Source organism: Affinirhizobium helianthi (assembly GCF_042680945.1).
Classification (GTDB): Bacteria; Pseudomonadota; Alphaproteobacteria; order Rhizobiales; family Rhizobiaceae; genus Neorhizobium; species Neorhizobium helianthi.
This window is the reverse complement of record NZ_JBHUEQ010000025.1, coordinates 110,461-164,647: the sequence shown is the minus strand read 5'-3', so window position 1 is coordinate 164,647 and position 54,187 is coordinate 110,461. Positions and strand designations below refer to the sequence as shown.

Below are 54,187 nucleotides of genomic sequence, written 5' to 3'. Positions count from 1 at the left end.
CCCGCGGCCTCTCCGGCCACAGCCTTGCACAGCACGCTGGCGAAAGCCTTTGGAGCAGCATCCCCTGCCGCTCAGCCGACCCAGGACAATTGGGAAGAGTTCTAAAGCGGGTTCAGCAAAGTGCGTTAGCGGCTTTGCCCCCGGACTGCGTTCGAACGAAGAGACACTGAGAGCTTCTGCCTTCATGTCCAAATCATACGAAACGCCGCTCTGTCACAGGGCGGCGTTTTTCGTTTCGTCTCTGGCAAAAGCGAGATGCCCCAGAAGAAACGACGCATTGGATCCGATAAAGGGGATCGGCGCATATGAAAAGAATTAACAATTATCAGGTGTAATAATAGAGCTTCTTCTTTCGATTTCAGGGGTGAAGCAGTGATGAATTGTTGAGACAATGGAAATTCATTTTTTCTGACAATCTCTTCGTTTTTTATTGAAGAGCGAAAAACATATCGATTTTCTATTGAATGGATCGGGCGGGCAGGGCTGGTTTTACATGGTGCGCAGAGAAGGCTGGGTAACGCCTGAAACATGGGCGAGCGTAAAGTGCTTCATTGCCTTTTCGGCGCTGATTGTCCTCGGCCTTCTGCTTGTTAATCTTTGGCCTGCTGGCCCTTATTACATCGTTATTTCCTCGACGTCGCAGGCGCCTGCACATCTCATGGAGCTGATCGGCTCGGCGGGCGGCGTCTTCGTGCGCGAGGGCGCTTTTCCGGGAATGGCGATTGCCTTTTCCACCTCCGGCGAGTTCGCTGGTGCCATCATGAATTCCGGTGCGGCCCTTGTTCTGGGAACGCCGGCTGTGACCAATTGTGGGGTTTGATTTCATGGATTCTTTGACCCAGCTCAGACGGCAGGTTTCGGTGGGCGTGATCGCACTTCTGTGGATCAATGTTGCGTTCATCCTTGTGGCTGGGCTTTTTCTGGCAGACCCCACCGTCTGGGTGGTGGTGACGGTGGCGGTCGTGCTCGCGGCGGTGCCGTCGGTGGCGTGGTTCTCCGACCCGGCCAGCGAAACGACCATATTGACAAGCTGCATGGCCAATGCCGCGCTCGTCGCCCTGCTTGTCTATCAGTTCCGCTTATCGCCGCTGCAAAGCGATATGCATATGTATTTCTTCGCGGTTCTGGCCATTTCCTCCGCATGGCTCAGCGTCAGCGGCATCATGGCCTTCACGGCTGTGGTGGCCCTGCACCATGTGCTGCTGTTCTTCCTGATGCCGGAGGCCGTGTTTCCTGCAGCGTCCGGTTTTGGCCGTGTCGTGATGCATGCGGTGATCCTGCTTCTGGAAGCCGGTGCTCTGATTGTGCTGGCGTTGAAACAGGTGCGCTCCATGCGGGATGCGGCAGCTTCGGCGGAAGCTGCGGAAGCTGCACGGCTTGCCAGTCTCGAACTGGAAGCCCGCGAAAGGCAGGCGGCGCTTGAGGCGGCGGATGAGCGTGCCCGTTTGATGGAACAGGCCGATCAGCGCGCCCGCCAGCAGTTGAGGGAAGCGACGGCTGCCTTCCAGACAGCCATTCGTCAATTGGCGGATGGGCGGCTGGATGTGGAACTGACCGAGCCCTTCGCAGAGGAATTCGAAGCCCTGCGGCTCGATTTGAACCGCATGGCCTCCAGATTGTCGGCAACCCTGTCTTCCGTATCCCAGACGGCTGGCTCGCTGGATGAGCAGATGTCTGAACTGGTGCGCGGCACGACCGAGCTTGCCCGCCGCACCGAGCAGCAATCGGCCACGCTGGAGGAAACCGCCGCAGCGCTGGACGAAATTACCGCCAATGTCAGCACCGCCACCCGCCGCAGCGATGAGGCGCGCATGGCGGCAAATGCGGCCAATGATAGCGCGGTACGCTCCGCCTCCGTTGTGGCAGAGGCAGAAGATGCCATGCGTCGGATCGAGGAAAGCTCGGGGCTGATCGCCAACATCATCAGCGTGATTGACGAAATCGCCTTCCAGACCAACCTTCTGGCGCTCAATGCCGGTGTGGAAGCAGCCCGCGCCGGAGAGGCGGGCAAGGGCTTTGCCGTGGTTGCGCAGGAAGTGCGCGAGCTGGCGCAGCGCTCTGCCACCGCTGCCAAGGAAATCAAGCAGTTGATCCAGCAATCTTCGTCCGAAGTGGATAATGGCGTGGCGCTGGTGCGCCAGACGGGCGAAACCCTCAAGGGAATTGGTGAGCGCGTCATCCAGATCAACCGCCTGATCGACGACATTGCCAAATCGGCCAGCGAGCAATCCACCGGGCTTTCGCAGATCAACAGCGCCGTCAACCAGCTGGACCAGATGACCCAGCAGAACGCGGCGATGGTGCAGCAATCTACCGTTGCCTCCACCTCCATTGCCGGACAGTCGGATCAGCTGCGCAAGATGATTGCCCAGTTCGCCCTGCGGGATGGCAGTGCCGATCATCAGGGGCAGGCACCCCGGCTGAGGGCTGCAGGCTGAGGCCGGACATATTCTCGAAGAACCTCCAGCGGGGCGGCGCGAATGCCGCCCTTTCTCGTTTGGGCTGAAATGATTTTCAAACCTGCACTTCGATGGCGTTTGGGGTAATCTCCCCTCAGGGAATCGACGGGGAGGGGCAGCGTGAAACACGTCATCTTTGGGCTTGCGGGCATTCTGGTACTGGCGAAGTCCGCAGCGGCCAATGATACAATGGCAGAGCTGCGCACCGGCGGTCTGGAATATGTCATATCCAGCCATATCACCATGGCTGAGGAAGAGCTGTTTCTCTCCATGGATGAGGTGCGGGTGGATTATGTCTTCCGCAATGAGAGCGACAAGGATGTGACCAGCATCATCGCTTTCCCTATGCCGGATATCGCTGGCAGCCCGGATAGCAATGTCGCCATCCCGGATTTCGAGGCCGATAACTTCCTCGGCTTCACCGTCACCCAGGATGGACAATCGATCCAGCCGCAATTGCAGCAGCGCGCCAGTGCCCTTTCCGTGGATTTCACAGAAGAGCTGAAGCGGCGCAACATTCCGCTTCTGCCCTATAGCGATAAGGCCGTAGAGGCGCTGAAGGGGCTTCCTCCGGAAATCCTGAAAGAGTGGGAGACCAAGGGCCTCATCTTCGCCGATGAATTCGATGCGGGGCAGGGCTGGCAAACCATCTATCGCCCCATCTGGACCATGCATTCCACCTATTGGTGGAAGACAACCTTTCCGGCGAAAAAGGATGTGCGCGTCAGCCATCGCTATAAGCCAAGTATTGGCGGCACGGTGGCCATTTCCTTTCTCAGCAACGGCAAGCCATCGGAGGGCTTCAACGAGTACAAGACCCGCTATTGCATGGATGACAGCTTCGTCAAAACCGCCGCCAAGCTGGAAAAGGCCGCAAATTCCGGTGGCGCGATCTATACCGAAGCCTGGCTTTCCTATGTGCTGAAAACCGGCGCGAACTGGAGCGGCAATATCGGCAAGTTCAAGCTCACAATCGATAAAGGCAAACCAGACAACTACATCAGCCTCTGCGCCGACGGCATCAAGAAAACCGGCCCGACGACTTTCGTGATGGAGAAGACAGACTTCTGGCCGCAGAAGGATCTGGATCTACTGTTTTTGGTGGCAAACCCGCCAATGCCGCAATAGGCGCGGCCCGGAACTCTCCGGTTCGTAGCCATCTTCAAGCGCAGGAAGTAACGATGAGCGACGACCAAGGACGAAACCCGTTTGGCGGGTCTCAGATGCAGGGCATTCGTTATGAGCGGGCTGATATGTCAGGCGCTCATTTCGATGGCGTGAATCTCGCAGATGCCCGGTTCTACGCGGTTTTGACGAAGGCACAATTCACCGACACCAATTTGAGGGAGGCGGTTTTTGACGATGTCAGCCTTGCAAATGCACGCTTCAACAACGTCAACCTGTCTGGTGTCTCCATCACGAACGCTAACCTGTCGGGCTTGACGATAAGCGGCGTTACCTTGGCAGGCTCAGACATTCAGAATGCCGACCTGACCGGGATGAAGATCAACGGCGTCCTCGTAACGGATCTCTTCATGGCCTACGAAAAGATCAAAGTCTAATGCACTGGGAGCGGTCTTTCAGGGCCGCTCCCGACGCTTTAGGTCGTTCTTTCGGCGCATGTCGTTTTTGCAAAACCATTGTACGCCATGCGCCTAGAAGCCCTTACTGGCCCGAGAATTTGACCGTCACACCGCGCTGGCGAAAATAGGCCTGCATCAGCTTTCTGCCAGAGCGGTTGTTGTGCGCGAGCCTGGCTGGCTCAAATACAGCCTCCTTTAAGCCCTCGCGCGCCAATGCTGCTTTGAGGGTGGCGATATGCACGTCAAGGTCGGCATTATCCGCCTGGAGGGATTCGTAGATGCGGTTTATCGCATCTGCTACGGTCGCTTCGCTCACTGGTATACTCCTGCTATTATTCGCCTGGCGCTTACCACAGTTTTCGCCCGTGGGGTAACACCCTCAATTCGACGAATAATATCGCAGGGGGTGCAGACTAACGCCGACGCGCCCGGAAAATATGCTTCCAGATTGTGCCGCCGAAATATTTGTTGCCGATAACGAAGTAGGCCACGATCAGTGCAAAGCACAGGAGGGCCGGGGCACCATTCAGGCTGAAGCCTGCCTCAGTCATGCCGCCGAAAATGTAAGCGACGCCTAAGCCAAAAACCCAGAATGCGGTAAAGAAATCGAAGATTGCCGCGAGAACAATACGCCAGGTCGAGGGCTGAGGCCGGGTTTCCGTTGCTGTTTCCATAGCTTGCATCCCAAATCACTAGTATTGATTGTGCTGCTTAAGTCTGTTTCCAGTCCGCAGCGGAATTAAGCTGACGGATTACGTAATCAAGTCATGCTCTATGAAATAATTAGGCGGTCCGGCGGATTGAGTAACGGCTTCAAGCCATTCTCTGCCCGGGCGGGCAATCTCTTGCCTCACCCAGCCGCCCCAACCTTCGCCCCACGGCCCAGCGCATCGAACACGGTCTTCACGATACCGGCGCGGTCCAGCCCTGCCTTGGCATACATCACCTCGGGCTTGGCCTGATCCATCCACAGGTCGGGCAGTACGAGCGAGCGGATTTTGAGGCCGCTATCCAGCAAGCCGTCATTGGCCATGAAGTGCATGACCTGTGAGCCGAAGCCGCCGACGGCACCTTCTTCCAAAGTCACCACGATTTCATGATGGCGGGCAAGCTGGCGAATGAGATCATGATCCAGCGGCTTGGCGAAACGGGCGTCGGCAACGGTGGTGGAAAGGCCAGCGGCATCGAGATCTTCCGCCGCCAGAAGACAGTCTGCCAGCCGTGTGCCGAAGGAGAGAAGGGCAACCTTGGAGCCCTGCTTCATCACGCGGCCCTTGCCGATTTCAAGAATTTCGCCACGCTCTGGCATGTCCACGCCCACGCCTTCGCCGCGCGGGTAGCGGAACGAGATCGGGCCGTCGTCATAGGCAGCGGCGGTACGCACCATGTGCTTCAGTTCTGCCTCGTCGGCAGCCGCCATCACCACAAAGCCGGGGAGGGAGGCAAGGAAGCCGGTATCGAAGGAGCCCGCATGGGTCGGGCCGTCGGCACCCACAAAGCCTGCACGGTCAATGGGAAAGCGCACGGGCAAGCCCTGAATGGCCACATCATGCACCACCTGGTCATAGCCGCGCTGCAGGAAGGTGGAATAAAGCGCGCAGAAGGGCTTATAGCCTTCGGAGGCAAGACCGGCGGCAAAGGTCACCGCATGTTGTTCGGCAATGCCCACATCGAAAGTGCGTTCCGGGAAAAGGCTGTGCAGCTTGTCCAGCCCGGTGCCGGAAGGCATGGCGGCGGTGATGCCAACGATTTTCTCGTCCAGTTTTGCTTCCTGAACCAGCGCATCGGCGAACACGCTTGTATAGGCAGGCGCATTCGGCTTGGCCTTGGCCTGAGCCCCGGTAATCACATCGAACTTGTTGACGCCGTGATATTTGTCGGCGGCAGCTTCTGCGGGCGGATAGCCCTTGCCCTTCTGCGTCACCACATGGATCAGCACCGGGCCCTTGGCATTGTCGCGCACATTGCGCAGCACGGGCAGAAGATGCTCGAAGGAATGTCCGTCAATCGGGCCGATATGGTAGAAGCCCATTTCCTCGAACATGGTGCCGCCGGTCACATAGCCGCGTGCATGTTCCACGGCCCGCGTAATGGCACGGTCGACATTCTTGCCCAGATAGGCGGTCAGTTTCTTGCCGAAATCGCGGAAACCCATATAGGTGCGGCCCGAGGCAAGACGCGCCAGATAGGCGCTCATCGCGCCTGTCGGCGGCGCAATCGACATATCGTTATCGTTGAGAATGACGATGAGGCGGGCGTCCAGCGCACCGGCATTATTCAGCGCCTCATAGGCCATGCCAGCGGAAAGCGCGCCATCGCCGATGACAGAAATGACATTGCGCGGCGTGCCGGAAAGATCGGCAGCCACCGCCATGCCAAGACCGGCGGAAATGGAGGTGGAGGAATGCGCCGCGCCAAACGGGTCGTATTCGCTTTCCGCCCGCTTGGTGAAGCCGGAAAGGCCATCTTCCTGGCGCAGCGTGCGAATGCGGTCGCGGCGTCCGGTCAGGATCTTGTGCGGGTAACATTGGTGGCCCACATCGAAGATCAGCCGGTCATGCGGCGTGTTGAAAACCTTGTGTATGGCAATGGTCAGTTCCACCACGCCAAGGCCCGCGCCCAGATGTCCACCCGTTTTCGATACCGCATCGATCATCTCGTCGCGCAGTTCGCGCGCAAGCTGGGGCAGGTCTCGATCTTCAACGTGCTTCAGATCGGCAGGAAGATGAACCTGATCCAGCAGAGGCGTCTTTGGGTTGGATGTCACGGAGTTCTGGCCTTTTCTGCTCTCTCATCCGGAGCCTTGCGTTTCTACTCAAATTGATAAGAAACACGGCTTTTTCAAGTGTCGTTGCCTTGCGCTTCTATAGGATTTCCTCTTCAAGGCAAAGGCACGAACTCCTCTTCATCCCCCGGAACGATGTCGAAGCGCCCGGTTCTCCATTCCTCTTTCGCCTGCTCGATCCGCTCTTTCGAGGAGGAAACGAAATTCCACCAGATGTAGCGGCGGGAATTGAGCGCTGCACCGCCAAACAGCATGATGTGACAGCCTTCCGGCCCGCCTTCCAGCGTGATCTCGTCACCCGGGCGAAAGACAAGCAGCTGATCCTGCGCGAATCGTTCCCCCGCCACGCCAAGCGAACCGGAAAGAATGTAGATGGCCCTTTCCTCCGATCGGGCGGAGAAGGGGAAGCGGCGTCCGGCCTCCAGCCGCAGATCGACATAAAGCGTATCGGTGAAGGTCTTGACCGGGGAGGCAAGCCCATCGAGGCTTCCAATCACCACTTGGCCGGAAATGCCGGGAAGGTCGATCAGCGGCATGTCGCTTCTGGCCGTATGGGCAAAGGAGGGGTCGATTTCTTCCTTCTCGTCTGGCAGGGCAAGCCATGTTTGCAGGCCGGACATGGCCAGCGGATGGCCGCGCAAATTCTCAGGCGTGCGTTCCGAATGCACAATGCCGCGCCCCGCCGTCATGAGGTTGATATCGCCGGGGCGGATCACAAGCTCGGTGCCAAGGCTGTCGCGGTGCTTGATTTCGCCGTCGAAAAGATAGGTCACGGTCGAAAGGCCGATATGCGGATGCGGTTTCACATCCAGCGCCTCATCGGCGCGTAAGACCGCAGGCCCCATGCGATCGAAGAAGATGAAAGGCCCCACCAGCCGCCGCTGGCGCGTGGGAAGCGCGCGGCGCACCTCAAACCCGCCAATATCGCTGGAGCGCGGAATGATGAGGTTTTCGATGGCATCGCAGGCGAAGGCATCGCCGGCGAAGGCATCGCCGGGCGCGGGATCGTTTCCGGGAAAGAATGACATGGGCGAAGGATCTCCGCGATTGCACCTATGCAGCAATCTAGGGGCGAATCCTGCATGAGAATAGTCCAATCTTGCGGTGTCACGATCACATCGTATTAGCCATGCACGGTTTGAAGGGCTGCATCGCGGCCTTCGCTTTTGACATTCGTGCCTTAAATCAGTAGGAAGCGGCATGTTGCGCTGCACGGTCGTGCGGCGGCGCGCCAATGCGCTAGATCCCTTAATTCCGAAAGAACATCGATGTCCGAACTGAAGAACGCCGTTCCGGCGATTGCCAAGGCGTTGTCAAAGCGTGGCTATGAAACCCTCACTCCTGTTCAGCAAGCCATGCTGGACCCCAACCTTGCTGGCCGCGATGCCTTGGTTTCCGCCAAGACCGGCTCCGGCAAGACAGTTGCATTCGGCATTGCCATGGCGCCGAGCCTGCTGGACGAGGAAGAAAAATTTGGCCGCGCGGGCGCTCCCCTGGCGCTCGTCATTGCGCCAACGCGCGAACTGGCGCTTCAGGTGAAGCGCGAATTCGAATGGCTTTATGAGCTGACGGGTGCCGTGATTGCCAGCTGCGTCGGCGGCATGGATATCCGCAACGAGCGCCGTGCGCTGGAACGTGGCGCCCATATCGTTGTCGGCACGCCGGGCCGCATTTGCGACCATATCCGCCGCGATGCGCTGGATATGTCGAATATCCGCGTGGCCGTGCTGGATGAGGCGGATGAGATGCTGGATCTCGGCTTCCGCGAAGATCTGGAATATATTCTGCAATCGGCACCGGATGATCGCCGCACGCTGATGTTCTCGGCCACCGTGCCTTCCGGCATCGCCAAGCTTGCCAAGCAGTACCAGAGCAATGCCATGCGCATTGAGGTGGCGACGGAAGAAAAGCAGCATGCCGATATCGAATATCGCGCCCTCATGGTGGCCCCTGCCGACCGCGAAAACGCCATCGTCAACGTGCTGCGCTTTTATGAAGCGAAGAACGCCATTGTCTTCTGCTCCACCCGCGCCAATGTGAACCATCTGACTGCACGCCTCAGCAACCGCAACTTCTCCGTCGTGGCGCTGTCGGGTGAGTTGACGCAGAACGAGCGCACCCATGCGCTGCAAGCCATGCGCGATGGCCGCGCCCGCGTCTGCATCGCCACGGATGTCGCCGCCCGCGGTATCGATCTGCCGGGCCTTGAACTGGTCATTCACGCCGACCTGCCCACCAATTCTGAAACGCTGCTGCACCGTTCGGGCCGCACCGGCCGCGCCGGCAACAAGGGCATCAGCGCGCTGGTGGTGCCCATCAACCAGCGCCGCAAGGCTGAACGCCTGCTGGGCGGTGCGGCGGTCACGCCAAACTGGGTGCTGCCGCCGAGCGCCGAAGAGGTGATTGCCCGCGATCAGGAACGTCTGCTGTCCGATCCGATTTTCGAGGAAGAGGCCCGCGAGGAAGAGAACGATCTCATCGGCAAGCTGGCCGAGCAGTATGGTGCCGAGCGTCTGGCGACGGCGCTGGTAGCACTGCACCGCGCCCGCAACGCAGCACCGGAAGATCTGATCCCCGTTTCCATTCAGCCGAAGGATGCACGCAAACCCCGCGAAGGGCGCGAACGGCAGGAATTCGAACCTACCCCACGTGCGCCACGCGGTGAATTTGGCCCCTCGGTCTGGTTCTCGCTTTCGGTTGGCCGCAAGCAGAATGCGGAACCGCGTTGGCTTATCCCGATGCTGTGCCGCAATGGCGGCCTGACGAAGGCCGATATCGGCGCAATCAAGATGCAGCCCCAGGAAACCTATGTGGAAATTTCCGCCGATCAGGCCGATAATTTCCTCGGTGCCATCGGCCCGAACAAGACGCTGGAGCGTGGCGTGCGGGTCACGCCGCTGGATGGCATGCCGGACCTTTCCCGCCAGAACGAAGGCCGCAGCGAAAGCCGTGGCGAGGGCAAGCCTTTCGCCAAGCGCGCTTACGAAGATCGTCCGGCCCGCACGGAAGGTCGTGACGATGCCCGTCGCGAACCGCGTGGCGAACGCCGCGATGACTGGGCGAAGGACAAGCCGAAGAAGCGCTTCTCAGACGATCGTCCTCATGGTGACCGCGCCTATGCGGACAAGCCCCCGCGTGCCCGCGACGGCGCAAAGCCCTTCGCCAAGGAAGGCGCCAAGCCTTTTGCCAAGGATGGCGCAAAACCCTTCGCCAAAAAGGGCAAGCCCAAGCAGGCCAACAGCAAGGGCAAGACCTGGGGCTGAGCTGTTCTCGCTTGTGAATTATCCCCGCAAAGCCTGAAGCGATGCGGGGCATATGTCCTCTGTCCGGTGGATTACCAACGGCGTGCATGGTGGGGACATTCTCTTGCCTGCCTGATATGAGAGCGATGGCCTCCGGAGCCAGCCCTTTGAGGGCGCGGCTTCGGTTCCCGCCTCATTCGCCCGGGTTTGGTCGGAACCGGAAGCGGCGATTTCGATTATGACCCTGCGGGACTGAGAGCCCGTATGAAAGGGCTGGTTTCCCAGTTGCGGCAAGATAGATGACTTCGCAGATCAATGATGCGGCACCTCACGTCATTCTCATCGTCGAGGATGAGCCTTTGCAGCGTTTCGCGGCCATGGATCTCATCGAGGATGCGGGTTACGTGGCGGTGCTGGCGGCCAATGCGACGGAAGCCATTTCCATTCTCGAGGCGCGGCCCGATATCCGCCTCGTCATGACGGATGTGGATATGCCGAACGGCATTGACGGAATGCGCCTGGCCGCCTTGATCCGGGATCGCTGGCCGCCCATCAAGGTCATCATCATTTCCGGCCATCTGGCCGATCCGGGTGACCAGATCCCGGCGGAAACGCGCTTCTTCTCCAAGCCTTATCGTGAGGATAGGCTGCTGGACACTATCCGCGACATGCTGGGTTAAAACTGCCCGGCAGCCTGTAGGCCCGGCCGAAAGCTGGCCTTCACTCCGTCACCGGCACATGCAGCCCCACCTTCACGTCGCGCAGAACCACATTGGTGGTCATGCGGCGGATCTGCGGGTTATCGGCCATCAGTTGTGCGCTGATATCGTCGTAATGCTCCACATCGCGGGCGGTGATAATGGCGATCAGGTCCACCTGTCCCGTGACGTAATAGACCTGCTGAACGTTTTCCTGCTTCTCGGCCCAGATGCGAAAGCGCGCCAGCGCATCGTAATTGTCGCGTTCGATTTCCATGCCGGCAATGAAGGTCATCGGAAAACTGGTGGCCTTGCGGTTGATGACCGCCACTTCCGCCTGGATTGTCCCGTTTTCGCGCAGCCGTTTCAGTCGTCGCTGCACGGCAGAGGGGGAAAGCCCCACCTCATCGGCAATGGCTTCCGCCTTCAACTGGCAATCCTTCTGCATGGTTTGAAGAATGGCGCGATCAAACTCGTCCAAGCTTTCCGACATGTCTGCGCTCCTCTATTCAGTTATTGCGCATGAAGTCATAGCCGTAGGGGAAAATTCCGTCCAGCTTGCATTAAAGATGCATTTCTTGCTTTCGAGCGCGGAATTTATGCGGCATTTTGTTAATCAGCGAAAATAATCCGCGCAATATCCCTTTATTGTGCGCGAACTCAAGAACCGACCGGCAGTGCATAGTGGAACGCAATCATCCAGCCCTGAAAATTGAAAACCTGCACAAAAGCTTTGCGGGTCTGGAGGTGCTGCGCGGCGTTTCGCTGGAGGCAAGGCGCGGCGATGTGATTTCCGTGATCGGCTCCTCCGGTTCCGGCAAAAGCACGCTTCTGCGCTGCATCAACCTGCTGGAACGCCCCGATCAGGGCCGCATCACCATAGATGGGGAAGAGCTGCGGCTGAAGCCTTCGCGCAAGGGCGGATTGCAGCCGGTGGATCGCAGGCAGCTGGAACGTTTGAGAACCGGGCTTGGCATGGTTTTCCAGAGCTTCAATCTCTGGGCGCACCGTACGGTGATCGAGAACCTGATCGAGGCGCCTGTGCATGTGCAGGGCGTGGCGCGGCGCGAGGCGATTGAAAAGGCGGAGGCCATGCTGGCCAAGGTCGGCCTTTCCGAAAAGCGCGATGCCTATCCGGCCTTTCTCTCCGGCGGCCAGCAGCAGCGCGCTGCCATTGCCCGCGCACTGTGCATGGATCCGGCGGTCATGCTCTTCGATGAGCCGACCTCGGCGCTGGACCCGGAGCTTGTGGGCGAGGTTCTGAAGGTTATCCGCGATCTGGCGGAGGAGGGGCGCACCATGCTTCTCGTGACGCATGAAATGGCCTTTGCCCGCGATGTCTCCAGCCAGGTGATTTTTCTCGACAAGGGCGAAATTGCCGAGCAGGGTTCACCGCAACAGATTTTCGATGCGCCGCAGACAGAGCGGGCGCGTGCTTTCACCAGCGGCTTTGCCCGCGCGTCTTCACCTCCAAAGGATCAGGTTCCATGAAGCCATTTTCTCTTCTCCTCGCAGGCGCAGCCTTCATCGCCTCGGCCTTCGCGGCACAGGCCGAGGTTCGCTTCGGCATTCTGAACGAGGCCTATCCGCCTTTCTTCGCCAAGGATGCCAGCGGCACCTGGAAGGGCTGGGAAATCGAGCTGATGGACGCCGTTTGCGCGGAAATGAAGGAAAAGTGCACAATCGTGGAATCCTCCTGGGATGGTCTGATCCCGGCTCTGACCGCCAAGAAGCTGGATGTGATCTGGGCCTCCATGTCCATCACGGATGAGCGTCTGAAGACAATCGACTTTACCAACAAGTACTACAAGACGCCGAGCAAGCTGATCGGCCCCAAGGACCAGAAGCCGGGCACCACGGCCGATGACGTGAAGGGCAAGACCATCGGCATTCAGGTTTCCACCATCCAGACCGAATATTACAACAAGCACTTCGCCAAGCAGGCAGACGAGAAGACCTATCAGACATTGGATGAAGCGCTTCAGGATCTGGCCAATGGCCGTATCGATTATGTCTTCGCCGATTCCATCGTGCTGAACGAATTCCTCAACAGCCAGGCAGGCAAGGATTGCTGCGCCGATATGGGCAATGTTGCGGATGACCCGGAAGTGCTGGGCCTTGGCGTTGGCGGCGGGTTGCGCAAGGAAGATGGCGAGCTGAAGAAGAAGCTGAACGATGCCATCGCCGCTGTTCGCGCCAGCGGCAAATATGATGAGATTTCGAAGAAGTACTTCGATTTCGACATCTATGGTGCCAAGTAAAATCATCTAGATGGCGGCCAATCAGATGAGCATGTGGGAACTGCTTTCCCCCTATCCTCCGGGATGGGGTGGAACGCTGCTGACCGGCGCGCTCTCCACGGTCGCCATTTCCGCAATGGCCTATGCCATCGGCATTGCGATCGGCCTTGTCGGTGCAACGGCCAAGCTTTCCGGCAATAGGCCGCTTGCCTTCGTCTTCGACGCCTATACGTCTATCATTCGTGCCGTGCCGGAATTGATCCTGATCGTCGGCCTCTATTACGCCGGCACGGATGGCCTCAACCGGGTGCTGGCGGCACTGGCTTTGCCGCCGGTTGAAATCAATGCCTTCATGGCCGCCGTCTTCGTTCTCGGCTTCGTACAGGGAGCCTATATGACGGAGGTGCTGCGCGGCGCCATTCTGGGCATTCCGGCCGGACAGATCGAGGCTGCCCGCGCCTTCGGCTTCTCGCCGTTTCTGGTGTTTCGCCGTGTCACACTGCCGGCACTTCTGCCCAATGCGCTGCCCGGCATGGCCAATCTGTGGATGTCCGTTACCAAGGACAGCGCGCTGGTGGCTGTGGTCGGTTATCAGGAACTGGCGCTGGCCACGCGGCTGGCCGGTGCCAATACCAAGCATTATTTCCTGTTCTTCTTTGCCGCGGCACTTCTCTATCTGGCGATCACGCTGGTTTCGAACGTCTTCTTCTCGGCACTGGAACGCCGCGTGCGGCGTGGCCAGCCGCACATCAACTGAGGAGGCGGGGTCATGCAGTTCGAGTGGGTTATCAAATATTGGCCGCTGCTGCTGGACGGTGCCTATCAGACCGTTGCGCTTCTGGTCATTTCCGTTGTTTTCGGCTTCCTGCTGGCCATCGGGCTTGCCTTTGCGCAGGTCAGCGGCGGGCCGGTGGCGCGAAACCTCTCCCGCGCCTATTGCACTTTCTTTCGCGGAACCCCGCTGCTGATCCAGCTCTGGCTGCTCTATTATGGCGTCGGTTCGCTGCTGCCGATGATTCCCGGCATTCGCCAGAGCTTCATGTGGCCGGTACTGCGCGAGGGCTTTTTCTTCGCCGCCGTTTCCTTCACGCTGAACTATGCGGCCTACGAGGCGGAAGTGCTGCGGGGCGCATTGCTGGCCGTGCCGAAGGGCGAGCTGGAGGCGGGCCGCGCTGTCGGCATGAGTCCCTGGACGCTTGTACGCCGCATCTGGCTGCCTCGCGCCATCCGCATTGCGCTGCCCACCATTGCAGGCGAAATCGTTCTGCAACTGAAATCCACGCCGCTCGCTTTCACGGTCACGGTCATGGATCTCTATGCCGTCGCCTACAAGGTGCGGCAGGATACGCTTCTGGTCTATGAGCCGCTGCTGGTGGTCACCCTCTTCTATGTGTTCCTGACACTTCTCATCACCCGCTGCTTCAAGGGGATAGAAGCTCAGGTGCCGATACGCCGATAAACTTCTGTTCTCATGCATTTCCGCGTGGAAAGCCGCAGGAACAGGTTTCCTGGAAATGCTCCATTGAAAGGCCAATCCCATGACCAACTTGCGTATTCTCGATGGCGGCATGAGCCGTGAGCTTCTGCGTCTTGGCGCAGAACTCAAACAGCCGGAATGGTCCGCGCTCGCGCTGATCAATTCACCGCAGATCGTGGCGCAGGTACACAAGGAATTCATCGAAGCCGGTGCCGATGTCATCACCACCAATTCCTATGCGCTGGTGCCGTTTCACATTGGCGAAGAACGTTTCGAGCGGGAAGGGGCGCAGCTGATCGCCCTTTCCGGCAGGCTGGCACGTGAAGCCGCGGATGCCGCAGGCCGTCCGGTCACAGTTGCTGGTGGCCTGCCGCCGATCTTCGGTTCCTATGAGCCTGAGAATTTCGATCCCGCCCGCGTGCAGGATTACCTGAAGGTTCTGGTGGAAAACCTTGACCCCCATGTGGATGTCTGGCTCGGCGAAACCTTGAGCCTGATCGCTGAAGGTGAGGCGGTGCGCGTGGCTGTCAAGGAAACGGGCAAACCCTTCTGGATATCCTTCACCCTGGCCGACGATGCGGATCAGGTCGCAGGCGGCGAACCCAAGCTGCGCTCCGGCGAAACGGTGGCCGATGCGGCAGCCTGGGCGGCAGGCTCCGGGGCGCAGGCGCTTCTCTTCAACTGTGCCAAGCCCGAGGTGATGGAAAAGGCCGTGAAAACGGCCTCCGCCATCTTCAAGGAAAAGGGTGTCTCGCTGCAGATCGGCGTTTATGCCAACGCATTTGAGGCAGATGCCGATGACAGCGCCGCCAATGAGGGCCTGCACGAAACCCGCAAAGATCTCACCGACGATGCCTATTCCCGCTTTGCCTGCGCCTGGGCCGATGCCGGTGCGAGCCTCATCGGCGGCTGCTGCGGCATTGGCGCTGCCCATATCCATACGCTGGCGGGCGTTTTGCGGGCGCGGTAATAGAGAAAAGGCGGCCCTCGGGCCGCCTTTTGCATGTCACGCCATCTGCATGGCGCCGGGGCCTGCGGTTGCCCCCGGCGGCACCTTGCCGAGGATGATCATGCCCAGCACTTCATCCTTGGTCACATCCTGCGTCTTGGCATGGCCCACCACACGGCCGTTCTTCATCACGAAGACCCGATCCGCCAGATCGAAGACATCGTGGATGTCGTGGCTGATGAGGAAAATGCCGATGCCTTCGCGCTTCAGCTGGGTAATGAGTTCACCCACCTGTGCTGTTTCCTGCGGCCCGAGCGCTGCCGTCGGCTCGTCCATGATGAGAATGCGGGCATCGAAGAGGATGGCGCGGGCAATGGCGACAGACTGGCGCTGACCGCCGGAAAGCGCCTTCACCGGCTCCTTGAAGCGCTGGAAGTTCGGGTTCAGGCGGCCCATCACTTCGCGTGCCTTGGCCTCCATCGCCACATCGTCCAGCGTGCCCCAGGGGGTGCGCAATTCGCGGCCGAGATAGAGATTGGCCGCCGCATCCACGTTATCGGCCACCGCCAGCGTCTGGTAGATGGTTTCGATGCCGTATTTCTTGGCGTCGCGCGGATTGTTGATGTCGGCTGCCTCGCCATTGATCAGGATTTCGCCGGAATCCCTGCGATAGGCACCGGACAGGATCTTGATCAGGGTGGATTTGCCAGCACCGTTGTGGCCGAGCAGCGCCACCACTTCACCGGGGAAAAGATCGACCGAGGCACCGTCTACAGCATGAATGCCGCCGAAGGAGATGGAAACGTCCCGCATTTCCACCAGAGGTGTTTTGTCTTGCGTCATTTGTCCTGCTCCTTCTATCGGGCTCTTGCGCGGTAGATGGTGTCGAGCCAGACGGCCAGAACCAGTACGGCGCCGATCACGATGCTCTGCAAAGGTGCATCCATGCCGAGCAGCACCATGCCCGAATTGAGTGATTGCATGACCAGCGCGCCCAGAACCGCGCCAGCAATGGTGCCCACGCCACCGGCAAGCGAGGTTCCGCCAATCACCGCTGCGGCGATGGTGTAAAGCTCGTCCAGCGTGCCTTGCGCATTGGTCGCGGCGTTCAGTCGTGCGGTGGAAATGGCGGCAGCAATGGCGCAGAGCGCGCCCATCAGGGCAAACAGCCGCACCGTGACCCAGCGGGTCTTGATACCGGCCAGTTCAGCCGCTTCCGGGTTTCCGCCAATGGCAAAGACATAGCGGCCAAAGCGGGTGCGGTTGGTGAGAAAGTTCATGGCGATGGCAATGCCAAGCGCAATCAGAACCGGAATGGCGATGCCGAGCGGAATGTCGAGCCCGTTTTCCGGCCATGCAATGCCGTTCTCTTCCGCATAGCGCCGCGCCAGGTTGACCGGCATGTAATAGCTGTTGAGCACCTTCACGGCACCCAGCACCACGCCGCAGCCAACCACGCCCACCACAAGTTCTGCCCAGACAGGCTTCAGCGGAAAGCCGAAGCGCTTGCGCTGTTTGCGCGAATGCAGAATGGACAGGACGATGAACAGGCAGGCGATGATGCCGACGATCCAGCTGGCACTGGCACCGATGGAGCCATCCGCGCCGCCGCCCATCAGGCGGAAATTCACATCCATGGGTGCGACAGTGGCACCGCTTGTCACCATCCAGGCCGCGCCGCGCCAGACCAGAAGGCCACCCAGCGTGACAATGAAGGACGGCACGCCGAGGAAGGCGATGATGGCGCCCTGAAACGCGCCGATGGCAGCGCCCAGAACGATACCGACGCTCAGCGCCAGGATCCAGGTCATCGGGTGGTCATAGCCAAGCCAGGCGGGCAGGTATTTGGTCTGGGTGACGGCCATGATCATGCCGACAAAGCCCAGGATGGATCCGACCGACAGATCGATGTTGCGCGTCACGATCACCAGCACCATGCCCGTCGCCATCACGGAGACGGAGGCCGCCTGAACGGACAGGTTCCAGAGATTGCGCGACGTCAGGAACAATCCGCCCGACATGACGTGGAAACCAATCCAGATCACCAGCATTGCCAGCACCATGCCAAGCAGGCGCGTGTCGATTTCGGTGGCCTGGAAAAAGCGCTTCAGCGGATTGCCGGTCGCCGCGCGTGCACCGGCGGTGCGATTGGCGGCAGCCGGAATGGTGTGATCCGTCATAAGCCTTCAACTCCCCTCTTTATGCGGCAAGCATGCCTGAGCGAAAGACGCCGCGGCCAAGCCGCGACGTCCCGGTCAGAAGAACGAGTTGCCGTTTTTCTTGCTGTTTGCGGTTGCAGCTTAGCTGCAAACCTTCACGCTTCCGGCCTTCACGCCCTGGCAAAGCTCCTTCTTGGAGATCCAGCCCGCATCCAGAACAACGTTGAGGTTGTCCTTGGTGATTGCGATTGGCGTGAGGAACACGGAGTTCATTTCAACACCCTTGGTGCCGCCCTTGAACTTCACCGTGCCTGGCAGGTCGGTCATCTTTGTGCCCTTGGCAAGAGCAACAGCCACTTCACCGGCCTTCTTGCCAAGCTCGCGGCTGTCCTTCCAGACGGAAACCGTCTGCGTGCCAAGCGCGATGCGGTTGAGCGCCGCCTTGTCGCCGTCCTGACCGGAGACTGGAACTGCACCCGCCATGCCCTGCGCTTCAAGCGCTGCGACAACACCGCCGGCCATGCCGTCGTTGGACGATACGACCGCATCGACCTTGTTGTTGTTCTTGGTCAGGAACTGCTCCATGTTCTTCTGGGCAATTTCCGGCTTCCAGCCATCCGTGTAGGACTCGCCGACATTCTTCACCTTGCCGGAATCGATGGCGGCTTTCAGCACTTCCATCTGGCCGGAGAAAACGAAGTCCGCGTTCGGGTCGGTGGAACCGCCCTTGATGAAGACGTAATTGCCTTCCGGCTTGACCTTGAACACTTCCTTGGCCTGCAGGCGGCCCACTTCCTTGTTGTCGAAGGTGATGTAGTAGGTCGACGGGTTCTCGATCAGGCGGTCGTAGCCGATGACCGGAATGCCTTCATTGGTTGCCTTTTCAATGGCCGGGCCGATTGCCGAGGAATCCTGCGCCAGAACGATCAGCGCGTTTGCGCCCTGCGAAATCAGGCTTTCGATGTCTGTCAGCTGCTTGGCGGCAGAGGTCTGGGCGTCAGCGGAAATATACTTGGCGCCAGCGGCTTCCAGAGCCTTCTTGATGGCAGCTTCGTCGGTCTTCCAGCGTTCTTCCTGGAAGTTCGACCAGGAAACGCCGACCACCAGATCCTTGGCGGAAGCAGGCGTGTGAACGGAAGCCAGAACAGCCGCGCAGGCCATCAGCTTGAGTACTGATTTCATGTAAACCTCCCGAGTGAATGCAGGGACTGCGAACCTCCTCGTCCGCTCGGCCCCCCGCGTGAATTACCGTCGAGCCCCTCGAATTCCGTGCAGGAATTGTTTTTCTCGACAGTCGAGAAAATAACTGGCAGATGATGCGGAAGGTGTCAACTGTCCTCAGTCAATGTTGAAGTGTGAAAATAAGCGAGCCAGAAACTTGGCCGTGAATTAAGTGGGCCGCGGCCTTGAGCATGATGAATTTGAAGCCCTCTACCGAGCTTTTGCGCCGCCAGAACATGCTGGCAGTGTTGAAAGCACTGCGCTTGAAAGGCGGGCTTTCGCATACCGAACTGTCCGAGCTGACAGGGCTTGCCTCTGCCACGGTCACGGCAGTGACCACGGAGCTGGAGCGCACAGGTGCCATCGAGCGGCAGGAGCAAAGCGCGCCGAGCGGGAGAGGGCGCCCGCGGGTTCTGTTCCAGCGGGCCAGCAGCCATGCCCATGCCATCTCGGTCCAGATTTCCTCAGATGCGCTTCACTATGCGCTATCCGATTATCGCGGAACGCTGATCGACCGCTTCAGCACGGGCCGGGATATTGCCAATGCCCGACCGGCGCGCATGATCGAGGAGATTTCCCAGTCGCTCGACCGCCTGATGACGCGCTCCCGGCTGGCACCGGAGGCGATCCTGCATCTGTCATTGAGCAGCAAGGGGATTGTCGATGCCGAACAGAGCCGCCTTGTCTGGTCCCCGGTCCTGGGGCGGGAGGATGTTGATTTCAGTACCCTGACCCGGCCCTATCAGAATGCGACGCTGACATTGAGCAATGAAAGTCTTCTGGTGGTGCAGGCGCTCGGCAAGCGGCTTCTGCTGCGAGAGGATCAGCAGCGGTCCCCAGGTCTCATCGCGCTGTCGCTCGGTCACAGCATCGGGCTTGGCGTGGCAAAGGAGGAGGGCGGCGATATCATCGCGACGGCTCCCAATTTCGGCCATATGCTGAATGCCCCGGATAACCGTCTCTGTCGTTGCGGAGCCTATGGCTGCATTGAGGCGTCTGCGGGCTTCTATGGCATTCTGCGGCTTGCCTTCCAGGTTCCGCCCAACACCATCCCGGCGAAATTCGTGCCGATCGCGGAGATGGAGAAGATCGCGCTTTCCGCCCGCCAGAACAATCGCATGGCGCAATATGCCTTCCGTCAGGCGGGCATTGCGCTCGGTCAGGGCCTGTCTCGTGTGCTCAGCATGGTGGGCGATATGCCGATTGCGGTCACGGGGCCGGGCAGCCGTTTCTATGATCTTTTGTCCGTTGGTCTGGAAGAGGGGCTGTCACAAACGCTTCATGCGCGACTGAACGGCATGCCGAACATTTCCATCGTGTCCGATGAGCAATCGCTTGTCTTCGAAGGGCATGTGGATCTGGCTCTGGCCGCCATCGATCAGCGCCTGACGCAATTGCGCTGATGCGCCGCTTTATGGATTGGTCTCGCCCGGCGTGAAGCCGATCATATAGATCGCGGCAAGGGCCAGCGCCACGAGCAGGATGGTAATAACGAAGCTGATCATGCCCTTGCGGGCCTTTGGTCCGGTATCTTTTGCCATGGCCGCAAAACGTGCGGAGACGGCATTCGGTTCCCGTCTGCCGCTATTCCGCCTATTCGCCGTCCAGCGGCTCCACACCCTGCGGCTTGCCAGCGCGGTCGAGGCGGATTTTCTCGATCCGGTTTTCAGCCGCGTTCAGAAGCTTTTCGCAATGCTTCTTCAGGGCTTCGCCACGCTCGTAAATGGCAATGGATTCATCCAGCGCCACGTCGCCGCGTTCCAGCCGCGTGACGATGCTTTCCAGCTCCGCCACGGCCTTCTCGAAGCTCAAGCCGCTGACATCGTGGTTCTCTGCGCCGTCTGCCATTCTCAACCCTTCATCAATCTGCAAATGTGGAGACCGGCCGATTCAGCCAGTCCTTCGAGATCATAGCCGCCCTCCAGCAGGCTGACGAGCCTGTTGTCGGCATATCGCCCGGCAATCTCCATCAGGCGGCCGGTTGCCCAGTCGAAATCGTCGCCGACGAGATTGATCTGCGCCAGTGGATCGCGATGATGCGCGTCGAACCCGGCGGAAATCAGAACGAAATCCGGGCGGAAATTGTGCAGCGCGGGCAAAACCCGGCTGGAAAAGGCTTCGCGGAAATGATCCCCCGCCGAATGGGCCGAAAGCGGCGCATTGACGATATTGTTGTGTTCGCCGGTTTCCTTCAGCTCGCCGCTCCAGGGGTAAAGCGGCATCTGATGGGTGGAGCAGAACAGAACGGAGGGATCGTTCCAGAAAATATCCTGCGTCCCGTTTCCGTGATGCACGTCCCAATCGACAATGGCCACACGCTCCACGCCATAGGTTTTCTGGGCATGGCGGGCCGCAATGGCAACATTGTTGAAAAGGCAGAAGCCCATGGCCCTGGTCTTCTCCGCATGGTGGCCCGGCGGGCGCGAGGCAACGAACACGTTGTCGGCCTTGCCGGTAAACACGTCGTCCACGGCGGCCAGCGCCCCGCCAATGCCCGTCAGCGCCACCTGCAAGCTCTTCTGGCTCACATAGGTATCGGCCTCGATCTGGCGAATGCGGTCTTCCTCCTCGGGAATTTCCCGCATGACGGAGGTGAGGTGCTCATCGGGATGCGCCAGAAGAACGGCATCCTCATTGGCCTGCGGCGCTTCCAGCCGCTCAAGCCGGTCGAAATTCGGATGCTCCAGCGCGATGTGCAGGGAACGGAGACGATCGGCTCGTTCCGGGTGGCCCTCTGGAGTGTTGTGTTCAAGGAAGATCTTGTGTTCGTACAGGCGGGTCGTCATGGGCTTTTGCCTCCTGCCGCTTTGGAGAAAGGCGGGCGCTTTGGAAATGGCCTAGAAACGGCATGATTTCAAGCGCTGCCGCCGGTTCTCCCACCGCTTCGTTCTTGTCGAACCCTTCTGCCTGTACTTAACTGATGCCAGGAGCAGGGGGATCGATATGGCTGCATATGTTTTCGAGGTGCCGTTCAGGGATGTGGGCCTGCGCGGGGAAATGTTCAGCGCGGCCTATATTACCCATGCGGAAGAGGCGCTTGCCCGCTTCTGGGCCAGCCGCCAGCAGGCGGGGTCCGATCCGGCATTCTATGTGTCGAAAGTGTCCTGCAGCCTGTTGCGGGCGCTCCGGTTTGGCGATCGCGTGGAATGCACGGTGCGCGTCAGCAAGATTGGCGGCAAATCGGCGGGCTTCGTCATCATCATGTATCGCGGCGAAGAGCGCGTGGCGGAGGCGGAAGTGGTCTGGACCGCCTGCGACGGTGAAAGCGGCACGCCCGTGCCGCTTCCCGAAGAGCTTCGCGATTGGCTCTACAAATATCTCGATTAGGCGCGCTGCGGCAGAAGTGGATAGCCCACCATGACGGCGCGTGCCGCCAGCGCCGCAATCACGGCCTTCAGCAGATCGCCCGGAATGAAGGCGAGAGAGCCCAAGACCACCTTGTCGAACGGCGTGCCTGACACCATCGAGAGCCAGGGCATGCCGATGGCATAAACCACGACGATGCCGCCGATGAGGCTGGCCATCAGGAAGCCTGCGAACTGGCGCAGGGCCGGCTGGCCTTCACGGACGAATTGCTGCGCCACCAGACCGGTCACGAAGCTGCCGATGATCCAGCCGAAGATATAGCCGCCGGTTGGCCCCATGAGCACGGCAAGACCGCCGCGACCGCCTGCGAGAACCGGCAGGCCGACGGCCACCAGAACCACAAGCAGCGCATAGGACAGTGCCCCGCGCCGGGCGCCGATAATGCAGCCTGCCAGCATCACGCCCATGCTCTGCGCGGTGATCGGAACCGGGATGAGAGCAATCGTGACCGGCGGAATGAGGCCGAGAACAATGACGATGGCAGTGAAAAGCGCCGCAAGCACAATATCCCTGGTGTTCATGCAACAACTCCTTTTGGCGCTGAAGGCCGAAACTTTATTTTGAATGTCCGCTTTTGTGGCCGCGAATGCCGCGTGCGTCAATCGCCTCGGCAATGCTATCCGCATCCTTGAGCGTGGCAATGATCAGCGGCCCAAGGGCGCGGTGCAGCCGGTAGGGTATGCCGCGTGCCTTATGTGCGGCGCGCAGTGTTTCATGCCGTGCGGCAATTTCCGGCACGAAGCGCAGCACAAGCCCAAGCGCCAGCCCCACATCCGCCGCCCGAAGCAGGCCCAGCCGCTCCAGCGGTCGCGCAGCCTTTGTCAGGCAATCGATGAAGGCCGAAAGCGAGGTGGTGGCCGTTACGATTGTTGCAAGAACCACGATTGCGGGCAGCCGCAGAAGCGTCACCAGCGCATCCCTCGGGGACACCACGACATAATTCACCAGTGCCAGAAGCGCGATGGTCAGCAGCACAGGCTTGGTGCGCGCCCATAAAGGACGTGGCGTAAGCCCCACCTGCGCGGCTAGAAGAATGGCTGCAAAAAGCGAAAGGCCAAGCAGCGCGGGGCTGTTCAGCAGGCTGAGCACGAGGCTGAGAATGAAGAGGGAGAAAAGCTTGTAACCGGCGGAAGCGCGATGAAGCCAGCTATTGCCTTCCATGTGCAGGCTGGTCAGCATTCGGCAATCTCGTGGTAGCGCGCAATGGCATCCGCCGCCGATCCATCGAAGGCCAGCCGCCCCTCGTGAAACAGCAGAACACGGGGAAAATCGGCCAGAAGCTCAAGATCGTGGCTGATGACGATGGCCTGTTCCTGCAGGCTGGCCAGCGTGCGCTTCACCAGGGCGCGGTTGCGAAGATCGAGCTGGTTGGTGGGCTCGTCGAAGATCAGCAGCTTCGGCTCCGTCACCATCACAGCGGCAAGCGCCGCAAGCTGCAATTGCCCGCCGGAAAGCTCATGCGGTCGCCGATCTGCCAGCCCCTCCAGGGCAAATCGGCCAAGGATCGCGTCCACCCGTTCCTGCACCGCCTGTCCCGTCAAACCCCGGCTTTTCAGCCCAAGGGCAATATCGTCGCGGATGATCGGCAAAATGATCTGGTGGCCGGGGTTCTGGAAGATGAAGCCGGTTGCCGCCCGCACCGCGGCCTCATCCTCCACCGTGTCCAATCCGTCCAGCGTCACACGCCCGCCGCTCGGCCGGGCGAGGCCGTTTATCAGCCGGGCAAAACTCGTCTTGCCGGAACCGTTCAACCCGATCACGCCCACGCGGTTTTCCGCAAGCTCCAGAGAAAGCGGATGCAGCGCCACTTGACGGCTTGAGGGGCTGCCGAAAGAAAGGCTGGCATTTTCGAAGATGATGCGCACGCGTCTCGTATCCTCTGGGTCCAAGTCTGGCTTCTATAGCGGGCGCAACTCTTTCAAGCCAATTTTTTTGATTGTTTGCGCTATTGAACAAAGGGAGAACAAAGGCTAGCTTGCACAACCATGACGATCCTGTTCGACAACCTGCTGGCACGAAACATTTTCCTGGATCGCCAGGGGCTTTCCGCTGCACCCAGCCGTGCGCTTGGGTACCAGGGTCTACAGCGGATGATCGAGGACATCGGTTTCGTGCAGATCGACAGCGTGCAAACGGTGGAGCGCGCCCATCAGCAGATCCTTTTCTCCCGTAACCAGACCTATCGGCGCGAAGATCTGACGCGGTTGCTGGAGCAGGAGCGCAGCCTGTTCGAACATTGGACGCATGACGCCTCCATCATTCCTTCCGCCTTCTTTGCCTATTGGAAGCATCGTTTCCGGCGCCGCGAACCGATCATTCTGGAACGCTGGCGGCGCTGGCAGGGGGAGGGCTTCGATGCCGCCTTCCAACAGACGCTGGCGCGTATTCGCGATCACGGCCCTGTAATGTCCCGCGATGTGAAAGTGGAGGATCACAAGTCAGGCGGCTGGTGGAACTGGCATCCTTCCAAGACAGCGCTGGAATTTCTGTGGCACACGGGGCATCTCGCCATTTCCCGGCGGGAGGGATTCCAGAAGGTCTACGATCTGATGGAGCGGGTCATTGCGCCCGCGCATTACGAGGCGGAGGTTTCGGAAGCGGATTTCGTCGATTGGGCCTGTCGTTCAGCGCTGGAAAGGCTGGGCTTTGCCACCACGGGCGAGATTGCAGCCTTCTGGGATCTCATAAAGGCACAAGAGGCCAAGGCCTGGGTGGAAAGCCATCGCGATGAATTGCAGCCGGTCAGCATTGCTTGCGTCGATGGCCGCCAGCGCCTTTCCTTTGCGCTCAAGGATCGCATCTCTGATCTGATGAATGCGCCGGAACCACCGGCACGCCTGCGGGTGCTCTCCCCCTTTGATCCGCTGCTCAGGGATCGCGATCGTGCGGAGCGCCTTTTTGGCTTCAACTACCGCATTGAGATTTTTGTGCCGGAGCCGAAGCGGCAATATGGCTATTATGTTTTTCCGCTTCTGGAGGGCAATCGCCTGATCGGACGCATCGATATGAAGGCAGAGCGCAAGGCCGGGGTTCTGGCCGTCAAGCGTTTGTGGTTGGAGCCGGGTGTTAAGCTCTCCACTGGACGCATGGCGCGACTGGAGGCGGAACTTACGCGCCTTGCACGCTTCACCGGCGTGGAGACGGTGGACTTTCTGACGGGTTGGACAGGAAAAGATGGTGGCTGAAAATGAATACCGCGTCGAACCGCGTGTCGTGGATATCGACGATTACATGCGGCTGAGATTGATCTCTGGCCTCACGCCTTTCTCGCGAGAAGCAGCGGAGAAAGGCCTGCCGCACACGCAATTTGGCGTGCGCGTGCTGTTTGGGGATGAGGTGGTTGGCATGGGCCGCATCATCGGCGATGGCGGCTGCTTTTTTCAGGTCACCGATATTGCGGTCGATCCCGCCCATCAGGGCAGGGGGCTCGGCAAGGCCATCATGGCTGCACTCTCCGAGCATATCCGCGACGCTCTGCCGGAAACGGCCTATGTGAGCCTGATTGCCGATGTTCCGGCAAACAGGCTTTATGAGCAATTCGGCTTCAGGGAAACCGCGCCACGCTCCGTCGGCATGGCGCAGTGTGTGCGCCGCCCGGTTTAACGGATTTTGCCCGTCTGGCCGCGGTCGCGCAGATAATGGTCTGCGATGGCGCAGGCCACCATGGCTTCGCCAATCGGTGCAGCGCGAATGCCGACGCAGGGGTCGTGACGGCCCTTGGTGCGCACTTCCACATGGTTCCCATCCACATCGATGGACTGGCGCTCGGTCAGGATCGAGGAGGTGGGCTTGACGGCAAAGCGTGCCACAATCGGCTGTCCGGTGGAAATGCCGCCCAGAATGCCGCCTGCATGGTTGGAGAGGAACAGCGGCTTGCCGTCATTGCCCATGCGCATTTCGTCGGCATTTTCTTCGCCGCTCAGTTCTGCGGAGGCAAAACCCTCGCCAATTTCCACGCCCTTCACCGCATTGATGGACATCAGCAGCGAAGCGATGTCCTGGTCGAGCTTGGAATAGATCGGTGCGCCGAGCCCTGCCGGAACGTTTTCGGCCACCACTTCAATCACCGCGCCGATGGAGGAACCCGATTTGCGGATCTCATCCAGATAGGCTTCCCAGACAGGCACCATGGCAGGGTCCGGGCAGAAGAAGGGGTTGCGCTCAACTTCGGCCCAATCCCAGTTATCGCGGTTGATCTTGTGCTTGCCGATCTGCGTCAGCACGCCACGAACGGTCACACCCGGCACCACCTTGCGGGCAATCACACCGGCGGCCACGCGGGCTGCCGTTTCACGGGCGGAAGAACGGCCGCCGCCGCGATAGTCGCGAATGCCGTATTTCAGGTCATAGGTGTAATCCGCATGGCCGGGGCGGTAGCGGCGGGCAATCTCGCCGTAATCCTTCGAGCGCTGGTCGGTATTCTCGATCAGCATGGAAATCGGCGTGCCCGTCGTCGTCATGGTCACGCCGTCTTCCGAAAGCATGACGCCGGAAAGCACCTTGACCACATCCTCCTCGCGCCGCTGGGTCACGAAGCGCGACTGGCCGGGCTTGCGCTTGTCCATGAAGGACTGGATTTCATCCTGCGTGAAGGTCAGGCCGGGAGGGCAGCCATCCACCACGCAGCCAAGCGCTGGCCCATGGCTTTCGCCCCAGGTGGTGACGCGGAAAAGATGACCGAATGTGTTGTGCGACATGAGACCCGACCATAACGCGGCTTGAAGCGCCGCCATTGCCTTTTGATGGCGTCTCTTTAAGGGAAAACCCCGTGCGGAGGAAAGCGCTTTTACCGTGCCAGCGGTTCGCCAGCGGCAATTTCCTGTCAGCTTGCCCGCAGGAAGCCGTCCAGAGCGCCGCTGGTGAAATTGTCGAAGGGCAGCGGGCGGGCAAAGGCATAGCCCTGTAGAAGATCACAGCCCAGCTCGCGCAGCATTTCGGCGTGGTTCATCGTCTCCACGCCTTCCGCCACGGTTTCCACGCCCAGCGATTTGGCAATTTCGATGATGGAGCGAACCAGGGCGCGCTCCTGCGGCGAGGTGAGGATCGGCATGACCAGCTGCCGATCGATTTTCAGCCGCTTGGGCCGCAGCTTCAAAAGGCTGACGATCGACGTGTGGCCCGTGCCGAAATCATCGATCTCGATGTCGATGCCAAGCGCCTTGATCGCTTCGAGATTACGCGTCACGGAATCCTCGCTCTCGTCGAGGAAGATGGATTCCACCAGCTCGAAGGAAATCCGCCCCGGCGTGATTGGCAGGGTCTTCAGCGTCTCGATCAATGCCTCGTCCTTCAGGCGCCGCGAGGAGACGTTGACCGATACCTTCGGCACATTCAGGCCCATCGCAGCCCAGCGCATCTGGTCCTTGAGAACCGTCTCCAGAACGATCTGGTCGAGATTGGCCGTCACGTTCAGATCTTCGGCAATGCTGAGGAAGGCATCCGGCGCCAGAATGCCGCGATGCGGATGGCGCCAGCGCACCAGAGCCTCAACTCCAGTCAATTCCTTGCTGTTGGCGCAGAATTGCGGTTGGTACCAGGTCACGAACTGCTGCTCTTCGATTGCGGTCAAAAGCTCGTCGGCGGTGCGCTTGTGGTTGATGATTTCCGCCTGGAGGTTCTGCGTGAAGAACTCGAAGCGGTTCCGGCCCTGGTTCTTGGCGCGGTAAAGCGCAATATCGGCATCCACCAGCATCTTGCGGCCATCCACATTCGGCCCGCTTGCCTGCGCAATGCCGATGGAAACGCCGCAACGGCAGGAAAATCCCTCGAAATCCAGCGGTTGGCGAATTTCATTGATAATGCGCGTCGAAAGCTCGGCCATGGCATCGGCATCCGCAGTGTTCTTCACCACGATGACGAACTCGTCGCCGCCAATGCGCGCGACCAGATCGTCCGGCTTCATGTTGCGGCGAAGAACATCAGCCGCATAGACCAGCATGGCATCGCCTGCCGCATGGCCCAGCGTGTCGTTGATCTGCTTGAAGCGGTCGAGATCGAGATGCAGTATGGAAACCTGGGTGCGGCGGTTGCGGCTTTCCCGCGTCAGCTCATCCAGTTCCATGTCCAGCTTGCGGCGGTTGGCAAGGTTGGTCAGCGGATCGTGCAGCGCATTGTGCTCGATTCTCTGCCGCGCCAGTTCCAGTTCCACATTCTTGGCCTCGGCCTCCTGCTTGGCTGCCTGAAGCTGCTGGGTCATGCGCATGTCGGCGGTCACATCGAAGGCAATGCCCACCAGCTTCACCGCTCCATCGCGGCCCACATGCGGCTTGCCGATGGAGCGCACATAGCGGATCGAGCCATCCGGCTGCGGCACACGCACCGTCAGCGGCGCACCGGTCATATTGTCCGGGAAGCGCGTTGCCAGCCGCTCTGCCAGATGCCGGTCTTCCGGGTGGATCATCGCCAGCCACTCCTCATGGCTGACTTTCCGGTTGGCATCGTTCAGGCCGTAGAGCTGGCACATCCTCTCGTCCCATATTTCGGTCTGAAGCGCGGTGGAGGTTTCCCAGATCCCGCAATTATAGGACGCCAGAGCCACGTTCAGGCGGGTGGAAAGCTCTTCCAGTTCATGCTCGCGGTTGGAAAGCTCATCCAGCGCCAGCTCCAGTTCCGCATTCTTGATGTCGCTATCGGCCTTGGCCTCGCGCAGCGTCTGGTTCATCAGCATGTCTGAGGTGACATCCCATACGATGCCCGTCGTGTGGCTTGTCAGGTCGCTCTTGCGATAGCTGGCGCCCGCCGAACGCAGATAGCGAACATCGCCATTGGCAAGCGTCACGCGATAGACGTTCACACAGGGTTGCGTGGAACAGATGCTGGTGAAGAAATGCGCTTCTGCTGACGCCAGATCATCAGGGTGAATCGCGCTGAACCATTCCTCCAGCCGGTTAAGCGAGGGGTCGTGTTCCTTGCCGTGCAGCGCGGCGGCGCGCTCGTCCCATATGAGGACATTGTCGCCCTTGATCTCCCAGATGCCGATGTTGGAGCTTTCCATGGCAAGGGTGAAGCGCTGCGACAATTCCAGCAGATTGGCCTCGCGCGCCTTCAGCTTGCGAATGTTGCGGTTGCGCTCGCCGATCAGGATTGCCGCCACGAAGGTCGGCACCAAAATGCCGGCACCGGCCAGCAACAGAAATGTGCGGAAGGTGAACTGGCTGGCGGGGGCAATATTCCAGCCCCCCTTGGGTGCCGCCATGATCTGCCATTGAACGGTGGGAAGAATATCCACCGTATGCAGAAGCGGCGCCCGCGATTTCAGCGATGCATCTCCCAGAATCAGCGTTTCATAGGCGCCGTTTTTCTGGACGATGGTGATATCGAGAAGGGTTCCGTCGCTGGCGGCAATGGTGGCGTGATCGTCGTGATGTTCATGCACGCCGCCTTCCCTAAGGAATGTCGGCCGATCCAGCGCCAAAAGCACGGAACCCCAAGGCTTGCCGTCACTCTGCATCACTGGCTGGATAACGAAGAACAGATCCAGAAGCCGATCCTGCGCCATGACGGGCGCCCGATCCGCCGACATATTATCCAGACGGTCGGCGAAGCTTCTCACCTCTGCGTCGCGACCGTGGATGCTCAGATTGTGCGTGAAGTCGATCCGCCCGTCGCGTGTGCGCAAGTGGGATAGCGTGTTGTTCCAGGCGAAGGCAATGGCGGAAGCGTGACGGTTGGCCGCCAGCAATTGTGAAACATCCTGATCCAGATCCGACGCCTTGAACTCGGACTTGTAACGCAGAAGATCGATCAGCTTGTCGGCCAGCATCAGGTCGCGGCGCATCTGCTTCTGAAGCAGTCCGGCGGTGGTGGCCAGCGTGTTTGCAGTGGATTGACGGATTTTTGCGCGGAAGGCGGCAGACCGCTCCAGATCGAAGGCAATGCCGACGATCAGGAAGGCAATGCCAATGAGACATGCAATGGCAATGGGCGAACCGCTGCGCAGCCGAAAGTAGCTGATGCGCCGTGTCATGAATGTTGGAATTTTAAAGCGCACCCGCCAGCTCAGCCTCTCTCATCTCTTGATTGGACGCTAGGCGGTTGAAGTTAATTTCAGCTTTCGCGAGAAAGGTAATTTCTCGTTAGTCATTGAGAAAGCGAAGTTTTCCCCCAATCATTCCTCGTCGAAAAGCTGATTTGTGCTCGCTTTTGGTGTGTGTCTTGCCGTTTTGGTTAAGACAATATTATCTTCTGCAACCACAATGGACGAATCATTGCAGAAACCGTGACAGCCGAAGGGCCGGAGCGGGAATGAGCGGGGATGATGTCGGCCTTGCACAGGGAGTGGAGGCGGGTGTTGTTCGAGCAGTGGGAAACTTTGCAAAATTGTCATCGTGAAGGGCGAATTTCGCCACAATCGAAGAGCAAAAACTTGTTTCGAAACAGAACATTCGTCACGTTCATGAAAGCATTACCTCCATGCGCATCCTGATTGCAGCTCTTCTGGCAACTGCCAGCCTCCTGTCACCGCTTTCAGCGAGTGCGCAAAGCATGGATGTCGAAGCGACGATCAAGGCAGTCGATGCGCAGAAGCTCAATCTGATGCTTGATGACGGCAAGACCTATAAAGTACCGGAGGAGTTTAACTTCGAAGGTCTGAAGGCTGGCGTGAAAGTGGTCGTTTTCTACACGGTTGTGGACGGCAACCGCGTGGTGGATGACCTGCAGATCGTCGATTAATCTTTGCCCACCGCGTTGTTGCGGTTCAGTACCATTCCGCGCGCGGATGATCCCGGTCTATAATCAGAACACGGTCCTGCGGAATGTCGCATTTGGCGGCTTCCGTCTCATCCCAGCCGCCCACCAGTTTCAGAATGGAACGAATCACGCCGCCATGGCTCACGCAAACCGTGGGTTGCTCCACCGATTGCAGCCAGGCACCCACGCGCCAGGAAAGAATTTCATAGCTTTCGGCATCCTGTCCCGGCGGGATGAATGACCATTTCTGGCGGGATCGGTCTTTCAGACGGTCTGGTGCGACTGCGCGAATATCGTCCAGCGTGTGGCCTTCCCAATCACCGAAGGAAAGTTCCACCAGCCGATCATCGGTGCGGTAGGAGAGGGGGTCGAGCCCCATGGCCTCGCGGGCCAGTTGCATGGTTTCCCGCGTGCGGGAGAGGGGCGATGCAACGAAATCGAAGCGTTCCACGTCCGGACCCACGAGGGTCCGGAGTGTCTGTCCATTCTGGCGAGCCTGCCCGCGGCCTTTATCGTTCAGGCCAATATCCTTTTGGCCCTGAAGCCTCCCCTCGGCATTCCAATCGGTCTGTCCGTGGCGGATCATGTATATGAGCAAAGCGCTGGCCCCGTTTTGAAACTCAGTCTTTTACCACCGAGATGTCAGGTGCGTCGACGGCCTTCATGCCGATGACGTGGTAACCGCTGTCGGCGTGATGCACTTCGCCGGTGACGGAGCGGGAAAGATCGGACAGCATGTAGAGGCCCACATCGCCCACTTCCTCGATCGTAACCGTGCGGCGCAGCGGTGCGTTATACTCGTTCCACTTCAGGATATAGCGGAAATCGCCAATGCCGGAGGCGGCGAGCGTCTTGATCGGACCGGCGGAAATCGCGTTGACGCGGATGTTCTTCGGGCCGAGATCGACGGCCAGATATTTCACGCTGGCTTCGAGAGCAGCCTTGGCAACACCCATGACGTTGTAATTAGGCATGACCTTTTCGGCGCCGTAATAGGTGAGGGTCAGCATGGAGCCGCCATCGGTCATCAGCTTCTCGGCGCGGCGTGCGACAGAGGTGAAGGAATAAACCGAGATCTGCATCGTCTTGGCGAAGTTTTCCGGAGTCGTATCCACGTAACGGCCGGTCAGTTCGTCCTTGTCGGAAAAGCCGATGGCATGCACGATGAAGTCGATCTTGCCCCAGACCTTTTCGATATGATCGAAAACAGCATCGATGGAAGCTTCGTCGGCAACATCACAGTGACCGGCCAGAATCGCACCCAGCTCATCGGCCAGTGGTTCCACGCGCTTCTTCAGGGCATCACCCTGATAGGTGAACGCCAATTCGCCGCCCTGTGCATGAATGGCCTTTGCAATACCCCAAGCGATGGAACGGTTGTTCGCAACACCCATGATAATGCCACGTTTGCCTGCCATTAGGCCGGTTGCCTGCGCCATACGGTATCCCCTACGAATAATAAGTGGTTTGCCTATGGCATAGCCGGACACGGCGTTCAAGAAGGTCGGGGATCATCTGATGTAAGCACGCGTAATAGAGCGTGCTTGTCCAACGAAAACGTCACAGAAAGATCACATTAGATCAGACGTAGAGCCCGTAGCGCATGTGGCGCATCAGATCGATGACCTTGTCATCCGGCTTTTCCCAAAGCAAAACCCGGAATTCGACAATCAGATCGCCGCGTTCTCCATCCTCTTTCAGCAGGCCGAGGCCGGGAACGCGCGCGATCTGGTCGGATCCGGTCCAGGCGGGGATCGAAACCGGCACGGATCCGCCAAGCGTCTCCACCTGCGCCTCGCCGCCCAGAACCGCATCTTCCAGCTTGATCTTCAGCACGGTGTGCAGATCGTGGCCTTCCACGTGGAAGCGCTCGTCGCGGGCAACGCTCAGCGTCACTACCAGGTCGCCGCGCTGCATGCCGGGCAGGCGCAAGCCCTGGCCCTTGAGGCGGATTTGCTGGCCGTCCGTCATGCCCGCTTCCAGGTTCACGCGAACTTCGCGCTCATCCGCCAGCGTCACATAGGTCGGGTTCAGCGATACCAGATCCTCCAGCGTGACAGTTGCAATCACGGCAAGATCGGGTGCCTTTTCCGGCGGTGGCACTTCACCCCGGATGCGGCGCATCAGCGACGAAATCAGCTCGATGGCCTGAAGCGGCAGCGGCAAAGGGGCCTTCGAGGCATCGTTGGCATGGGTGTCTGCGGGCGAGGCGTCTGCGTCAGTATCGCCATCCTCAGCCGAGGCATCGCGGCCACCATTTGGCTGGGGCCTGGAGGTGGAGGCGTTGCGGGCGCCGGGCTTTGCCCCTGCGGCTTGGGCTCCTGCAGGTCCGTTGCCGAAAATGCGTTCCACCATATCCTCGGCACTTTCGGAGGTGTTGGCGGATTGCGCGCCCTGCTGGGGCTTGGCCTGGGATTTTGCCTGCTGCTGTGCCTGAGAATGAGACTGTGATTGCTGTGCTTGCGCCTGCGCCTGCGCCTGGGCGCGCTGTGCATTGGCGCGCGCCAGTTCCTCCATCACCTTTTCCGCATTGGCCCGGGCCGCCTTGGCGCGCTCTTCCGCCTGTCGTGCCGCTTCCCGCTGTTGCAGAATGGTCTGCGCTGTCTCGTATCTCTTGTCGAAGCGGCGACGCCGCTCCGGGTCCTTGAGAACCTCGTAAGCCTGGCCGACTTCGGAAAACCGTTTCGCAGCCATGGGATCATCCTGATTGTGATCGGGATGAAGCGACTTCGCCTTGGAACGCCACGCTGCCTTGATCTCGTCAGGACCGGCGTCTCTTTTCACGCCGAGAAGGGAATAAGGGTCACGCATCTTTCGCCACCGGTTCATGAAGGCGGCCATCGATCAGGATGCCGCCGGGATCAACTCCGGCCAGGCGCTTGGGTTCCGTGTCTCAGATCCCAGCCCTGGCGCTTTGAGTGAGACTTTAGCGAGGGAGAATCTAAAGATGGTTTTATCGGATGTGTAAAAGTCGGATTAAGCTTAACCTAACCTTCCCGAGTGGGAACGCGCCGTCAATTCTTCTGCGGCGCAAAGGAAAGCATGTTCCATTCCGCGCCGATCAGGCAGGCATTGCCCCTGAAGCGGGAAATGCCTTCATAGGAATGGCGCGTGGTGAGAAAGGCGCGGCATGGCTGGTTGTTCATGCTGACTTCGCGAATGTCCGACACCACGCCGGCGCTGCCTGTGGATGTATTGGCCCAGGGAAGCGGAGAGGAGCCGAGCTTTATGAGGTCGGCAGAGGAGACCGCGTTGAGAATCGTCTTCTCGTCGGACATTGATTCGGTGCTGCGGTTCTGGTTCGGAACGGTGGCGGTGGAAAGCGTGCGGTCCACTTTCTGCGCGGAGCCGAACAGGTCCAGAGCCCCTGTGGTGCAGCCGCTAACCCCTGCAGCGACAACAAAAACCGAGCAGGCTTTAATGATGAGTGACAGCCTTGGCCGGGTAATGTTGAATATGTTTGCGGTCACTGCCACCTTGCGTCCAATCACATTAAGGTTCTAGGGCTGCATTCGATCAGATCGGGAGCGTTTTAGTCAATATGTCGGAAGAACGGTTAACAAGCGGTGACTTCACCGCAGAGAGCGAACCCTTTGCCCTTTTCGCCAACTGGCTGAAGGATGCAGAGGCCTCGGAGATCAACGATCCCAATGCGGTGGCGCTTGCAACCGTGGACCATGAAGGCTTGCCAAATGTCCGCATGGTTCTGCTGAAAGGCTTCGATGAACGCGGCTTTGTGTTTTACACCAATTTCGAAAGCCAGAAGGGGCAGGAAATTCTGGGCCAGAAGAAGGCCGCCATGTGCTTTCACTGGAAATCCCTGCGCCGCCAGGTGCGTGTGCGCGGGCCGGTGAGCGTGGTTTCCGATGAGGAGGCCGATTCCTATTATGCCTCGCGCCCGCGCGGCAGCCGCATCGGTGCCTGGGCCTCCAGGCAATCGCGTCCATTGGAAGGGCGGTTCGCGCTGGAAAAGGCGGTTGCCGAATATACAGCGAAATTTGCCATTGGTGAGATTCCGCGCCCGCCTTTCTGGTCCGGCTTTCGCATCGAGCCAAGCTCCATCGAGTTCTGGCACGACCGTCAGTTCCGCCTGCATGACCGCGTGGAATTTCGCCGGGAGGGCGAGGGCTGGTCGAAGGTGCGGATGTATCCGTGACCCGCTGGCTGCTTTGGTACAGCGATCGATTCCGCGCCTTTTTGACCAAAATCATGCGCGGGATCGAATTTGTGCCCCATAACGGAACTATCTTTCCTCATCCGACCAACGAAAGATGAGAGGTTATGCGGATAACGTGGTTCCTGTTGCTGGTGGCACTCATCGCCATCGTATTGAGTATTCCGATGATTGATCGCCAGTTTGTCGCGGGCAGGCCACCCAGCCATTCCCCCGGCGATGACAGCCCGCTTCTGCCTGTGCCGCAGCGTCAGCAGCCGTGATCAATGATAACCGATTGTGATGGGATTATCAGAGACGTTCAACGTTTCGAATGAGAAATTTCCGTGTTGCGCCCGCTGGCGCAACATTCTTTCGATCCTCAAAGAGCGGTCAAAAAAATCTTGACCCGTCGCGGCCACAGGCTTTCAGTGGCCCGAATTTGCGCCACAATTGGCAATTGAGGAGAAGATCATGCCCGTCAGCACCGAACCCCGCAGCACCACATGGACCTTTGTGGAGGGAGAGTGGATCAGTGGCAATCCGCCGCTCATCGGCCCCACATCCCACGCCATGTGGCTTGGTTCCACGGTGTTTGACGGTGCGCGCTGGTTCGATGGCATTTCGCCGGATCTCGACCTGCATTGCCAGCGCGTGAACCGCTCTGCCATCAACATGGGCATGAAGCCAACCATGACGCCGGAGGAAATCGAGGCGCTTGCGCTGGACGGCGTGAAGAAGTTCGATGGCAAGACGGCAATCTATATCAAGCCGATGTATTGGGCAGAGCATGGCTCGCCCATGTCGGTCGTTGCGGCCGATCCGGACTCGACCCGCTTTGCGCTCTGCCTGTTCGAAGCGCCCATGCACACCGCCAAGCCCGGCTCGCTGACTGTGTCTCCCTTCCGCCGCCCCAATCCGGAAGTGGCCATGACCGGTGCCAAGACCGGCAGCCTCTATCCCAATAGCGGCCGTGCGATCATCGAGGCGCAAAGCCGTGGCTTCGATAATGCCCTGATGCGCGACATGAACGGCAATGTGGCGGAAACCGCTTCGTCCAACGTGTTTCTGGTCAAGGATGGCGTGGTGATGACCCCCGTTGCCAACGGCACTTTCCTGGCTGGCATCACCCGCTCGCGCGTCATCGGGTTGCTGCGCGCCGCCGGTCACGAGGTGCGCGAATGCACGCTGACGGTGGAGGACTTCAAGAAGGCCGATGAGATCTTCACCTCCGGCAATTACTCCAAGATCGTGCCGATCAACAAGCTGGATGACCAGTCCTTCCAGGAAGGCCCTGTCGCCCGCAAGGCGCTTGAACTTTATATGGATTGGGCGCGCTCCGGCAAAAAGGCCGCTGCCTGACCACTGCCTTGTCATTGTGACTTTGCAATGAAAAAGGGTGCCGCAGAGGCACCCTTTTTCATATCTGCCCGCCAAGCGCCGCGCGCGCAAGGGCGGGATCGTTCACCAGAAAGCCGCCAACGCCTGCGGCCTGCATTGCGCGCAGATGCTCGGCGGCAAAATCGCCGAGCTCCCGGCCTGTGCCCCAGCCCCCCACTGTCATCCACATCGGATGCCCCTGATCGGCAAGCCGTGCAATCCGATCCATTGAGGTCCTGCTTTCCCAGAGCCTTAATGTGGTTCCGCCAAGCGCGAAGAATTGCGCATCTTCCTCCTCCTCTCCATTCAGCAGGCCAAGGATCGCAAGATCCGTATGCTGGCGGCAGAAGGCGAAGCAATGCAGGCTGCGAAGCCCCAGAATGATATTGTCCCTTTGCCGAAAAGCGAGGAAATCCAGAAGGATGAGCAGCGTCTGCTGATTCTCTTCCTTTACATCAAGAACAAGCGGCATGTTTTCGGGTATGCAGCGAAGGGCAGCCTGCCATGCGGGTTTGCTGTTTTCGCGCAGCCGGGCTGACGCGCCGCGATGGGCAATGATGACTGTCATAAAGTGATTCCCGAAGCATGATAGACCATCAATCATGACGTGTAGGACGAGGAAGAAAAGCCCGGCAATCCCGGCTTGACGAAACCAACAAATCCATTATTCTGGATATATGGATGAGAAATGAGCGATCGAAGTTCTTGGGGTATTGGCGCAGTCAGCGCGTCTGGGCGCGTTCCGCCTGCTGGTGGCCCACGAGCTCCACGAGCCCCCATGGCCCCTCACGAGCTTATGTGTGCACGCCGCTGATTGCTGAACTCACCCCTTGCTGCGGCGAGGATCCAACCTGCTCTGCCACTTGATCAAATGGTGAAACCGATGACTGACAAGATCTACAACGTGCTGTTTCTCTGCACTGGCAATTCCGCACGCTCCATTATGGCGGAGTCCATTCTGGCCAAGGAAGGGCAGGGGCGTTTTCGCAGCTATTCGGCGGGAAGCCAGCCGAAGGGCGAGGTGCATCCGCTTTCCCTGAAAACGCTGGCGGCGCTGGGCTATGCCCATGAAGGTTTCCGTTCCAAGAGCTGGGATGAGTTTGCCGGTGGCGGGCAGGGTGAGAGCCCGGTGGAGTTCGATTTCATCTTCACCGTCTGCGATAATGCGGCGGGTGAAGCATGCCCCGTCTGGGTGGGTCATCCGGTAACCGCCCATTGGGGCGTGGAGGATCCGGCGGCATTTGAGGGCACGGAAGCGGAAAAGCTGCAGGCCTTCGCCAAGGCGGCACGTTATCTGCGAAACCGCATCGCGGCCTTCGTCAATCTGCCGCTTGCCTCGCTGGACAAGCTGACGCTCAATTCGAAGCTGCACGAAATCGGCAGCATGGAAGGCGCGACCACCGGATTCGAGAAGGCCTGACATGTCTGTCTTTGAACGGTTCCTCACGCTCTGGGTTGCGCTTTGCATCCTGGTTGGCGTGGCTTTGGGCTCGGTCTTTCCGGCCGCCTTTCATGCGCTGGGCGAAATGGAGGTGGCCAAGGTCAATCTGCCGGTGGCGGTTCTCATCTGGCTGATGATCGTGCCCATGCTGCTGCGGATCGATTTTGCCGCACTCACCCATGTCGGGCGGCATTGGCGGGGCATCGGCGTTACACTCTTCATCAACTGGGCGGTAAAGCCGTTTTCCATGGCGCTTCTGGGCTGGTTGTTCATCGGTTGGCTTTTCCGGCCCTGGCTTCCGGCCGAGCAGATCGATTCCTATATTGCCGGCCTCATCATTCTCGCTGCGGCACCCTGCACGGCCATGGTTTTCGTATGGTCAAACCTCACCCGTGGAGAGCCGCATTTCACCTTGAGTCAGGTTGCATTGAACGATGCGATCATGATCGTCGCCTTCGCGCCGATTGTCGGTCTGCTGCTGGGGCTGTCGGCGATAACCGTTCCCTGGGATACGCTGCTTCTTTCGGTCGCGCTCTATATCGTCGTGCCGGTCGTCCTGTCGCAGCTTCTTCGCCGCACGATCCTGCAAAAGGGTGGCGATGCCGCGCTCTCGCGGTTTCTCAATCGCCTTCAGCCGATCTCGCTTGTGTCTCTGCTGGCAACGCTGGTGCTGCTTTTCGGCTTTCAGGGCGAGCAGATCATCGCCCAGCCGGCCATTATTGCGCTTCTGGCCGTGCCCATTCTCATCCAGGTCTATTTCAATTCGGGCCTGGCCTATCTGCTGAACCGGGTGGCGGGCGAGCAGCATTGCGTTGCCGGTCCATCGGCACTCATCGGCGCTTCGAACTTCTTCGAACTGGCCGTGGCGGCCGCCATCAGCCTGTTCGGGCTCAATTCGGGCGCAGCGCTTGCCACCGTGGTGGGCGTTCTGGTCGAAGTGCCAGTCATGCTCTCCGTGGTCGCCATCGTCAACCGCAGCAAGGGCTGGTACGAGCGGGCTCCCGGCGTAGCCGCCAAGGCCGCGCCGGAAGCATAGGATTATTGAACGAGATCACCCGAGCGAGTTCTCGATCGTCTTGAGCATGGCGAGATGCGTTTCGATGGCGGGCACTGCCACCATGGATGCGCCTCTCGCCATCTCGTCTTTGCCATTGCGGGCATAGTCCTTGTGAATTGCCAGCAGTTCCTCGTGGCCCTGAATCTGGCCTTCAATATACATCTTGTCGAACTCTGCGCCCTTGGCGGCTTTCAGTTTTTGCAGCATGGCCGTGTGCTTTTCGTCCAGCCCCGCAGAGCCGGGCTTTGCGCCGAAGGCTTCGGCAACGGCGGCCTGTTCGCGAATCTCGAGCTGGGCGAAGGTCTTGACGGCAGGCGACGAGCCCTGTTCCACCGCCAGCTTGCTGGTTTCGGTGGCAAAATCGCCGCCCATCAGAGCCTTCATCTTCGCGCTATCCGGCTTGCTTGTCTGGGCCATTGCGTCAAGCGTCAGTGCGCCGGTGAGGGGAAGTGTGCTTGCCAGCGCCACGCCGGCCAGAATGTGACGTCTATTCATCGCGTTTGCTCCTTGCGTCCGCCCGGCTGGCGAACAGGCAAGGGCTGACGAAGTTGCACAGAGCGGTTGGAATTCCTTGCGAATTATGGCGCTGCACCGTTGCCTCTTAGCGGTTCGACACCTATGTTCCCGCTCAACCTCATTTCAAGGTTCCTGCCGAAAAGGAGTAAGATCATGGCTTTTGAACTTCCCGAACTTCCCTATGCCTACGATGCACTGAACCCCTATATGTCGGCGGAAACGCTGGAATTCCACCACGACAAGCATCACAAGGCCTATGTGGATAACGGCAACAAGCTGGCGGCAGAAGCCGGCATGGCCGATCTTTCCGTCGAGGAAGTCGTCAAGAAGTCCTTTGGCACCAACCAGGGCCTCTTCAACAATGCAGCCCAGCACTACAACCACATCCATTTCTGGAAGTGGATGAAGAAGGACGGCGGCGGCAACAAGCTGCCGGGCAAGCTGCAGGCTGCAATCGACAGCGATCTGGGCGGTTACGACAAGTTCAAGGCAGATTTCATCGCTGCCGGCACCACGCAGTTCGGCTCCGGCTGGGCCTGGCTTTCGCTGAAGAACGGCAAGCTGGAAATCTCCAAGACCCCGAATGGCGAAAACCCGCTGGTTCACGGCGCATCCCCGATCCTCGGCGTCGATGTCTGGGAACATTCCTATTACATCGACTACCGCAATGCGCGTCCGAAGTATCTGGAAGCCTTCGTCGACAACATGATCAACTGGGATTACGTGCTGGAAATGTACGAAGCCGCTTCCAAATAAGCGACTTTCTCCCATCCTCAAGAGCGCCCGGCCGGTCCAACCGCCGGGCGTTTTGCTGTCATGCCTGTGTCACTCTGCGCGCTTAATCAGCGCGGTCATGACCGACGAACCGCTTCTCAGCTTTGGTGTCATCGCCGATCCGCAATATGCCGATCAGGATGATGATCTCGCCATGAACCGCTACTTCCGCAACAGCCTCAACAAGCTGGCGGAGGCGACGGCGACCTTTGAGAGTGAGGACCTGTCCTTCATCATCACGCTTGGCGATCTCATCGATCGCGGTTGGCAGAATTTCGAGGCGCCGCTGGAAATCTATCGCCGCTCGCGCCATGAGATCCTGTTTCTCGCGGGCAATCATGATTTTCTGGTGGAGCCGGAAAAGGTGGCCGAGGTGCGGCCCCGGCTCGGCATGCCGCGTGGCTATTATTCCTTCTGCCGCTCCGGCATCCGTTTTCTCGTCGTGGATGGCTGCGAGGAAAGCCTGTTTGCCGCAGGGCTGGACGAGCGGATAAAAGCAAGCGCCACAGAGCGACTGGACAATCTGATCGAACAGGGCGCAATCAACGCGAAAGACTGGAATGCTGGAATGTCGCAGAGCCAGTTTGTCTGGATCGAAAGCGAACTCGAAACGGCACGCCAGAAGGGGCAGGAGGTGATTGTGCTTGGCCACTACCCGCTGGTGCCCCTCACAGATCACTGCCTTTGGGATGCCGACGTGCTGTCTGATCTTCTCGCCCGCCATGCGCATGTGCGCGCCTATCTCAACGGCCATGATCATCGTGGCGGGCTGGGGCGGCAGGGCGACTGCTGGTTTGTTACCTTCAAGGGAATGGTCGATACGGCACAGGAAAATGCCTTCGCCATCGTCGATGTCTTTGCCGACCGGCTAAAGATCCGCGGCTTCGGCAGGGAATTGTCGCGAAGCCTCGATCGGTGATCTGTCAATCCGGCCGTTCTGGAAGGCTATAATGGCAGGCTCTGGGTTTGCTCTGTGCTTTCATTCGATGGCGCTGAAGCAAGAGGGAGCAGGAGGATTGAGTTTCACAACTTTGTGTGTTCAAAAAAATGCCATTTCTTTCAATAGGCTGCTGTGTAATCTGCGTGACGTTACTGAGGTGTCGCAAGTTGCGCGCCCGAGAGAGGGAGAATGCCCATGAAGTTCAAGTTTGCCGTTGCTGCCACTATTGCTATCTGTCTTGGCACCGTTGCTGCGGGTGCAGCCGATGAGCCGCAACTGGTCCGTCAGGGTCTGATGAAGCAGATCGGTGGCTCCATGGGCGCGCTCGGTGCCATCGCCAAGGGTGAAAAGCCCTATGATGCCGAGGTGGTGAAGAAGTCGCTGACCACGATTTCCCAGGCCGCGAAGGATTTCCCGAACCACTTCCCGGCAGGCACGGAAACGGGCCAGAACACGCAGGCCGCCCCGGCCATCTGGCAGAACATGGATGACTTCAAGGCCAAGTCCCTGAAGCTGTCGCAGGATGCGGAAACTGTGCTCGCCTCCATGCCCGCAGATCAGGCAGCCGTCGGTCAGGCCCTGAAGACGGTCGGTGCCGATTGCAGCTCCTGCCATCAGGCCTATCGTCTCAAGCGCTAAGGTCTCGCCTTACACTTCGTCACTCTCTCTGGTGCTGTAGCCTGTATCCTCGGGCTGCAGCAGTTTTTAAAGTTCTGAATTTCAAGAACAGTGGTTTGAGAGCAAAGAATGGCATCTACCCTGGCGAAATTTCTGGTGGCGGGATTGGTCGTGGCGGCGGGCGGTGCAGCCGTCGCCTATGCCATTACCAAGCCGCAACCGCATCCGGCAGAATACTGGGCAAATCTCGGGCAGCCGGATGTTGCCAATGGCGAGAAGCTGTTCTGGGCCGGCGGTTGCGTCAGCTGTCATTCCGCAACGGGTGCGCAAGGCGATGCCCAGAAAGTGCTCTCCGGTGGGCACAAATTGCCGACACCGTTTGGCACCTTCAACATTCCCAACATTTCACCCGATCCACAGGCTGGCATTGGCTCCTGGACACTGGCGCAGTTCGGCGATGCCATGACGCGTGGCGTCGGGCCAAAGGGCGATCATCTTTATCCATCTTTCCCCTATAGTTCCTATGCGCGCATGACGCCGAAGGATGTCAACGACCTCTTCGGCTACCTCAAGACCTTGCCGCCGAGCAGCAATGTTGCGCCCCCGCATGAACTGAGCTTTCCCTACAATATGCGTATCGCGCTTGGCGGCTGGAAGTTCCTGTTCTTCAACGACAAGCCGCGGGTCGAGATTGCCAATGCCAGCGATCAGGTGAAGCGCGGCCAATATCTCGTCGAAGGTCCGGGCCATTGTGGCGAATGCCACACGCCGCGCAATGCGCTGGGCGGTCTCGACCTCAACAACTGGCTGGCGGGTGGTCCCAATCCCGAAGGTGAGGGCACGATTCCCGATATCACGCCGGGCTCCGAAAGCATCGGGAATTGGAGCGAAGAGGACATTGCCAGCTATCTGGAAACCGGCTTCACGCCGGATTTCGATAGTGTTGGCGGCTCCATGACCGAGGTTCAAAAGAACATCGCGCATCTGCCGAAAGAGGATATTCAGGCAATCGCTGCCTATCTGAAGGCAGTGCCAAAGAAGTAGCGGACGGTCGGCTCCCCCTTTTCCGTCAGCGCCCTTGCCCTAGATTATAACCTTGGAAAAGGGAGAGCATGATGAAATTCTCCAGTCTTGCCGAAAGGCAGATGCTGAAAGCCCAGGCTGAAGGCCAGTTCGACAGGTTGAAGGGCGCAGGCAAACCGCTCAACCTCGAAGGCGATCACAGTGCCGATGCCGCAGGCTTCCGCATCATGGCGGAAGCGGGCGCTTTACCGCGCGAGATCGAATTGCGAAAGGCAGTGGAGGCGCAGGCCCAAGTGCTTCGCGATGCCCCGGATGAGGACAGCCGCAAACGCGAGATGAAGAAACTCGCCGATCTTCAGCTGCGCCTCGATATCGAGCAGGAGGCTCGCCGCCGGTTTCACGGCAGCTGACGAAAAGACATGGCTGTCCTTCGCCATGTCACCCGAACTCATACCAAATGTCGATGATAGAAACCGATTGCGCCGGAACGATTTTGGCTTTGCGATTTTGGTTTGCGGCAAGGAGAAAACCACAGTCGGACCCGACGGTCCGGCGCGGATTTTCGACGATGTCCGTTGGGCCAAAAGCGTCCGGTCCTTCGGATGGGCCGGATTTCCTCCCCGGACTGTGTCGCAATCCTCGACCGATGCAAAAGCATCGCTCTCCGGTGTGCTCCTCGTCGGATGAAGGCCTCCTGGCCCATGCAATCGGTTCATATCATCCTTTGGTATCGGCCCTGAAACCCGCAAGCTCGACCTCAATCTCCGGGCTCCACAGGTCCAGCGCCTTCAGGGTCTCCATCGCGAAGGTGAAAGGCGAGGTGCCCGGTGCCGTGACAATCCCTTTGTCATGGATTGCTTGCGGCTGATCGACATAATGCGCCTCGCCATCATATCCGGGATGCGCCTTGTGGGCCTGAAGGCTGTTGCCCGTATGGCGAACGTCATCGAGAATGCCGCTTGCCGCTAGCGCGCTGGATGCGGCGCAGATGCCGGCAACCACTTTTCCCGCATCGCGAAAGCGGTGGATCAGTTCGTTCAAGTCAGGCGCATTGCCTTTCTCCCAGCTCAATCCGCCGGGAATCACCAGTGCATCGAAGCTGGCGGCGTCCAGTCGGTCATAGGCGGTCTCGGCAACAGTCTTGAAACCACCCATGGAGCGCACCGCCTCTCCGTCTGGCGATGCAGTCACAACCTCCACGCCAAGAAAGGCGTGGCCGACTGCGACCAGTAGAGCGCATTCCCAGTCGGCGTAATCGGGGGTGAGGGCAATGGCAATCCGTTTCATCTTCCTGTCCTATCATCGTTGATGGATGCGGGGATCAAGCGAGCGCTTGCAGGAAGCGCATGCCGGTAACCGGGCGGGAGATGAAATCCATGTGCTCGTAGAAGCGATGGGCGGCGAAATTGCCGGTCGCTGCACTCACGGACAGGAAATCGCAGCCGCGCGCTCTGGCCTGGTCACGGGCGCGGTTCACCAGATGCTGGCCAATGCCGTGGCCGCGATGCCCGTCGCGCACGAAAAGATGGTGCAGATCCAGCCCGCGCTTGCCTTCCTGGGCTCTGTAGAGCGGAACCAGAATGGCATAGCCGATCAATTCCTCGCCCGTATCGGCCACGAGCGCCTGAATCCAGGGGCTGTCGCTGAACAGGTCGCGCTCCAGCTTTTCCGGGGTCATGCCAGCGGCATCGCCATGATGGGCGGCTAGAAGTGCGATCATCTCGTTCAGTTCGGGAAGATCCCGACGCTTGGCGGCGCGAATGTTCACGACAGCAGGGCGGGCGAGGGAGATTTCTGTGTCTTCGGTCATTTCGGCATCCTCTTGTTCTTGGGTGCCGTCAGGTGCCGTCTTGATACAACAAAGCCGCCTGACGGCGGCTTGTTGACAAAGTGATCTGTCGAGCCGCCCGTTACCGGTAGGCCCAAAAATACGTGCAGGAGATGGGTGCGCGTGCGATCAACATGGCGCTATGGATGCGCTCTATTTTTCCGCGAGTCAAGCGCAATCTGAACGATTGAAAAAAGCTCTGGCTCTTTGTTTATCGCAGTGGCGCAGGCAAGACCGCCCCGCACTGTCCATGGAATTGCTCAATGTTCGTGCTCGCACAATCCATGATCGGAAAGCGAGCGAATGACATAGCATTCCTCCACCGTATGGCCGCCATCGCAGTGGGAAACGATGCGCGCCAGCTCCATCTCCAGCTTCTTCAACCGCTCTATCTTGTCGCGCACATCCTTTAAATGCGTGGCTGCAATGCGGTCTGCATCCTGGCAAGGCGCGTGGGGATGCTGGCTGAGCGCGATGAGATCGCGGATCATGGTGATTTCGAAACCCAGATCCCGCGCATGGCGAATAAAGGTCAGCCGGTCGAGGTCATCTGCGGAATAGCGGCGCTGGTTGCCCTCGGTCCGTTCACCCGGCGGCATCAGCCCCATCTGCTCGTAATAGCGAATGGTCGGCACTTTCACGCCGGTTCTGCGGGAGAGCTCACCAATGGCATACATTTGCAAATTTTCCTCTTGAACCTCTAGTGACTAGAGGGATTATGTAGGCTGTCACCAGATCAAATCCAAGCGAAAGGTGACATCATGAGTGCGGGCTGTGGCCATCATCACGGAACATTCGAGGGGTTGTCAGCCGATTACAAGCGGCGGCTCTGGGCGGTCATCATCATCAATGCCGCCTTGTTCCTGGTGGAAATGACGGCGGGGCATATGGCGCGCTCCCAGGCGCTTCAGGCCGATGCGCTGGATTTCTTCGCCGATGCCGTCACCTATGGCATTTCGCTCGCGGTCATTGGCGCTTCCTTGAAAATCCGCACCATGGCAGCGGCTGCCAAGGGCATAAGCCTGTTCGGCATGGGGCTTTGGGTCTTCGGCTCCACGCTCTATCGGGTGTTCTACACCGGCGTGCCGGAAGCGCCGATCATGGGCGTCATCGGCTTCATGGCGCTGGCTGCCAATCTCGTCAGCGTGTTCCTGCTGGTCAATTACAAGGATGGCGATGCCAATGTGCGCTCCGTCTGGCTGTGCTCGCGCAACGATGCCATCGGCAATGTCATTGTCATGCTGGCAGCGCTTGGCGTCTGGGGCACATCCAGCGCCTGGCCGGATCTTGCCGTTGCCGCCGTCATGGCCGGGCTCTTTCTCACATCCTCGTTCCAGATCCTCACCCAATCCTTTGCGGAATGGAAGGAGAAGGGTGCGATCGATCCGAATCTCGATCCGCACGATCATGGAGCCGAAGGCCATACGCACGCGCATGGTTCGGCCTGCTGCGCCGGCCACGAGCACGATGGCCACCATGCAGATGTGTCTCATCGCCACTGAATGTCACTGCCATCTCATTCTTCAAAGCGGGCTCCACGGCCCGCTTTTTTGTGGCGCCTTGCGTGGACCGCACAAGCAATATAGGGTACCCCCCTATACTATGAGGACGAGATGGCACACACACATCACGGCAAGGATAAGCTTCTGGCCCGCATCCGGCGGCTGAAGGGGCAGATGGAGGCAGTTGAGCGTGCGCTGGAGAGCGAGCAGCCCTGTGGCGATGTGCTGCAATTGCTGGCCTCCATTCGCGGTGCGCTGTCCGGCCTCACGGTGGAACTGATGCAGGAGCATCTGACGGAGCATGTCGTGGCCGCCGAAAACGAGGCGGAGCGGCAGGTCGCGGCGCGGGAGCTTTCCGAGGCGCTGCGCACCTATATGCGCGGCGAATAGGCAGGAACGGGAAAGAATTCCATATGGCGGCACATTTCGAAGATCTGCAGCACGAACACGTGTTTCTGGGTGAACAGCACAGCCGGAACGAGCGCAAGGTCTGGCTGGTCATTGCGCTCACCGCCAGCATGATGGTGCTGGAAATCGTGGCCGGAAGCCTGTTCGGCTCCATGGCGCTGCTGGCCGATGGCTGGCACATGTCCACCCATGCAGGTGCCATGCTGATTGCCGCACTTGCCTATTGGTATGCGCGGCGCGAGGCGAAAAGCAGACGCTTTACCTTTGGCACCGGCAAGCTGGGCGATCTGGCGGGCTTTGCCAGCGCGGTCATCCTGGCCCTGATCGCTCTTCTGATTGCCGCCGAAAGTGCGGTGCGCCTGGCCAATCCGGTGGAGATCGAATTCGGGCAGGCCATTCTCGTTGCCATCCTTGGCCTTGCCGTCAATCTGGTCAGTGCATGGCTGCTGCGCGATGAGCCGCACCACCATGGTCATGGCCATGCCCATCATCATCACGATGACCATCACCACGATCACGATGTTCATCACGGTCATCATGGCGGCCACCACCATCATCACGGCGGTCATCACCATCACGGCACGGATCATAATCTGCGCGCGGCCTATCTGCATGTTCTGGCCGATGCGCTCACATCCATCCTCGCTATCGCCGCGCTTCTGCTCGGCAGAAGCTATGGCTGGATCTGGCTCGATCCGGTCATGGGTATTGTCGGCGGAGTGGTGATCGCCCGCTGGTCCTATGGCTTGATCCGCGATACGGCGGGCGTGCTGCTGGATGCCGTGCCGAATGAAGGGCAAATGGCCGAGGAAATTCGCCAGCGTGTGGAGCGTGACGGCGACCGGATTGCCGATCTGCATGTCTGGCAGGTCGGACCGGGGCATCATGCCGCCATTCTCTCCATTCTGTCGAATGCACCGCAGGAACCGGCAGCCTACAAGCACCGCCTCGCGGGCCTGCCGCAGCTGTCGCACATCACGGTGGAAGTCACGCAGGCGGCGTGATCGAGCAGCCAAAACTGAAAGGCCCATCCGCCTTGCTGGCTGTGGGCCTTTGTCGTTTGGAGCCTATCCCGGAAAACCGTTTTCAGAACTCGGAATAGACGTTTGTGATCTGTGTGGGGGAGAGGGGAGAGGATGTTTCTTCCGCCTCTTCCTTGGTTCCCTCGACAGCCCAGAGCGCGCTTGCCAGATTGGTGGAAAGCAGGGTGCTGCTGCCGGTCAGCCCGGTGAGCGAGCGAATGCGCACTTCCGGTGCCTGAGGTGCCTTTTCGTCTGTTTTCCGCTCTGCCGGGTAGGGACGAGCAGAATAACCATAGTTATTCAATCCGCTGTCGATCTGCATCGCGTCGAGCCCAAAGTGGTTGTTCTATTAACCACTTTTTAATTCACGAAGCTTGCGCGAAGCTTGCGTCATGGGCGATCGCCATGGCGAACTGCATTGACTTCAAGCAGGGCTTGGGGGGTGGCTCATCTGCGCTTGCTTCGCCAGGCGGATGCACAGCGCAAGGAGGTTCAGGCCAGCTTGGCAATCCAGCGGTCTTCCGGCCCGCGAATCAGCGATTGAACGGCGCTGGCCGGGGGCTCGATGTAATCGCCAAACACTGACAAAGTGTTACGCCCCGCCGCCTTTGCGCCGTAAAGGGCGGTGTCGGCGGCCTTGATCGCTTCTTCCATGCCGCTTTCGCCGCGACGGGCCACGAACAGGCCACCGGAGAAAGTCAGGGCAAGATCGTTCACGCCGGGAATGGTGCATTGCGCGAGCTTCGCCTGCCAGCTGGCGGCACGCTCCATAAACGCGGCGCGGTTGACGCCATCCATCACGATCAGGAATTCCTCCCCGCCCCAGCGGAAAGCACAGCCTTCGCTGCCAATATCCTGCTTCAGCATGTCGGCGAAGAGCTGCAGAACCTGATCGCCCGTCTGATGGCCATAGCGATCGTTGAACAGCTTGAAGTAGTCGATATCGAGAATGGCCACGGAAATGACGGAAGGCGTGCCAGCCTGTTCGAAAAGCGCGGGCAGAACCTCCTGCGCATGACGCCGGTTGTAAAGTCCGGTCAGGTGGTCGCGGGATGCTTCTTCCCGCAGCTGGGCCTGCAACTCCATCTTTTCGATCAGGCGTGCCTCAAGATCGCGCGAAAGTGCGGCCAGGCGCTCTTCCGTTGCCTTGCGCAGCGATATATCGCGCAGCACGATCATGCGTCCGCCTGCGCGGCCCCAAGGGGTCAGCGAATGGCAGGAGAGTTCGAAGACGCCCTTGTTGACGATGGTGATTTCATGCCTCTCGCCATCGCGGTGAATGGAGGCATTCACGATGGGCTCGAGTTCGGGGAAATCCTCCAGATTCTGGCCAATCGTCTTTTTCGGCATGCCGGGCAGGGCCGCGGCCGCCGGGTTGAGTTCCAGAATGCGGTTTTGCTCATCCAGCACGATCACCGGATCGGGCAGAACCGCAAAAATCGCATCGCGCCCGATGGGCGGCAAAACGAACAGGTGGCCGAACAGCTGAGCGCCCAGCATGAAGGCGCCCGTAGCGGCGAAAATGAACGGGGTCGGGTCGTCGTTGAACAGCGTGAAGCCGTAGGTGGTGTAGGCAATATTGCCAGCCGTGGGGAAGGAGGCGGAAGCCAGCAGGGCCCAGAGCTGCCACCGGTGAATGCCGCGGGCGCGGATCGTCATGGACATGCCCAGCAAAAAGGCAATCGCCACCGTGCTATAGGCAATGATCATGGCCGCCGGGTAGAGCCAGCCATGTTCGAACTGCATGGTTCTTTCGTCGATCAGGCCCTTGTACATCCAGTGGTGCCAGTCATTGGTCAGTGCCAGCACACCGAAAGTGGCACTCACCAAACCCGTGCCAATCAGCTGGGCATTGGTTTCAACGCTTTTTCCGCGGGCATAGGTAATGAAGCTGAGCGACCAGAAAAGTGGCGTGCCAATCACGCCGAACCAGGCGATCTTGCAGGCGAAAATCTTGAATTCCAGATCGCTGGATGTGTGACGTGCCAGCACCCAGGCTGTCCACCAGAGCGCCACGAGGATGGCCATTGTAAAAGCACGCCGTCCAGGCACATCCGGCGCGCGGAGGGCTCCCGCCAGAATCAGGATGGCAAGAACCACCACCGATATCAGAAGCCAAACCGATGTTTCCACAACCCGTTCCTCATCCCATCGTCTAGCCTGTATAAGGCTAAATTCTCGTCAAACTAGCAATTAAATACTAACAATATGTTTTGTTTCAGGACTCTATCAGTGTTCTCTCAAGTGTTTGGCTGTTGAGCAAGCTCTCTTCCGCACCTAAGGGTTGAACAACTGAAAATTTTTTCAGTATTGTCTTTTATGTACGTGTACAACCAGGACCAGTGCACAAAATGCCGCAGGGGCAAGGTTCGCAGTCCGGGTGACAGTGCAGCGGCTCTATGGCATGGCATCTTTTATGAAAGATGAAGAGCGTAACATTTCGATCCTGCTCGGCAAGGGTCTGACGATAGTCCTGTTGGGCTATGCGCTTGTCATCCAGCTTTTCGTCGGTGCCTATCTGCAGCAAAGCATGGTTGTGCAGAGCCTTAACGGCGGCTTTGTCATCTGCTCCAGCCATGCAGGCGGCATTCCTCCGCTTCAGGAACAACCGGCAGATCCTGAGGGCAAGGCGCAATGTCTCACGCTGTGCCAGCTTGCCTGTGGCGTTGGCCCCGCTCTTCAGGCGCATCTTCGGTTTCTGCCATCCCATGCGCCGGATAGTTTTGCCATCCGCTGGACAAGAGCGGTGGTCGGCCCCGGCCCATCGCTTGCGGTTCTCAGTCCGCAGGCGCGCGGGCCGCCTGCAAATTCCATGATCCTCTGAATTCATCGTCTTCCACTCGATCATGGAACAACAGTCATGTCTTCTTCAGCGAAGGGCGCTGCCTCGCGCGCGCAACAGCGTTCGCCATCCTCAGGTTCGGAATTTCGGGCCTTTCTGACGCGCCTTCATTTCTACATCGGCCTCTTCGTCGGCCCGTTCATTTTCATCGCGGCGCTGTCCGGCACGCTTTACGTGCTCACCCCGCAGTTGGAGAACTATCTCTACCGGGATTATCTCACGGGCTCGCCAACCGGCGAAAGCCAGAGCCTGAAACACCAGATACACGCGGCAAGGGCCTATCTTGGCGGTGATCGGGCGGTGTTTGCGGTGCGTCCGGCCACGTTCCAGGGCGGCACGACGCGCGTGATGTTTGCCGATCCGCAGCTTGGCGAATCCGAAACCCGCGCCGTGTTTGTCGATCCGGTCACGCTGGATGTGAAGGGCGATCTGGTGGTTTACGGAACCACCGGCATTCTGCCGCTGCGCCTTTTCATCGATCTCTTCCACCGCAATCTCCATCTGGGTGATCTCGGCCGAAACTATAGTGAGCTTGCTGCCTCCTGGCTGTGGATTGCGGCGCTTGGCGGCATTGTCATCTGGTTCTGGCAGCGCGGCATGGCGCGCGCCCGGTCTGCCGGGGATGGCGTCAGCCGCTTGAAGCGGGTTCACACCCTTCTCGCGCTTTGGATTGCGCTCGGCCTTTTCTTTCTTTCGGCAACGGGGCTGACCTGGTCCAGATATGCAGGCGATAACATCGATGCTCTGCGAAGCGCACTCAACTGGGTCACGCCCTCGGTTTCGCTGAAGCTCGATGCCGCGCCGCAAATGCCGGGGATGGATATGGCCCATATGGATCATTCCGCCCACATGGATCATGTCATGCCGGGCATGGCTCCGGCGCCCGTTGACGGATTGCCCGATCCGGCCACATTGATGGATGCGGTTCTGGCGACGGCGCGCAAGGCGGGCATTGAATCGCCGCTGGTCGAGATCCGTCCCTCCAAATCCGCCGACAAGGCCTGGATGGTGCGCGAATATGACCGCTCCACGCCCACGCAGGTGGATACGATTGCCATCGATCCGCGCAGCATGACGGTGACGAGCCGCGCCGATTTCGACACCTTCACCATCATCCCGAAGCTCATTCGCTGGGGCATCGATATCCACATGGGCATCAAGTTCGGTCTCATTAACCAGATCGTCGTCGGTGCGATTGGTGCGGCGCTGTGCGCCTCCATTCTTTATGGTTATGCGCTCTGGTGGAAGCGGCGTCCGGCGCCGGGTGCACCGGCCAGAACGCTCGCGCAGTCCTTCCTCTATCTTGGCTGGACTGCCCGTGCAGGCGTTCTTCTCGTGGCCATTGCGCTCGGTTTCGCACTGCCTCTGATGGGGATCACCCTGCTCGTCTTTGTGGCGGTGGATGCTGTGCGCTGGTGGCTGGATAAATCCCGCCGCGCCAGCCGAAGAGTGGCTACTGCCGCAGCGGAGTAAGGGGAACAGTCTACGAATGAGCGCTCTCTTGCTGTTGTGTGAGAGAGCGTTCTTCATTTCTCATACGGAAAACATACCTGAAATTCCGCGCGGCGACACCTCACGCCTTGCCAGCAACCTTCAAGGCAAAGGCATATTCGAAGGCGATTTCTTCCAGCCGCTGGAAGCGGTCGGGGCAGCAGCTTGTTCAGGTAGGAGTCAAAAATGCTACCAATGCGTTCTTTTGCAGTATTGAAATGGTAACACCTGCAACCTAAATGGGTTTCGCCCAGTTATGGTAGTCATAAAAGAGGAATCTAATTTGAGCAAAACGAAAAGAACGTCGGAAGCTGAGATCTCGGAAATTGTGCTGAAGATTCTGTCGGCTAAGTCAAGTGGAGAGGCAACTTTCGGGGAACTGTTTGCTGAAATTCCACGACACCATAATTTGACACCGGTAGACCTGAAAGTGTCTAAAACTAGGGAGGGTGAATATCTCTGGGAGCAAAGGGTACGAAATATCCGTAGTCACGCTAAATCTCCCAACAACTATATTGCGCGAGGATATTTGCTTGGTATCCGCGGTGGGTTGAAAATTACAGCGCTGGGGTTGCAGAAAGCGGGGCGCTAGGTCGCCCCCTGTAATCGTCTGCCCTTTCCAGAGAGCGTCTGCACGGGGGCACCCATCTTAGTTCGGTGGTGCTACCTTCGTTGCCTTTGAGCCAAATAAACCATCCGTAACCGGTCGCAGTAGATGCTTTTGGGTCTACTCGACCTTTAACCATAGGGACGCGTTCAGAAAATTGTGCAAAGATCGTCGGTGGAGTGAGGCGGAAAATCCCTTCATAACGTCCGACGCTTTCCAAAAATACAGTTCTTGCCAGTATTGCAAAGCCAACGCGCGCGACAAGGCGGGCCCGTTCTACAAACTGCTCTGCCAGTCTGAAGGGTGGATTGGTAATGACCCAATCATGTGATTGAGCCTTGTAAGGATGTTCGAGAAAGTCCTTTATCTGGCAGAAACCATAGGGATAAGCATCCGCAGATTCAACTACTTCGAAATACTCGCTTAATGGAGTTGCCATGTAGCCGCGGCCCGCAGCAGGTTCAAGGCAACTCCGACCTCGAACTGTCTCCGCGCCTAAGATATGCTCAACCAGAGCTCGCGTTGCCCAGGGAGGCGTCGGAAAATCGTCTGCACTGTCTTTGGGTTCGAACCGTTGAGACATGACAGCGTGGGTAGTATTCTGCATGAGAGGCTCCCTTTTGGGGCATGATGTATAGCTATGCTTATCTCAGGCTTAACTCACGCTTTACCTGCAACTTTCAAAGCAAACGCATATTCGAAGGCGATTTCTTCCAGCCGCTGGAAGCGTCCGGATTTGCCGCCATGGCCTGCCGCCATATTGGTCTTCAACAGGAAGGGGCCAGAATTTGGCGCGCGTTCCCGCAGGCGAGCGATCCACTTGGTCGGCTCCCAATAGGTCACGCGCGGATCCGTCAGGCCGGAAAGCGCCAGGATCGGCGGATAGGGCTTGTTGTCCACATTGTCATAGGGCGAATAGGCGGCAATCCATTCATATTCCTCAGCCGATTCAATCGGATTGCCCCATTCCGGCCATTCCGGCGGGGTCAGCGGCAGCGTGTCATCCAGCATGGTATTCAGCACGTCCACGAAGGGAACGGCGGCGATAATACCGGCGAACTTCTCCGGCGCCATATTGGCAATCGCGCCCATCAGCATGCCGCCCGCAGAGCCACCTTCGGCGATGATGTTGTCGTAGGAGGTGAACTTCTCCTTCACCAGATGGTCGGCTGCGGCAATGAAGTCTTTGAAGGTGTTCTGCTTGTTCTCCATCTTGCCGTCTTCATACCAGCTGAAGCCCTTGTCCTTGCCGCCGCGAATATGGGCAATGGCATAGACGAAGCCGCGATCGGCAAGCGAAAGCGCATTGGTGGAGAAGCTGGCCGGAATGGTGATGCCGTAAGCGCCGTAGCCATAGAGCAGGCAGGGGGCAGAGCCGTCCAGCGCGGTATTCTTGTGATAGAGCAGGGAGACCGGCACCAGTTCGCCGTCATGGGCCGGGGCCATCACGCGGCGGGTCACATAGTCGTCCGGATTATGGCCGGAGGGCACTTCCTGCGTCTTGAGCAGCACACGCTCGCGCGTCGCCATGTTGTAGTCGAACAGCTGGCTCGGCGTGGTCATGGAGGAGTAGGAGAAACGGATGACATCCGTGTCGTATTCGGCAGCCCCTTGCAGTCCCAGCGAATAGGCTTCCTCATCAAAGGCAATGGCGTGTTCCTCGCCCGATCTGCGGTCGCGAATAACGATGCGCGGCAGCCCGTCGCGACGCTCCA

62 protein-coding genes (2 of these 62 running past the window's edge) are annotated in these 54,187 nt (G+C 59.1%); 33 read left to right on the top strand and 29 right to left on the bottom strand.

Annotated elements, in window-relative coordinates; genetic code table 11:
- From ACFSE1_RS14390 to ACFSE1_RS14370, 5 genes are all read left to right on the top strand, one after another.
- Positions 1-105, top strand: partial view of a methyl-accepting chemotaxis protein gene (locus ACFSE1_RS14390; RefSeq protein ID WP_377402726.1) — the 3' portion only. It extends 1,914 nt beyond the left edge of the window; 105 of the gene's 2,019 nt are visible here — the last part of the coding sequence; its start codon lies beyond the left edge, outside the window; the stop codon is at positions 103-105.
- 388 nt (positions 106-493) lie between these two features.
- Complete coding sequence (locus ACFSE1_RS14385) at positions 494-820, top strand: hypothetical protein (RefSeq protein ID WP_377402723.1); 327 nt, start codon at positions 494-496, stop codon at positions 818-820.
- Between the two features lie 4 nt (positions 821-824).
- Entirely contained in the window at positions 825-2,438 is a 1,614-nt protein-coding gene (locus tag ACFSE1_RS14380; protein ID WP_377402720.1) for a methyl-accepting chemotaxis protein, read from the top strand.
- A 141-nt stretch (positions 2,439-2,579) separates the two neighbouring features.
- Complete coding sequence (locus ACFSE1_RS14375) at positions 2,580-3,587, top strand: DUF4424 domain-containing protein (protein WP_377402717.1); 1,008 nt, start codon at positions 2,580-2,582, stop codon at positions 3,585-3,587.
- Positions 3,588-3,640: 53 nt separating this feature from the next.
- The gene (locus tag ACFSE1_RS14370; protein ID WP_377402714.1) at positions 3,641-4,021 is read left to right on the top strand and encodes a pentapeptide repeat-containing protein; all 381 of its coding nucleotides are present in this window, start codon (positions 3,641-3,643) and stop codon (positions 4,019-4,021) included.
- A gap of 103 nt (positions 4,022-4,124) precedes the next feature.
- Here ACFSE1_RS14370 and ACFSE1_RS14365 read toward each other — a convergent pair whose 3' ends face one another.
- The 4 genes from ACFSE1_RS14365 to ACFSE1_RS14350 all read right to left on the bottom strand — a co-directional run bounded on the left by ACFSE1_RS14365 (position 4,125) and on the right by ACFSE1_RS14350 (position 7,855).
- Complete coding sequence (locus ACFSE1_RS14365; protein ID WP_377402711.1) at positions 4,125-4,358, bottom strand: hypothetical protein; 234 nt, start codon at positions 4,356-4,358, stop codon at positions 4,125-4,127.
- 97 nt (positions 4,359-4,455) lie between these two features.
- The gene (locus ACFSE1_RS14360) at positions 4,456-4,716 is read right to left on the bottom strand and encodes a hypothetical protein (RefSeq protein ID WP_377402708.1); all 261 of its coding nucleotides are present in this window, start codon (positions 4,714-4,716) and stop codon (positions 4,456-4,458) included.
- A gap of 176 nt (positions 4,717-4,892) precedes the next feature.
- Positions 4,893-6,809 (bottom strand): 1-deoxy-D-xylulose-5-phosphate synthase, encoded by a 1,917-nt coding sequence (gene dxs / locus ACFSE1_RS14355; RefSeq protein ID WP_377402705.1) that lies wholly within the window; start codon positions 6,807-6,809, stop codon positions 4,893-4,895.
- A 113-nt stretch (positions 6,810-6,922) separates the two neighbouring features.
- Positions 6,923-7,855, bottom strand: a complete 933-nt coding sequence (locus ACFSE1_RS14350; protein ID WP_377402702.1) for a pirin family protein — start codon at positions 7,853-7,855, stop codon at positions 6,923-6,925.
- 240 nt (positions 7,856-8,095) lie between these two features.
- Here ACFSE1_RS14350 and ACFSE1_RS14345 point away from each other — a divergent pair, with 240 nt between their 5' ends.
- Both ACFSE1_RS14345 and ACFSE1_RS14340 read left to right on the top strand, forming a co-directional pair.
- Positions 8,096-10,090 carry a DEAD/DEAH box helicase gene (locus ACFSE1_RS14345; protein ID WP_377402699.1) on the top strand — a complete coding sequence of 665 codons (1,995 nt, stop codon included), beginning with the start codon at positions 8,096-8,098 and terminating at the stop codon, positions 10,088-10,090.
- Positions 10,091-10,368: 278 nt separating this feature from the next.
- Positions 10,369-10,749, top strand: coding sequence for a response regulator (locus ACFSE1_RS14340; RefSeq protein WP_377402696.1), 381 nt, complete (start codon positions 10,369-10,371; stop codon positions 10,747-10,749).
- 40 nt (positions 10,750-10,789) lie between these two features.
- Here the strand turns inward: ACFSE1_RS14340 and ACFSE1_RS14335 are convergent, their stop codons facing one another.
- Complete coding sequence (locus ACFSE1_RS14335; protein ID WP_377402693.1) at positions 10,790-11,260, bottom strand: Lrp/AsnC family transcriptional regulator; 471 nt, start codon at positions 11,258-11,260, stop codon at positions 10,790-10,792.
- Positions 11,261-11,448: 188 nt separating this feature from the next.
- Here ACFSE1_RS14335 and ACFSE1_RS14330 point away from each other — a divergent pair, with 188 nt between their 5' ends.
- The 5 genes from ACFSE1_RS14330 (at position 11,449) to ACFSE1_RS14310 (ending at position 15,454) form a co-directional block, all read left to right on the top strand.
- On the top strand, positions 11,449-12,258 hold the full coding sequence (locus ACFSE1_RS14330; RefSeq protein WP_377402797.1) for an ABC transporter ATP-binding protein: 810 nt from the start codon (positions 11,449-11,451) through the stop codon (positions 12,256-12,258).
- Positions 12,255-13,028, top strand: a complete 774-nt coding sequence (locus ACFSE1_RS14325) for a transporter substrate-binding domain-containing protein (protein ID WP_377402690.1) — start codon at positions 12,255-12,257, stop codon at positions 13,026-13,028. The genes ACFSE1_RS14330 and ACFSE1_RS14325 overlap by 4 nt, the downstream gene beginning before the upstream one ends.
- Positions 13,029-13,038: 10 nt before the next feature.
- Positions 13,039-13,764, top strand: coding sequence for an ABC transporter permease (locus ACFSE1_RS14320; RefSeq protein ID WP_377402687.1), 726 nt, complete (start codon positions 13,039-13,041; stop codon positions 13,762-13,764).
- Between the two features lie 12 nt (positions 13,765-13,776).
- Positions 13,777-14,466, top strand: coding sequence for an ABC transporter permease (locus ACFSE1_RS14315; protein ID WP_377402684.1), 690 nt, complete (start codon positions 13,777-13,779; stop codon positions 14,464-14,466).
- 79 nt (positions 14,467-14,545) lie between these two features.
- A complete protein-coding gene (locus tag ACFSE1_RS14310; RefSeq protein ID WP_377402681.1) occupies positions 14,546-15,454 on the top strand; it encodes a homocysteine S-methyltransferase family protein in 909 nt (302 codons plus the stop codon).
- A gap of 36 nt (positions 15,455-15,490) precedes the next feature.
- Here the strand turns inward: ACFSE1_RS14310 and ACFSE1_RS14305 are convergent, their stop codons facing one another.
- The 3 genes from ACFSE1_RS14305 to xylF form a co-directional block, all read right to left on the bottom strand.
- Positions 15,491-16,276, bottom strand: a complete 786-nt coding sequence (locus ACFSE1_RS14305) for an ATP-binding cassette domain-containing protein (protein WP_377402678.1) — start codon at positions 16,274-16,276, stop codon at positions 15,491-15,493.
- A gap of 14 nt (positions 16,277-16,290) precedes the next feature.
- Positions 16,291-17,613: a sugar ABC transporter permease gene (locus ACFSE1_RS14300; RefSeq protein ID WP_377402675.1), complete on the bottom strand. Its 1,323-nt coding sequence runs from the start codon at positions 17,611-17,613 to the stop codon at positions 16,291-16,293.
- Positions 17,614-17,733: 120 nt separating this feature from the next.
- Positions 17,734-18,774: a D-xylose ABC transporter substrate-binding protein gene (gene xylF / locus ACFSE1_RS14295; RefSeq protein WP_377402672.1), complete on the bottom strand. Its 1,041-nt coding sequence runs from the start codon at positions 18,772-18,774 to the stop codon at positions 17,734-17,736.
- A gap of 233 nt (positions 18,775-19,007) precedes the next feature.
- Between xylF and ACFSE1_RS14290 the strand changes: the two genes are divergently transcribed.
- Positions 19,008-20,216 carry an ROK family protein gene (locus ACFSE1_RS14290; RefSeq protein WP_377402794.1) on the top strand — a complete coding sequence of 403 codons (1,209 nt, stop codon included), beginning with the start codon at positions 19,008-19,010 and terminating at the stop codon, positions 20,214-20,216.
- A 9-nt stretch (positions 20,217-20,225) separates the two neighbouring features.
- Here ACFSE1_RS14290 and ACFSE1_RS14285 read toward each other — a convergent pair whose 3' ends face one another.
- From ACFSE1_RS14285 to ACFSE1_RS14275, 3 genes are read right to left on the bottom strand one after another with little or no spacing between them, the layout of a single operon-like run.
- Positions 20,226-20,354: a hypothetical protein gene (locus ACFSE1_RS14285; protein ID WP_377402669.1), complete on the bottom strand. Its 129-nt coding sequence runs from the start codon at positions 20,352-20,354 to the stop codon at positions 20,226-20,228.
- Positions 20,355-20,406: 52 nt separating this feature from the next.
- Positions 20,407-20,661 carry an exodeoxyribonuclease VII small subunit gene (locus ACFSE1_RS14280; RefSeq protein ID WP_377402666.1) on the bottom strand — a complete coding sequence of 85 codons (255 nt, stop codon included), beginning with the start codon at positions 20,659-20,661 and terminating at the stop codon, positions 20,407-20,409.
- A gap of 2 nt (positions 20,662-20,663) precedes the next feature.
- A complete protein-coding gene (locus ACFSE1_RS14275; RefSeq protein ID WP_377402663.1) occupies positions 20,664-21,599 on the bottom strand; it encodes a histone deacetylase family protein in 936 nt (311 codons plus the stop codon).
- A gap of 157 nt (positions 21,600-21,756) precedes the next feature.
- Here ACFSE1_RS14275 and ACFSE1_RS14270 point away from each other — a divergent pair, with 157 nt between their 5' ends.
- Complete coding sequence (locus tag ACFSE1_RS14270; protein WP_377402659.1) at positions 21,757-22,140, top strand: acyl-CoA thioesterase; 384 nt, start codon at positions 21,757-21,759, stop codon at positions 22,138-22,140.
- Here the strand turns inward: ACFSE1_RS14270 and ACFSE1_RS14265 are convergent.
- From ACFSE1_RS14265 to ACFSE1_RS14255, 3 genes are read right to left on the bottom strand one after another with little or no spacing between them, the layout of a single operon-like run.
- Positions 22,137-22,700, bottom strand: a complete 564-nt coding sequence (locus ACFSE1_RS14265) for a biotin transporter BioY (RefSeq protein ID WP_377402656.1) — start codon at positions 22,698-22,700, stop codon at positions 22,137-22,139. The two genes, ACFSE1_RS14270 and ACFSE1_RS14265, sit on opposite strands and share 4 nt — an antisense overlap.
- 34 nt (positions 22,701-22,734) lie before the next feature.
- On the bottom strand, positions 22,735-23,355 hold the full coding sequence (locus ACFSE1_RS14260) for an energy-coupling factor transporter transmembrane component T family protein (protein WP_377402791.1): 621 nt from the start codon (positions 23,353-23,355) through the stop codon (positions 22,735-22,737).
- A complete protein-coding gene (locus ACFSE1_RS14255) occupies positions 23,352-24,044 on the bottom strand; it encodes an energy-coupling factor ABC transporter ATP-binding protein (protein WP_377402653.1) in 693 nt (230 codons plus the stop codon). The genes ACFSE1_RS14260 and ACFSE1_RS14255 overlap by 4 nt, the downstream gene beginning before the upstream one ends.
- Positions 24,045-24,164: 120 nt before the next feature.
- On the opposite strand from ACFSE1_RS14255, the gene ACFSE1_RS14250 reads away from it, so the two are divergent.
- Positions 24,165-25,364, top strand: coding sequence for a winged helix-turn-helix domain-containing protein (locus tag ACFSE1_RS14250; RefSeq protein ID WP_377402650.1), 1,200 nt, complete (start codon positions 24,165-24,167; stop codon positions 25,362-25,364).
- 46 nt (positions 25,365-25,410) lie between these two features.
- Entirely contained in the window at positions 25,411-25,782 is a 372-nt protein-coding gene (locus ACFSE1_RS14245; protein WP_377402788.1) for a GNAT family N-acetyltransferase, read from the top strand.
- Here ACFSE1_RS14245 and aroC read toward each other — a convergent pair.
- Positions 25,779-26,876 carry a chorismate synthase gene (aroC, locus tag ACFSE1_RS14240; RefSeq protein ID WP_377402647.1) on the bottom strand — a complete coding sequence of 366 codons (1,098 nt, stop codon included), beginning with the start codon at positions 26,874-26,876 and terminating at the stop codon, positions 25,779-25,781. The two genes, ACFSE1_RS14245 and aroC, sit on opposite strands and share 4 nt — an antisense overlap.
- A 125-nt stretch (positions 26,877-27,001) precedes the next feature.
- Positions 27,002-30,145 carry a bifunctional diguanylate cyclase/phosphodiesterase gene (locus ACFSE1_RS14235; protein WP_377402644.1) on the bottom strand — a complete coding sequence of 1,048 codons (3,144 nt, stop codon included), beginning with the start codon at positions 30,143-30,145 and terminating at the stop codon, positions 27,002-27,004.
- 446 nt (positions 30,146-30,591) lie between these two features.
- On the opposite strand from ACFSE1_RS14235, the gene ACFSE1_RS14230 reads away from it, so the two are divergent.
- Positions 30,592-30,852 (top strand): DUF1344 domain-containing protein, encoded by a 261-nt coding sequence (locus tag ACFSE1_RS14230; protein ID WP_377402641.1) that lies wholly within the window; start codon positions 30,592-30,594, stop codon positions 30,850-30,852.
- A 25-nt stretch (positions 30,853-30,877) separates the two neighbouring features.
- Here the strand turns inward: ACFSE1_RS14230 and ACFSE1_RS14225 are convergent, their stop codons facing one another.
- From ACFSE1_RS14225 to ACFSE1_RS14210, 4 genes are all read right to left on the bottom strand, one after another.
- Positions 30,878-31,468, bottom strand: coding sequence for a histidine phosphatase family protein (locus ACFSE1_RS14225; protein WP_377402638.1), 591 nt, complete (start codon positions 31,466-31,468; stop codon positions 30,878-30,880).
- A gap of 22 nt (positions 31,469-31,490) precedes the next feature.
- Positions 31,491-32,309, bottom strand: coding sequence for an enoyl-ACP reductase FabI (fabI, locus tag ACFSE1_RS14220; RefSeq protein WP_377402635.1), 819 nt, complete (start codon positions 32,307-32,309; stop codon positions 31,491-31,493).
- A 142-nt stretch (positions 32,310-32,451) separates the two neighbouring features.
- Complete coding sequence (locus ACFSE1_RS14215; RefSeq protein WP_377402632.1) at positions 32,452-33,681, bottom strand: DnaJ C-terminal domain-containing protein; 1,230 nt, start codon at positions 33,679-33,681, stop codon at positions 32,452-32,454.
- A 203-nt stretch (positions 33,682-33,884) separates the two neighbouring features.
- Complete coding sequence (locus tag ACFSE1_RS14210; RefSeq protein ID WP_377402785.1) at positions 33,885-34,340, bottom strand: RT0821/Lpp0805 family surface protein; 456 nt, start codon at positions 34,338-34,340, stop codon at positions 33,885-33,887.
- 71 nt (positions 34,341-34,411) lie between these two features.
- Here ACFSE1_RS14210 and pdxH point away from each other — a divergent pair, with 71 nt between their 5' ends.
- The 3 genes from pdxH (at position 34,412) to ACFSE1_RS14195 (ending at position 36,385) form a co-directional block, all read left to right on the top strand.
- Entirely contained in the window at positions 34,412-35,026 is a 615-nt protein-coding gene (gene pdxH / locus ACFSE1_RS14205; RefSeq protein WP_377402629.1) for a pyridoxamine 5'-phosphate oxidase, read from the top strand.
- 125 nt (positions 35,027-35,151) lie between these two features.
- Positions 35,152-35,307 (top strand): hypothetical protein, encoded by a 156-nt coding sequence (locus ACFSE1_RS14200; protein WP_377402626.1) that lies wholly within the window; start codon positions 35,152-35,154, stop codon positions 35,305-35,307.
- A 190-nt stretch (positions 35,308-35,497) separates the two neighbouring features.
- Positions 35,498-36,385: a branched-chain amino acid aminotransferase gene (locus tag ACFSE1_RS14195; RefSeq protein WP_377402623.1), complete on the top strand. Its 888-nt coding sequence runs from the start codon at positions 35,498-35,500 to the stop codon at positions 36,383-36,385.
- Positions 36,386-36,443: 58 nt separating this feature from the next.
- On the opposite strand, the gene ACFSE1_RS14190 is transcribed toward ACFSE1_RS14195, so the two are convergent.
- Positions 36,444-36,971: a hypothetical protein gene (locus tag ACFSE1_RS14190; protein ID WP_377402620.1), complete on the bottom strand. Its 528-nt coding sequence runs from the start codon at positions 36,969-36,971 to the stop codon at positions 36,444-36,446.
- A gap of 315 nt (positions 36,972-37,286) precedes the next feature.
- On the opposite strand from ACFSE1_RS14190, the gene ACFSE1_RS14185 reads away from it, so the two are divergent.
- Positions 37,287-37,823 (top strand): arsenate reductase ArsC, encoded by a 537-nt coding sequence (locus ACFSE1_RS14185; protein ID WP_377402617.1) that lies wholly within the window; start codon positions 37,287-37,289, stop codon positions 37,821-37,823.
- Position 37,824: 1 nt separating this feature from the next.
- Positions 37,825-38,880 carry an ACR3 family arsenite efflux transporter gene (arsB, locus tag ACFSE1_RS14180; protein WP_377402614.1) on the top strand — a complete coding sequence of 352 codons (1,056 nt, stop codon included), beginning with the start codon at positions 37,825-37,827 and terminating at the stop codon, positions 38,878-38,880.
- 15 nt (positions 38,881-38,895) lie between these two features.
- Here arsB and ACFSE1_RS14175 read toward each other — a convergent pair whose 3' ends face one another.
- A complete protein-coding gene (locus tag ACFSE1_RS14175) occupies positions 38,896-39,396 on the bottom strand; it encodes a DUF4142 domain-containing protein (RefSeq protein ID WP_377402611.1) in 501 nt (166 codons plus the stop codon).
- A gap of 174 nt (positions 39,397-39,570) precedes the next feature.
- Here ACFSE1_RS14175 and ACFSE1_RS14170 point away from each other — a divergent pair, with 174 nt between their 5' ends.
- The 5 genes from ACFSE1_RS14170 to ACFSE1_RS14150 all read left to right on the top strand — a co-directional run bounded on the left by ACFSE1_RS14170 (position 39,571) and on the right by ACFSE1_RS14150 (position 43,182).
- A complete protein-coding gene (locus tag ACFSE1_RS14170; protein WP_377402608.1) occupies positions 39,571-40,173 on the top strand; it encodes a superoxide dismutase in 603 nt (200 codons plus the stop codon).
- Between the two features lie 97 nt (positions 40,174-40,270).
- Positions 40,271-41,110 carry a metallophosphoesterase gene (locus ACFSE1_RS14165; protein ID WP_377402605.1) on the top strand — a complete coding sequence of 280 codons (840 nt, stop codon included), beginning with the start codon at positions 40,271-40,273 and terminating at the stop codon, positions 41,108-41,110.
- A 216-nt stretch (positions 41,111-41,326) separates the two neighbouring features.
- On the top strand, positions 41,327-41,770 hold the full coding sequence (locus ACFSE1_RS14160) for a c-type cytochrome (protein WP_377402602.1): 444 nt from the start codon (positions 41,327-41,329) through the stop codon (positions 41,768-41,770).
- Between the two features lie 108 nt (positions 41,771-41,878).
- Positions 41,879-42,793, top strand: coding sequence for a c-type cytochrome (locus ACFSE1_RS14155; RefSeq protein ID WP_377402599.1), 915 nt, complete (start codon positions 41,879-41,881; stop codon positions 42,791-42,793).
- 71 nt (positions 42,794-42,864) lie between these two features.
- Positions 42,865-43,182: a DnaJ family domain-containing protein gene (locus ACFSE1_RS14150; RefSeq protein ID WP_377402596.1), complete on the top strand. Its 318-nt coding sequence runs from the start codon at positions 42,865-42,867 to the stop codon at positions 43,180-43,182.
- 307 nt (positions 43,183-43,489) lie between these two features.
- Here the strand turns inward: ACFSE1_RS14150 and ACFSE1_RS14145 are convergent, their stop codons facing one another.
- The 3 genes from ACFSE1_RS14145 to ACFSE1_RS14135 form a co-directional block, all read right to left on the bottom strand.
- The gene (locus ACFSE1_RS14145) at positions 43,490-44,059 is read right to left on the bottom strand and encodes a DJ-1/PfpI family protein (protein WP_377402593.1); all 570 of its coding nucleotides are present in this window, start codon (positions 44,057-44,059) and stop codon (positions 43,490-43,492) included.
- Positions 44,060-44,093: 34 nt separating this feature from the next.
- A complete protein-coding gene (locus ACFSE1_RS14140; RefSeq protein WP_377402590.1) occupies positions 44,094-44,582 on the bottom strand; it encodes a GNAT family N-acetyltransferase in 489 nt (162 codons plus the stop codon).
- A gap of 278 nt (positions 44,583-44,860) precedes the next feature.
- On the bottom strand, positions 44,861-45,277 hold the full coding sequence (locus ACFSE1_RS14135) for a MerR family transcriptional regulator (protein ID WP_377402587.1): 417 nt from the start codon (positions 45,275-45,277) through the stop codon (positions 44,861-44,863).
- 84 nt (positions 45,278-45,361) lie between these two features.
- Here ACFSE1_RS14135 and ACFSE1_RS14130 point away from each other — a divergent pair, with 84 nt between their 5' ends.
- From ACFSE1_RS14130 to dmeF, 3 genes are all read left to right on the top strand, one after another.
- On the top strand, positions 45,362-46,102 hold the full coding sequence (locus ACFSE1_RS14130) for a cation efflux transmembrane domain-containing protein (RefSeq protein ID WP_377402584.1): 741 nt from the start codon (positions 45,362-45,364) through the stop codon (positions 46,100-46,102).
- A gap of 111 nt (positions 46,103-46,213) precedes the next feature.
- Positions 46,214-46,492 (top strand): Ni(II)/Co(II)-sensing transcriptional repressor DmeR, encoded by a 279-nt coding sequence (gene dmeR, locus ACFSE1_RS14125; protein ID WP_377402581.1) that lies wholly within the window; start codon positions 46,214-46,216, stop codon positions 46,490-46,492.
- Between the two features lie 23 nt (positions 46,493-46,515).
- Positions 46,516-47,514, top strand: a complete 999-nt coding sequence (gene dmeF / locus ACFSE1_RS14120; protein WP_377402578.1) for a CDF family Co(II)/Ni(II) efflux transporter DmeF — start codon at positions 46,516-46,518, stop codon at positions 47,512-47,514.
- Positions 47,515-47,596: 82 nt separating this feature from the next.
- On the opposite strand, the gene ACFSE1_RS14115 is transcribed toward dmeF, so the two are convergent.
- Positions 47,597-47,854, bottom strand: coding sequence for a hypothetical protein (locus ACFSE1_RS14115; RefSeq protein ID WP_377402575.1), 258 nt, complete (start codon positions 47,852-47,854; stop codon positions 47,597-47,599).
- 170 nt (positions 47,855-48,024) lie between these two features.
- Positions 48,025-49,665 carry a diguanylate cyclase domain-containing protein gene (locus tag ACFSE1_RS14110; protein ID WP_377402572.1) on the bottom strand — a complete coding sequence of 547 codons (1,641 nt, stop codon included), beginning with the start codon at positions 49,663-49,665 and terminating at the stop codon, positions 48,025-48,027.
- Between the two features lie 271 nt (positions 49,666-49,936).
- Here ACFSE1_RS14110 and ACFSE1_RS14105 point away from each other — a divergent pair, with 271 nt between their 5' ends.
- Genes ACFSE1_RS14105 through ACFSE1_RS14095 form a run of 3 tightly spaced genes read left to right on the top strand, consistent with a single transcriptional unit; the run spans position 49,937 to position 52,082 of the window.
- The gene (locus tag ACFSE1_RS14105) at positions 49,937-50,356 is read left to right on the top strand and encodes a hypothetical protein (RefSeq protein ID WP_377402569.1); all 420 of its coding nucleotides are present in this window, start codon (positions 49,937-49,939) and stop codon (positions 50,354-50,356) included.
- Between the two features lie 36 nt (positions 50,357-50,392).
- The gene (locus ACFSE1_RS14100) at positions 50,393-51,847 is read left to right on the top strand and encodes a PepSY-associated TM helix domain-containing protein (protein WP_377402566.1); all 1,455 of its coding nucleotides are present in this window, start codon (positions 50,393-50,395) and stop codon (positions 51,845-51,847) included.
- 16 nt (positions 51,848-51,863) lie between these two features.
- On the top strand, positions 51,864-52,082 hold the full coding sequence (locus ACFSE1_RS14095; protein WP_377402563.1) for a hypothetical protein: 219 nt from the start codon (positions 51,864-51,866) through the stop codon (positions 52,080-52,082).
- Positions 52,083-52,422: 340 nt separating this feature from the next.
- On the opposite strand, the gene ACFSE1_RS14090 is transcribed toward ACFSE1_RS14095, so the two are convergent.
- Both ACFSE1_RS14090 and ACFSE1_RS14085 read right to left on the bottom strand, forming a co-directional pair.
- Positions 52,423-53,079 carry an MBT domain-containing protein gene (locus tag ACFSE1_RS14090; protein WP_377402560.1) on the bottom strand — a complete coding sequence of 219 codons (657 nt, stop codon included), beginning with the start codon at positions 53,077-53,079 and terminating at the stop codon, positions 52,423-52,425.
- Between the two features lie 53 nt (positions 53,080-53,132).
- On the bottom strand, positions 53,133-54,187 hold the 3' portion of the coding sequence (locus ACFSE1_RS14085) for a S9 family peptidase (RefSeq protein WP_377402557.1). It continues 1,051 nt past the right edge of the window; the window shows 1,055 of its 2,106 coding nt (coding positions 1,052-2,106); the start codon falls outside the window, past its right edge; it ends in the stop codon at positions 53,133-53,135.

Coding starts and splice junctions, on each gene's coding strand:
- ACFSE1_RS14385 (WP_377402723.1), top strand. CDS start 494: ATGGTGCGCAGAGAAGGCTGGGTAACGCCTGAAACATGGGCGAGCGTA.
- ACFSE1_RS14380 (WP_377402720.1), top strand. CDS start 825: ATGGATTCTTTGACCCAGCTCAGACGGCAGGTTTCGGTGGGCGTGATC.
- ACFSE1_RS14370 (WP_377402714.1), top strand. CDS start 3,641: ATGAGCGACGACCAAGGACGAAACCCGTTTGGCGGGTCTCAGATGCAG.
- ACFSE1_RS14360 (WP_377402708.1), bottom strand. CDS start 4,716: ATGGAAACAGCAACGGAAACCCGGCCTCAGCCCTCGACCTGGCGTATT.
- ACFSE1_RS14350 (WP_377402702.1), bottom strand. CDS start 7,855: ATGTCATTCTTTCCCGGAAACGATCCCGCGCCCGGCGATGCCTTCGCC.
- ACFSE1_RS14345 (WP_377402699.1), top strand. CDS start 8,096: ATGTCCGAACTGAAGAACGCCGTTCCGGCGATTGCCAAGGCGTTGTCA.
- ACFSE1_RS14340 (WP_377402696.1), top strand. CDS start 10,369: ATGACTTCGCAGATCAATGATGCGGCACCTCACGTCATTCTCATCGTC.
- ACFSE1_RS14335 (WP_377402693.1), bottom strand. CDS start 11,260: ATGTCGGAAAGCTTGGACGAGTTTGATCGCGCCATTCTTCAAACCATG.
- ACFSE1_RS14325 (WP_377402690.1), top strand. CDS start 12,255: ATGAAGCCATTTTCTCTTCTCCTCGCAGGCGCAGCCTTCATCGCCTCG.
- ACFSE1_RS14320 (WP_377402687.1), top strand. CDS start 13,039: ATGGCGGCCAATCAGATGAGCATGTGGGAACTGCTTTCCCCCTATCCT.
- ACFSE1_RS14315 (WP_377402684.1), top strand. CDS start 13,777: ATGCAGTTCGAGTGGGTTATCAAATATTGGCCGCTGCTGCTGGACGGT.
- ACFSE1_RS14310 (WP_377402681.1), top strand. CDS start 14,546: ATGACCAACTTGCGTATTCTCGATGGCGGCATGAGCCGTGAGCTTCTG.
- ACFSE1_RS14305 (WP_377402678.1), bottom strand. CDS start 16,276: ATGACGCAAGACAAAACACCTCTGGTGGAAATGCGGGACGTTTCCATC.
- ACFSE1_RS14300 (WP_377402675.1), bottom strand. CDS start 17,613: ATGACGGATCACACCATTCCGGCTGCCGCCAATCGCACCGCCGGTGCA.
- xylF (WP_377402672.1), bottom strand. CDS start 18,774: ATGAAATCAGTACTCAAGCTGATGGCCTGCGCGGCTGTTCTGGCTTCC.
- ACFSE1_RS14290 (WP_377402794.1), top strand. CDS start 19,008: ATGAATTTGAAGCCCTCTACCGAGCTTTTGCGCCGCCAGAACATGCTG.
- ACFSE1_RS14285 (WP_377402669.1), bottom strand. CDS start 20,354: ATGGCAAAAGATACCGGACCAAAGGCCCGCAAGGGCATGATCAGCTTC.
- ACFSE1_RS14280 (WP_377402666.1), bottom strand. CDS start 20,661: ATGGCAGACGGCGCAGAGAACCACGATGTCAGCGGCTTGAGCTTCGAG.
- ACFSE1_RS14275 (WP_377402663.1), bottom strand. CDS start 21,599: ATGACGACCCGCCTGTACGAACACAAGATCTTCCTTGAACACAACACT.
- ACFSE1_RS14270 (WP_377402659.1), top strand. CDS start 21,757: ATGGCTGCATATGTTTTCGAGGTGCCGTTCAGGGATGTGGGCCTGCGC.
- ACFSE1_RS14265 (WP_377402656.1), bottom strand. CDS start 22,700: ATGAACACCAGGGATATTGTGCTTGCGGCGCTTTTCACTGCCATCGTC.
- ACFSE1_RS14250 (WP_377402650.1), top strand. CDS start 24,165: ATGACGATCCTGTTCGACAACCTGCTGGCACGAAACATTTTCCTGGAT.
- ACFSE1_RS14245 (WP_377402788.1), top strand. CDS start 25,411: ATGCGGCTGAGATTGATCTCTGGCCTCACGCCTTTCTCGCGAGAAGCA.
- aroC (WP_377402647.1), bottom strand. CDS start 26,876: ATGTCGCACAACACATTCGGTCATCTTTTCCGCGTCACCACCTGGGGC.
- ACFSE1_RS14235 (WP_377402644.1), bottom strand. CDS start 30,145: ATGACACGGCGCATCAGCTACTTTCGGCTGCGCAGCGGTTCGCCCATT.
- ACFSE1_RS14230 (WP_377402641.1), top strand. CDS start 30,592: ATGCGCATCCTGATTGCAGCTCTTCTGGCAACTGCCAGCCTCCTGTCA.
- fabI (WP_377402635.1), bottom strand. CDS start 32,309: ATGGCGCAGGCAACCGGCCTAATGGCAGGCAAACGTGGCATTATCATG.
- ACFSE1_RS14215 (WP_377402632.1), bottom strand. CDS start 33,681: ATGCGTGACCCTTATTCCCTTCTCGGCGTGAAAAGAGACGCCGGTCCT.
- pdxH (WP_377402629.1), top strand. CDS start 34,412: ATGTCGGAAGAACGGTTAACAAGCGGTGACTTCACCGCAGAGAGCGAA.
- ACFSE1_RS14200 (WP_377402626.1), top strand. CDS start 35,152: ATGCGGATAACGTGGTTCCTGTTGCTGGTGGCACTCATCGCCATCGTA.
- ACFSE1_RS14195 (WP_377402623.1), top strand. CDS start 35,498: ATGCCCGTCAGCACCGAACCCCGCAGCACCACATGGACCTTTGTGGAG.
- ACFSE1_RS14190 (WP_377402620.1), bottom strand. CDS start 36,971: ATGACAGTCATCATTGCCCATCGCGGCGCGTCAGCCCGGCTGCGCGAA.
- ACFSE1_RS14185 (WP_377402617.1), top strand. CDS start 37,287: ATGACTGACAAGATCTACAACGTGCTGTTTCTCTGCACTGGCAATTCC.
- arsB (WP_377402614.1), top strand. CDS start 37,825: ATGTCTGTCTTTGAACGGTTCCTCACGCTCTGGGTTGCGCTTTGCATC.
- ACFSE1_RS14175 (WP_377402611.1), bottom strand. CDS start 39,396: ATGAATAGACGTCACATTCTGGCCGGCGTGGCGCTGGCAAGCACACTT.
- ACFSE1_RS14170 (WP_377402608.1), top strand. CDS start 39,571: ATGGCTTTTGAACTTCCCGAACTTCCCTATGCCTACGATGCACTGAAC.
- ACFSE1_RS14165 (WP_377402605.1), top strand. CDS start 40,271: ATGACCGACGAACCGCTTCTCAGCTTTGGTGTCATCGCCGATCCGCAA.
- ACFSE1_RS14160 (WP_377402602.1), top strand. CDS start 41,327: ATGAAGTTCAAGTTTGCCGTTGCTGCCACTATTGCTATCTGTCTTGGC.
- ACFSE1_RS14155 (WP_377402599.1), top strand. CDS start 41,879: ATGGCATCTACCCTGGCGAAATTTCTGGTGGCGGGATTGGTCGTGGCG.
- ACFSE1_RS14150 (WP_377402596.1), top strand. CDS start 42,865: ATGAAATTCTCCAGTCTTGCCGAAAGGCAGATGCTGAAAGCCCAGGCT.
- ACFSE1_RS14145 (WP_377402593.1), bottom strand. CDS start 44,059: ATGAAACGGATTGCCATTGCCCTCACCCCCGATTACGCCGACTGGGAA.
- ACFSE1_RS14140 (WP_377402590.1), bottom strand. CDS start 44,582: ATGACCGAAGACACAGAAATCTCCCTCGCCCGCCCTGCTGTCGTGAAC.
- ACFSE1_RS14135 (WP_377402587.1), bottom strand. CDS start 45,277: ATGTATGCCATTGGTGAGCTCTCCCGCAGAACCGGCGTGAAAGTGCCG.
- ACFSE1_RS14130 (WP_377402584.1), top strand. CDS start 45,362: ATGAGTGCGGGCTGTGGCCATCATCACGGAACATTCGAGGGGTTGTCA.
- dmeR (WP_377402581.1), top strand. CDS start 46,214: ATGGCACACACACATCACGGCAAGGATAAGCTTCTGGCCCGCATCCGG.
- dmeF (WP_377402578.1), top strand. CDS start 46,516: ATGGCGGCACATTTCGAAGATCTGCAGCACGAACACGTGTTTCTGGGT.
- ACFSE1_RS14115 (WP_377402575.1), bottom strand. CDS start 47,854: ATGCAGATCGACAGCGGATTGAATAACTATGGTTATTCTGCTCGTCCC.
- ACFSE1_RS14105 (WP_377402569.1), top strand. CDS start 49,937: ATGGCATCTTTTATGAAAGATGAAGAGCGTAACATTTCGATCCTGCTC.
- ACFSE1_RS14100 (WP_377402566.1), top strand. CDS start 50,393: ATGTCTTCTTCAGCGAAGGGCGCTGCCTCGCGCGCGCAACAGCGTTCG.
- ACFSE1_RS14095 (WP_377402563.1), top strand. CDS start 51,864: ATGAGCGCTCTCTTGCTGTTGTGTGAGAGAGCGTTCTTCATTTCTCAT.
- ACFSE1_RS14090 (WP_377402560.1), bottom strand. CDS start 53,079: ATGCAGAATACTACCCACGCTGTCATGTCTCAACGGTTCGAACCCAAA.